This is a genomic window from Pandoraea sp. PE-S2T-3, from assembly GCF_002179965.1.
In the GTDB taxonomy this organism is placed as follows: Bacteria; Pseudomonadota; Gammaproteobacteria; order Burkholderiales; family Burkholderiaceae; genus Pandoraea.
Map to the genome: position 1 here is coordinate 57,118 of NZ_NGUQ01000007.1, position 56,735 is coordinate 113,852.

General features: G+C 63.8%; 52 protein-coding genes, 1 tRNA gene, 1 pseudogene and 1 riboswitch (1 of these 55 running past the window's edge). Of the genes and pseudogenes, 30 read left to right on the plus strand and 24 right to left on the minus strand.

All coding sequences use genetic code 11. The annotated features are described in order from the left end of the window. Positions 1-109 precede the first annotated feature (109 nt). Positions 110-829, plus strand: coding sequence for a pirin family protein (locus CDV46_RS02320; protein ID WP_087721690.1), 720 nt, complete (start codon positions 110-112; stop codon positions 827-829). A gap of 115 nt (positions 830-944) precedes the next feature. Here CDV46_RS02320 and CDV46_RS02325 read toward each other — a convergent pair whose 3' ends face one another. Both CDV46_RS02325 and CDV46_RS02330 read right to left on the minus strand, forming a co-directional pair. After that, on the minus strand, positions 945-1,418 hold the full coding sequence (locus CDV46_RS02325) for a 6-pyruvoyl trahydropterin synthase family protein (RefSeq protein WP_343039021.1): 474 nt from the start codon (positions 1,416-1,418) through the stop codon (positions 945-947). Continuing rightward, a complete protein-coding gene (locus tag CDV46_RS02330) occupies positions 1,415-2,683 on the minus strand; it encodes a GTP-binding protein (protein ID WP_087721691.1) in 1,269 nt (422 codons plus the stop codon). The genes CDV46_RS02325 and CDV46_RS02330 overlap by 4 nt, the downstream gene beginning before the upstream one ends. Positions 2,684-3,329: 646 nt before the next feature. Here CDV46_RS02330 and CDV46_RS02340 point away from each other — a divergent pair. The 5 genes from CDV46_RS02340 to alkB all read left to right on the plus strand — a co-directional run bounded on the left by CDV46_RS02340 (position 3,330) and on the right by alkB (position 7,526). After that, positions 3,330-3,761: a copper resistance CopC family protein gene (locus tag CDV46_RS02340; protein ID WP_087721692.1), complete on the plus strand. Its 432-nt coding sequence runs from the start codon at positions 3,330-3,332 to the stop codon at positions 3,759-3,761. Continuing rightward, on the plus strand, positions 3,761-4,750 hold the full coding sequence (locus CDV46_RS02345; RefSeq protein ID WP_087721693.1) for a copper resistance D family protein: 990 nt from the start codon (positions 3,761-3,763) through the stop codon (positions 4,748-4,750). The genes CDV46_RS02340 and CDV46_RS02345 overlap by 1 nt, the downstream gene beginning before the upstream one ends. 105 nt (positions 4,751-4,855) lie before the next feature. Next, complete coding sequence (gene ada, locus CDV46_RS02350; RefSeq protein WP_087721694.1) at positions 4,856-6,118, plus strand: bifunctional DNA-binding transcriptional regulator/O6-methylguanine-DNA methyltransferase Ada; 1,263 nt, start codon at positions 4,856-4,858, stop codon at positions 6,116-6,118. Continuing rightward, on the plus strand, positions 6,115-6,861 hold the full coding sequence (locus tag CDV46_RS02355) for a 2OG-Fe(II) oxygenase (protein WP_087721695.1): 747 nt from the start codon (positions 6,115-6,117) through the stop codon (positions 6,859-6,861). The genes ada and CDV46_RS02355 overlap by 4 nt, the downstream gene beginning before the upstream one ends. Next, a complete protein-coding gene (alkB, locus tag CDV46_RS02360; protein ID WP_087721696.1) occupies positions 6,858-7,526 on the plus strand; it encodes a DNA oxidative demethylase AlkB in 669 nt (222 codons plus the stop codon). The genes CDV46_RS02355 and alkB overlap by 4 nt, the downstream gene beginning before the upstream one ends. A 159-nt stretch (positions 7,527-7,685) precedes the next feature. On the opposite strand, the gene CDV46_RS02365 is transcribed toward alkB, so the two are convergent. Further along, complete coding sequence (locus CDV46_RS02365; protein WP_087690120.1) at positions 7,686-8,306, minus strand: NAD(P)-dependent oxidoreductase; 621 nt, start codon at positions 8,304-8,306, stop codon at positions 7,686-7,688. Positions 8,307-8,379: 73 nt separating this feature from the next. Next, positions 8,380-9,120: a DsbA family protein gene (locus tag CDV46_RS02370; RefSeq protein WP_087721697.1), complete on the minus strand. Its 741-nt coding sequence runs from the start codon at positions 9,118-9,120 to the stop codon at positions 8,380-8,382. Positions 9,121-9,276: 156 nt separating this feature from the next. Here CDV46_RS02370 and CDV46_RS02375 point away from each other — a divergent pair, with 156 nt between their 5' ends. Beyond that, the gene (locus CDV46_RS02375) at positions 9,277-10,209 is read left to right on the plus strand and encodes a LysR family transcriptional regulator (RefSeq protein WP_087690124.1); all 933 of its coding nucleotides are present in this window, start codon (positions 9,277-9,279) and stop codon (positions 10,207-10,209) included. A 1-nt stretch (position 10,210) separates the two neighbouring features. Here the strand turns inward: CDV46_RS02375 and CDV46_RS02380 are convergent, their stop codons facing one another. Beyond that, positions 10,211-11,539, minus strand: a complete 1,329-nt coding sequence (locus tag CDV46_RS02380; protein ID WP_087721996.1) for a Fic family protein — start codon at positions 11,537-11,539, stop codon at positions 10,211-10,213. A 464-nt stretch (positions 11,540-12,003) separates the two neighbouring features. On the opposite strand from CDV46_RS02380, the gene CDV46_RS02385 reads away from it, so the two are divergent. After that, on the plus strand, positions 12,004-13,710 hold the full coding sequence (locus CDV46_RS02385) for an acid phosphatase (protein ID WP_087690126.1): 1,707 nt from the start codon (positions 12,004-12,006) through the stop codon (positions 13,708-13,710). 181 nt (positions 13,711-13,891) lie between these two features. Here CDV46_RS02385 and CDV46_RS02390 read toward each other — a convergent pair whose 3' ends face one another. Further along, positions 13,892-14,347, minus strand: a complete 456-nt coding sequence (locus tag CDV46_RS02390; RefSeq protein WP_087690128.1) for a MarR family winged helix-turn-helix transcriptional regulator — start codon at positions 14,345-14,347, stop codon at positions 13,892-13,894. A gap of 194 nt (positions 14,348-14,541) precedes the next feature. On the opposite strand from CDV46_RS02390, the gene CDV46_RS02395 reads away from it, so the two are divergent. From CDV46_RS02395 to CDV46_RS02420, 6 genes are all read left to right on the plus strand, one after another. Next, positions 14,542-16,245 (plus strand): FAD-dependent monooxygenase, encoded by a 1,704-nt coding sequence (locus tag CDV46_RS02395; RefSeq protein WP_087721698.1) that lies wholly within the window; start codon positions 14,542-14,544, stop codon positions 16,243-16,245. A gap of 66 nt (positions 16,246-16,311) precedes the next feature. Further along, positions 16,312-16,497, plus strand: coding sequence for a DUF2783 domain-containing protein (locus CDV46_RS02400; RefSeq protein ID WP_087690131.1), 186 nt, complete (start codon positions 16,312-16,314; stop codon positions 16,495-16,497). Positions 16,498-16,593: 96 nt separating this feature from the next. Next, the gene (locus CDV46_RS02405) at positions 16,594-17,997 is read left to right on the plus strand and encodes an MFS transporter (protein ID WP_087721699.1); all 1,404 of its coding nucleotides are present in this window, start codon (positions 16,594-16,596) and stop codon (positions 17,995-17,997) included. A gap of 33 nt (positions 17,998-18,030) precedes the next feature. Continuing rightward, the gene (locus CDV46_RS02410; RefSeq protein ID WP_087721700.1) at positions 18,031-18,840 is read left to right on the plus strand and encodes an NYN domain-containing protein; all 810 of its coding nucleotides are present in this window, start codon (positions 18,031-18,033) and stop codon (positions 18,838-18,840) included. Positions 18,841-18,975: 135 nt separating this feature from the next. After that, a tRNA-Val gene (locus tag CDV46_RS02415) sits at positions 18,976-19,052 on the plus strand. 339 nt (positions 19,053-19,391) lie between these two features. Beyond that, positions 19,392-19,691, plus strand: coding sequence for a PXPV repeat protein (locus CDV46_RS02420; RefSeq protein ID WP_087690137.1), 300 nt, complete (start codon positions 19,392-19,394; stop codon positions 19,689-19,691). 251 nt (positions 19,692-19,942) lie between these two features. On the opposite strand, the gene CDV46_RS02425 is transcribed toward CDV46_RS02420, so the two are convergent. Continuing rightward, entirely contained in the window at positions 19,943-20,881 is a 939-nt protein-coding gene (locus CDV46_RS02425; RefSeq protein WP_087721701.1) for a LysR family transcriptional regulator, read from the minus strand. A gap of 166 nt (positions 20,882-21,047) precedes the next feature. Here CDV46_RS02425 and CDV46_RS02430 point away from each other — a divergent pair, with 166 nt between their 5' ends. The 8 genes from CDV46_RS02430 (at position 21,048) to CDV46_RS02465 (ending at position 29,468) form a co-directional block, all read left to right on the plus strand. Then, positions 21,048-21,722 carry a glutathione S-transferase family protein gene (locus CDV46_RS02430; protein WP_087690140.1) on the plus strand — a complete coding sequence of 225 codons (675 nt, stop codon included), beginning with the start codon at positions 21,048-21,050 and terminating at the stop codon, positions 21,720-21,722. Positions 21,723-21,872: 150 nt separating this feature from the next. Further along, on the plus strand, positions 21,873-22,757 hold the full coding sequence (locus CDV46_RS02435; protein ID WP_371328798.1) for a pyridoxamine 5'-phosphate oxidase family protein: 885 nt from the start codon (positions 21,873-21,875) through the stop codon (positions 22,755-22,757). Between the two features lie 74 nt (positions 22,758-22,831). Further along, entirely contained in the window at positions 22,832-23,047 is a 216-nt protein-coding gene (locus tag CDV46_RS02440; RefSeq protein ID WP_140413275.1) for a hypothetical protein, read from the plus strand. A gap of 191 nt (positions 23,048-23,238) precedes the next feature. Continuing rightward, complete coding sequence (locus CDV46_RS02445; protein ID WP_087721703.1) at positions 23,239-24,087, plus strand: DMT family transporter; 849 nt, start codon at positions 23,239-23,241, stop codon at positions 24,085-24,087. 176 nt (positions 24,088-24,263) lie between these two features. Further along, complete coding sequence (locus CDV46_RS02450) at positions 24,264-25,160, plus strand: LysR family transcriptional regulator (protein ID WP_087721704.1); 897 nt, start codon at positions 24,264-24,266, stop codon at positions 25,158-25,160. Between the two features lie 102 nt (positions 25,161-25,262). Further along, complete coding sequence (gene argG / locus CDV46_RS02455; protein ID WP_058376947.1) at positions 25,263-26,597, plus strand: argininosuccinate synthase; 1,335 nt, start codon at positions 25,263-25,265, stop codon at positions 26,595-26,597. 242 nt (positions 26,598-26,839) lie between these two features. Continuing rightward, positions 26,840-28,240 carry an HdeD family acid-resistance protein gene (locus tag CDV46_RS02460; RefSeq protein WP_087690150.1) on the plus strand — a complete coding sequence of 467 codons (1,401 nt, stop codon included), beginning with the start codon at positions 26,840-26,842 and terminating at the stop codon, positions 28,238-28,240. Between the two features lie 55 nt (positions 28,241-28,295). Then, positions 28,296-29,468 carry an alpha/beta fold hydrolase gene (locus tag CDV46_RS02465; protein ID WP_087721705.1) on the plus strand — a complete coding sequence of 391 codons (1,173 nt, stop codon included), beginning with the start codon at positions 28,296-28,298 and terminating at the stop codon, positions 29,466-29,468. Between the two features lie 289 nt (positions 29,469-29,757). Here CDV46_RS02465 and CDV46_RS27700 read toward each other — a convergent pair whose 3' ends face one another. The 5 genes from CDV46_RS27700 to CDV46_RS02490 form a co-directional block, all read right to left on the minus strand. Further along, positions 29,758-29,928, minus strand: a complete 171-nt coding sequence (locus CDV46_RS27700; protein ID WP_322788735.1) for a DUF6726 family protein — start codon at positions 29,926-29,928, stop codon at positions 29,758-29,760. 226 nt (positions 29,929-30,154) lie between these two features. Continuing rightward, positions 30,155-30,436, minus strand: a complete 282-nt coding sequence (locus CDV46_RS02475) for a DUF1653 domain-containing protein (RefSeq protein WP_087721707.1) — start codon at positions 30,434-30,436, stop codon at positions 30,155-30,157. Positions 30,437-30,468: 32 nt separating this feature from the next. Further along, a complete protein-coding gene (locus CDV46_RS02480; RefSeq protein WP_170936052.1) occupies positions 30,469-31,260 on the minus strand; it encodes a bestrophin-like domain in 792 nt (263 codons plus the stop codon). Between the two features lie 156 nt (positions 31,261-31,416). Continuing rightward, complete coding sequence (locus CDV46_RS02485; protein ID WP_087721708.1) at positions 31,417-31,893, minus strand: GNAT family N-acetyltransferase; 477 nt, start codon at positions 31,891-31,893, stop codon at positions 31,417-31,419. Then, complete coding sequence (locus CDV46_RS02490) at positions 31,880-34,000, minus strand: ATP-dependent helicase (protein WP_087721709.1); 2,121 nt, start codon at positions 33,998-34,000, stop codon at positions 31,880-31,882. Before CDV46_RS02490 ends, CDV46_RS02485 begins: the two co-directional genes overlap by 14 nt. Positions 34,001-34,123: 123 nt before the next feature. Between CDV46_RS02490 and CDV46_RS02495 the strand changes: the two genes are divergently transcribed. Beyond that, positions 34,124-35,131, plus strand: a complete 1,008-nt coding sequence (locus CDV46_RS02495) for a DUF72 domain-containing protein (protein ID WP_087721710.1) — start codon at positions 34,124-34,126, stop codon at positions 35,129-35,131. Here CDV46_RS02495 and CDV46_RS02500 read toward each other — a convergent pair. Next, on the minus strand, positions 35,117-36,454 hold the full coding sequence (locus tag CDV46_RS02500; protein WP_087721711.1) for a voltage-gated chloride channel family protein: 1,338 nt from the start codon (positions 36,452-36,454) through the stop codon (positions 35,117-35,119). The two genes, CDV46_RS02495 and CDV46_RS02500, sit on opposite strands and share 15 nt — an antisense overlap. Before the next feature lie 148 nt (positions 36,455-36,602). Next, a riboswitch (Fluoride riboswitch) is annotated at positions 36,603-36,681 on the minus strand. Positions 36,682-36,847: 166 nt separating this feature from the next. Here CDV46_RS02500 and CDV46_RS02505 point away from each other — a divergent pair. Beyond that, positions 36,848-37,405: a restriction endonuclease gene (locus CDV46_RS02505; RefSeq protein WP_087690168.1), complete on the plus strand. Its 558-nt coding sequence runs from the start codon at positions 36,848-36,850 to the stop codon at positions 37,403-37,405. Positions 37,406-37,419: 14 nt separating this feature from the next. Then, complete coding sequence (locus CDV46_RS02510; protein ID WP_087721712.1) at positions 37,420-37,968, plus strand: hypothetical protein; 549 nt, start codon at positions 37,420-37,422, stop codon at positions 37,966-37,968. 102 nt (positions 37,969-38,070) lie between these two features. Here the strand turns inward: CDV46_RS02510 and CDV46_RS02515 are convergent, their stop codons facing one another. Next, positions 38,071-39,540 carry a catalase gene (locus CDV46_RS02515; protein WP_087690172.1) on the minus strand — a complete coding sequence of 490 codons (1,470 nt, stop codon included), beginning with the start codon at positions 39,538-39,540 and terminating at the stop codon, positions 38,071-38,073. A gap of 186 nt (positions 39,541-39,726) precedes the next feature. Next, positions 39,727-40,503: an SDR family NAD(P)-dependent oxidoreductase gene (locus tag CDV46_RS02520; RefSeq protein ID WP_087721713.1), complete on the minus strand. Its 777-nt coding sequence runs from the start codon at positions 40,501-40,503 to the stop codon at positions 39,727-39,729. 172 nt (positions 40,504-40,675) lie between these two features. On the opposite strand from CDV46_RS02520, the gene gcvA reads away from it, so the two are divergent. Then, positions 40,676-41,590, plus strand: a complete 915-nt coding sequence (gene gcvA, locus CDV46_RS02525) for a transcriptional regulator GcvA (protein WP_087721714.1) — start codon at positions 40,676-40,678, stop codon at positions 41,588-41,590. Positions 41,591-41,682: 92 nt separating this feature from the next. On the opposite strand, the pseudogene CDV46_RS02530 reads toward gcvA, so the two are convergent. From CDV46_RS02530 to CDV46_RS02540, 3 genes and pseudogenes are all read right to left on the minus strand, one after another. Then, positions 41,683-42,840, minus strand: a pseudogene (locus tag CDV46_RS02530) (cysteine desulfurase family protein); the annotation flags it as partial. A gap of 130 nt (positions 42,841-42,970) precedes the next feature. Next, the gene (locus CDV46_RS02535) at positions 42,971-44,383 is read right to left on the minus strand and encodes a sensor histidine kinase (protein WP_087721716.1); all 1,413 of its coding nucleotides are present in this window, start codon (positions 44,381-44,383) and stop codon (positions 42,971-42,973) included. 38 nt (positions 44,384-44,421) lie between these two features. Further along, positions 44,422-45,129 carry a response regulator gene (locus CDV46_RS02540; protein ID WP_087721717.1) on the minus strand — a complete coding sequence of 236 codons (708 nt, stop codon included), beginning with the start codon at positions 45,127-45,129 and terminating at the stop codon, positions 44,422-44,424. 154 nt (positions 45,130-45,283) lie between these two features. Between CDV46_RS02540 and CDV46_RS02545 the strand changes: the two genes are divergently transcribed. The 4 genes from CDV46_RS02545 (at position 45,284) to CDV46_RS02560 (ending at position 50,557) form a co-directional block, all read left to right on the plus strand. Next, positions 45,284-46,387, plus strand: a complete 1,104-nt coding sequence (locus tag CDV46_RS02545) for an ABC transporter substrate-binding protein (RefSeq protein ID WP_087721718.1) — start codon at positions 45,284-45,286, stop codon at positions 46,385-46,387. Between the two features lie 160 nt (positions 46,388-46,547). Further along, entirely contained in the window at positions 46,548-48,311 is a 1,764-nt protein-coding gene (locus CDV46_RS02550) for an ABC transporter permease (protein ID WP_087721719.1), read from the plus strand. Further along, entirely contained in the window at positions 48,304-49,374 is a 1,071-nt protein-coding gene (locus CDV46_RS02555) for an ABC transporter ATP-binding protein (RefSeq protein WP_087690186.1), read from the plus strand. Before CDV46_RS02550 ends, CDV46_RS02555 begins: the two co-directional genes overlap by 8 nt. Positions 49,375-49,471: 97 nt before the next feature. Further along, positions 49,472-50,557, plus strand: coding sequence for a porin (locus CDV46_RS02560; RefSeq protein WP_058376929.1), 1,086 nt, complete (start codon positions 49,472-49,474; stop codon positions 50,555-50,557). Positions 50,558-50,703: 146 nt separating this feature from the next. On the opposite strand, the gene CDV46_RS02565 is transcribed toward CDV46_RS02560, so the two are convergent. From CDV46_RS02565 to CDV46_RS02590, 6 genes are all read right to left on the minus strand, one after another. Continuing rightward, positions 50,704-52,230: an ABC transporter substrate-binding protein gene (locus CDV46_RS02565; protein ID WP_058380027.1), complete on the minus strand. Its 1,527-nt coding sequence runs from the start codon at positions 52,228-52,230 to the stop codon at positions 50,704-50,706. 65 nt (positions 52,231-52,295) lie between these two features. Beyond that, a complete protein-coding gene (locus CDV46_RS02570) occupies positions 52,296-53,009 on the minus strand; it encodes a GntR family transcriptional regulator (RefSeq protein ID WP_087690189.1) in 714 nt (237 codons plus the stop codon). Then, positions 53,006-54,775, minus strand: coding sequence for an ABC transporter ATP-binding protein (locus CDV46_RS02575; protein ID WP_254915907.1), 1,770 nt, complete (start codon positions 54,773-54,775; stop codon positions 53,006-53,008). The genes CDV46_RS02570 and CDV46_RS02575 overlap by 4 nt, the downstream gene beginning before the upstream one ends. Next, positions 54,772-55,593 carry an ABC transporter permease gene (locus tag CDV46_RS02580; RefSeq protein ID WP_058376928.1) on the minus strand — a complete coding sequence of 274 codons (822 nt, stop codon included), beginning with the start codon at positions 55,591-55,593 and terminating at the stop codon, positions 54,772-54,774. Before CDV46_RS02580 ends, CDV46_RS02575 begins: the two co-directional genes overlap by 4 nt. Continuing rightward, positions 55,590-56,534 carry an ABC transporter permease gene (locus tag CDV46_RS02585; protein ID WP_087690191.1) on the minus strand — a complete coding sequence of 315 codons (945 nt, stop codon included), beginning with the start codon at positions 56,532-56,534 and terminating at the stop codon, positions 55,590-55,592. Before CDV46_RS02585 ends, CDV46_RS02580 begins: the two co-directional genes overlap by 4 nt. A gap of 120 nt (positions 56,535-56,654) precedes the next feature. Beyond that, a protein-coding gene (locus tag CDV46_RS02590) for a hydrolase (protein ID WP_087721721.1) crosses the window boundary here: on the minus strand, positions 56,655-56,735 show its 3' end. 789 nt of this gene lie beyond the right edge of the window; the window shows 81 of its 870 coding nt (coding positions 790-870); the start codon falls outside the window, past its right edge; its stop codon occupies positions 56,655-56,657.

Consider the following 56,735-nt stretch of genomic DNA (forward strand, 5'->3'; position numbering starts at 1 on the left):
ATTGTAGTTCTCGCCGGGGACCCTAAAATGTGAGTCATCGAGGCAAACAACACCGCATCACCGCCTCTCACTGATTCGAACCGAATCGACGAACACCAAGGAGCCCAACATGCTGGACATCAGACAAGCTGCCGACCGGGGCGTTGCCAATCACGGCTGGCTCAACTCGCATCACACGTTCTCGTTCGCCAACTATTACGATCCGAAGCAAGTCGGCTTCTCCGACCTGCTCGTGATCAACGACGACCGCGTGGCCCCGGCGCAAGGTTTCGGCAAGCACCCGCACCGCGACATGGAGATCTTTTCGTACGTGCTCGAAGGCGCGCTCGAACACAAGGACACCATGGGCACGGGTTCGGTGATCGAACCGGGTGACGTGCAGTTGATGAGTGCCGGACGCGGCGTAGCGCACAGCGAGTTCAACCACTCGCCGACGACGCCGGTGCACTTCCTGCAAATCTGGATCGTGCCGAACCAGAAGGGCATCACGCCGGAGTATCAGCAACAGCGTTTCTCGCCGGAAGAAAAGCGCGGCCGTCTGCGCCTGATCATGTCGCCGGACGGCGCCGACAACTCGCTGCACATCCATCAGGATGCGCGCGTGTACGCCGGACTGTTCGACGGTGACGAATCGGCCACGCTGGCGATTGCGCCCAACCGCTATGCCTATGTGCATGTCGCACGCGGCAGTGTGGAATTGAACGGCGTGGCGCTGGGTGAAGGCGACGGCGTGCGGGTGCGCGAAGAAACCGCGCTCACGCTCGCCAAGGGCAAGGACGCCGAAGTGCTGGTGTTCGATCTGCGCCCGTTGGAAACGCCTGACTTCTAAGGCGCAGAGGCATGACGTACGGCGATCACCCGCCGCGCGTCATGCGTCATGCAAAGCGGACGGTGCCTTAGGGACCGTCCGCTTTTTTCGTTCGCGTTGCTTGCCCTCATCTCGCTCACGCAGGGCCGATAACAAGCGAACACGCGTCGCCGCGCGCATCGCGGCTCACGGTTACGCGTGAGAGTCCGACAAGACGCGGTGCCAGCGTGCGCCAGATGAAACTGCACAGATTCTCGAGCGTGGCGGGTCCAAGCCCGGCGACATCGTCGAGCAGCCGGTGATCCAGACGCTCGCACACCTGCGCCAGCGCCGCGTCGAAGACGGCGAGGTCGAGCACCATGCCCGTCTCGCCCTGCGGCTTGCCCGTCACTTCCACCGTCGCACGGTAGCTGTGCCCATGAATGCGACGGCTCGCGTCGATGCTCGGCGGATCAATGTCGCGCCGCGCCAGCGTGTGCGCCGCCTCAAACACGAAGCTGCGCGAGAGCGTGAACTGCGCGCGGTCTGCGCTGCCGTTCATGTCGTTGCTGCCGCTCACACGACCCATCCCCATCCCTTTCAAGCCGCCAATCAAGCCCACACGACTCATGCAGTGCCGCCCGGCAAGTCGAGCGCCAGCGCATCTTGCGAGTCGCGCCATGCGGCGTCACCCTGCGCCAGTTCGACCACACCCAGACGGCACTCGGCGAACGCGAACTCGATGGCGGTGCGATCCATCTCGCGCCCGATGAAGACGACTTCGTTGATGCGGTCGCCCCACGGCGCTTCCCAATTGGCTTCGATCGCGTCGCGTTGCGGGTCGCCAAGCGCCGGCCAATGGTCGGGGTCGGCGGCGGCCCACCACTGGCCGACCGCCTCCAGCGTCGCCGTGTTGCCCGCGCGCGAGTAGGCGAGCGCCCACGCGGGCCGGTTCGCCACCCATACGTAGCCCTTCGCCCGCATCAGGCCCGGCAGCGGCATGCCCATGAACGCGGCAAAGCGTGCGGGATGCAATGGCTCGCGATGGCGCAAAACGAAGCTCGTCACGCCAAAGGTGTCGGCTTCCGACGCGTGATCGCCCACGAGTGCCTGCGCCCAGCCGGCCATCTGCTCCGCACGCTCCGGGTCAAAGCGCCCCGTGCCCAGCACTTCGGTCAGCGGCACCTGCCCGCGCTCGCCGAGCACGATGCGTGCCGACGGATTGAGGCCGGTGATCAGCGCCTTCACGGCGTCGAGCCGTGCCGCGTCGACGCAATCGACCTTGCTCACGACGACCACGTCGGCGAATTCGATTTGTTCGGTCAGCAGTTCTGCCAGACGGCGTTCATCCTCTTCCCCCGCCACTTCGCCACGCTGCGCGAGCGTGTCCAGACCGTGGAAGTCTTCGAGCACGTGCAGCGCGTCGACCACCGTCACCATAGTGTCGAGACGCGCGACGTCGGCGAGCGACTGTCCGGCTTCATCACGAAACTCGAAGGTCGCCGCCACCGGCATCGGTTCAGCGATACCCGTCGACTCGATCAGCAGATAGTCGAAGCGGCCGTCCTGTGCGAGCTCACGCACGGCGATCAACAGGTCTTCGCGCAACGTACAGCAGATGCAGCCGTTGCTCATTTCGACCAGCTTCTCTTCCGTACGCGACAGCGCCGCACCGGCGTTGGCGGCGCCACGTTCCACGAACGACGCGTCGATGTTGACTTCGCTCATGTCGTTGACGAGCACCGCGACGCGCAGGCCTTCGCGATTGCCCAGCACGTGATTGAGCAGCGTGGTTTTGCCGGCACCGAGGAAGCCGGAGAGGACGGTGACGGGCAGACGGCGGTCGGCACTGCCAGCGGCAGTGGCGGCGGCAGCGGCATTGAGAGGAGGTGTCATGGCGGATGGATCCTGTTTGCGTGGGGGGCGATCAATGGCTGGCAACGCCCGCTGCCGTTTGAACCTTTCACGGGTGGTGCCTGCCGCGCGTGAGCGCGACGCAGCCCCGTAGGGATGCGCGCCGACGACGCTCGCGAGGGGTGTCGCCATGCCGGAGCCTGGGAAAAGCCGGCAGGGCGTGGGCGTGACGCCGGTGGCGCGCGCCGTCGGGGGGACCGGTGCAGCGTCAAGCCAGATCGAACGCGTCGGCGCGCATACGGGCGCGGCGCCATCGCTTCGCAAGCTACGTGTGGCCGGCCGGACGAGCACCCCCGCTATCGGCGGTGCATCGTGTGACGGTGGTCATCGCGGGGCTGCGACGAACGGGCGCCGCAAAAATGCAATTGAGTTGCAATAAATCGCGATGATACGGAGAGATTTTTAATTTTGCAACTGAGTTGCAAATATAAGACAAGCACCGAACCGGGCATGCCCTGCCGCGGACTGCGCGACACCGCGTCGCACCGCCTGTCGCGGAACTGCCGGGTGGCTGCATCGGTCTGCAAGGTCTGCGATACTGCGCGAGCGGTGCAGGTCGCACATCGCGCGGCGCCCGATACGTCGCATTGACGCCCCCCAATCCTTTTTCGCCAAGCTCAATATGCGTATGTCCAAGACCCCCTACGCCCCCCGCACCGCCCAAACCACTCGCACCTCGGGCGCCCGCCTCAATCCGCTGCGCCGCGCTGCGCGAGGGCTCGCCCTCGTTGCCGCCATCGGTCTGACCGGGCTTTCGCAAGGCGCGTGGGCCCATGCGCATCCGGTATCGAGCGAGCCTGCCGCGCAGGCCACGGTGGACGCGCCCAAATCGGCACGCGTCACATTCGACTCCGCTCTCGAAGGTGCGCTCTCGAAGCTCACCGTCGTCGATGCGAAAGGCAAGCCGGTGACCGAGGCGAAGGCCGAACTCGACGCCGCCCGCAAGACGCTCACGCTGGCGTTGCCGACGCTCGCCGCCGGCGACTATCAGGCGAACTGGGTCGCCGTGGCCAACGACGGCCATCGCACGCAAGGCAGCTTCAAGTTCACCGTGAAGTGATGCCGTCCGATCTCGCAGCGGGCACCTGGCAGCCGGCAACCGCCGGTCTGCTCAACCTTGCGCTGGCGTTGGCGCTTGGCGTGTTGCTGCTGCGCAGCCCGCACGCGGTGCGACGCGGGCTGACCCTGCGCGTGCTGCCGGGGTTTGCTGCGGGACTCGCCGTCATTGCGTGGGTCGCCTATGTGCTGGCGAGTACGCAGGCGATGACGGGCGGCGATTGGGACAGCACGTCCGCCATGCTCGCCGACGTATGGCTGGTGCTCACGCAATCGCATTACGGGCGCATGCAGTGGGTTGCGGCGCTCGGCACCGCGCTGCTCTGCGCAGGCGCGTGGACGTGGTACGACGCACGACGTCGTTTGCGCGACGCGCCACCCGTCGCGGACGATCCCCGCGACCGCCATCATCGCCGCGAGCATCAACAGGAGCGTCACGCACGCACCATCTACGCGGCCGGTGCCGTCCTGCTGGCACTGGCCCGGGCAGGTACCGGGCATGCCGCCGACGCGTCCATGCCGTGGCTTGCCATCGGCATCCACACGCTGCACGTTGGGGCGGCCGCTACGTGGACCGGCGTGCTGCTGGTCGCGGGCTGTGTCATTCCGGGCTGGCGGCATTGGCCGGTCGGCGCGAGAGCCGCGTACGGCGAGCGTCTGTCATCGGTGGCTACGCTCGCCATGTTCGTCGCGCTTGTTACGGGAGCGTTCAACGCATGGCGCACGCTCGGCGAGACGCCCTCTATGTGGTTTGCAACGCAGAACGCGCCGTATCTCGCGTGGCTGATCACCAAGCTTGTGCTCGTTGCCTGCGCTGCCGTACTGGGTGCGTGGAACCGCTGGCACTTTCTGCCGCGTCTGGCGCTCGATACCGGCGAGACGCATCTGGACACCACGGCCTTCGCCCGTGTGATCGCCGTCGAAGCGCTCGTGCTGGTGATGGTCATGAGCTTCGCGGCCAAGCTTGGCACGACCATGCCACCGGGTGTCTGAGCCACGCCGGGACTGGGCTGAATTCAATAGCAAGAAGCGGAGCGCGGTATCGCGACCGGCTCCCTAAACTGAAGGCAAGTCATCAGTCATTGGGAGAACACTGCGATGTGTGCCAATCAAGTGAGTACCAAGCCTTCAGTCCGTCAGGCCAGCCCTGCGCGCGCCGGTCACGCAGCGAATCGTGCGGATAGCACGGATAACGCGAAGAACGCGGATAACGCGAATACTGCGCGCCAGTCCCCGGCACCGGCCGGTACGACGACACCTGCCGCGCGTTATGCGACCGACGCCGCCAAATGGTCGGCCGTCGCCGCCCGCGACAAAGAGGCCGACGGGGCATTCTTCTATTCCGTGCGCACCACCGGCGTATATTGCCGTCCGTCGTGCGGGGCACGTCTGGCGCTGCGCGAGAACGTGGCGTTTCACGCCGATATGGCCGAGGCCGAGCATGCGGGCTTTCGCCCGTGCAAGCGGTGCAAGCCGGATCAAGGCACGCTCGATGCACGTCACGCCGAACTGATCACCGCCGCGTGCCGCCGCATCGACACGGCCGAGGTTGCGCCGCGTCTGGAAGACCTCGCCGCCGAGGCCGGTCTCAGCCCGCATTACTTCCATCGCCTGTTTCGCGCCGTCACCGGTGTGACACCACGTGCTTATGCCAACGGACGCCGCGCCGAACGCGTGCGCGATGCGCTGCCCCCTGCGGGCAGCGTGACATCGGCGTTCTACGATGCAGGTTTCAATTCCAACGGCCGTTTCTATGAGAACGCCGGCGCGTTGCTCGGCATGAAACCGGCCGCCTTCCGTGCAGGTGGACAAGCGGAAACGATTCGCTTTGCCGTCGCGCAATGTTCCCTTGGCGCGTTGCTGGTCGCCGCCACGCCGCGTGGCTTGTGCGCGATCTCGCTGGGCGACGATCCGGAAACCCTTGTGCACGAATTGCAGGATCGTTTCCCGAAGGCAGAACTCACGGGCGCCGATGCCGAATTCGAGCGTTGGGTCGCCCAAGTGGTCGGGTTTGTCGAGTCGCCGCGTGTCGGGTTGTCGCTGCCGCTGGACGTGCGGGGCACCGCCTTCCAGCAGCGGGTCTGGCAGGCGTTGCGCGATGTGCCGGCAGGCAAGGTCGCGAGCTATTCCGAGATCGCCGAGCGGATCGGCGCGCCGCGAGCCGTGCGGGCGGTCGCACAGGCCTGCGCATCGAACACGCTGGCGGTGGCGATTCCGTGCCATCGGATCGTGCGTCATGACGGCGGGCTGTCGGGGTATCGCTGGGGGGTGGAGCGCAAGCGCGCGCTGCTCGCGCACGAACAGGCCGAAATGGTTGGCGCGGTTGGCGCGGTTGGCGCGTCCGCCAAGGGGAAGCAATGACCGCGCGCGAACCGGTGGGCAGGGTGCAGACGCTCGATTGGCAGGCGATCGAAGGCGAGCTCAACGGCTTCGGCGCGGCACGGGTGCCGAACCTGTTGAGCGCCGACGAATGCGCAGCGATCGCCGACCTGTATGGCGAGACCGACAGCCGCCCGAGCATTACGCCGACGTCATCGCGCTTCCGCAGCCGGGTGGTGATGGCGCGTCATGGTTTCGGGCTGGGGGAATATCAATACTTCGCGTATCCGCTGCCACCGCTTGTGGCGGAGTTGCGTGAGGGATTCTACGCACCGCTGCGCGAAATTGCCCATCGCTGGCACGCCGCACTTGGCATCGACGTCCGGTATCCGCCGACACACGCGGCGTTTCTCGAACAGTGCCACGCGGCGGGTCAGCGCCGCCCGACGCCACTCCTGCTGCGATATCGCACCGGCGACTACAATTGCCTGCATCAGGACCTCTATGGGGAACATGTGTTCCCGTTGCAGGTGGCCATTCTGCTTTCGCAACCGGGCGAGGACTTCACCGGCGGTGAGTTCGTGCTGACGGAGCAGCGTCCACGAATGCAATCGCGCGCCGAAGTGATGCCGTTGATGCGCGGCGATGCGGTGGTGTTCGCCGTGAACCATCGCCCGGTGAACGGCACACGCGGGGTGTATCGCGTGAATCTTCGCCATGGTGTGAGCCGCCTGCGCAGTGGCCACCGGCACACACTGGGCCTGATTCTGCACGACGCCACATGACACTCGATCTCTTCGCCGATGCCAACGATTCGCCGGATCCCCGCGCGAGGCAAAACGTGCAGGCCGATGAACTCGGCCCCGGCGCGTTCGTGCTGCGCGGCTATGCGGGGGCGAGCCTCGACGTGTTGCAAGGCGATATCGAAGGGGTGGTTTCACAGGCACTGTTACGCCACTGGCTCACGCCGGGTGGCAAACGCATGTCGGTCGCCATGACCAATTGCGGCGAAGTGGGCTGGATCAGTGACCGGATGGGCTACCGCTATGGCACCCGCGACCCGCTCTCGGGAAAGGCGTGGCCTGCCATGCCGGCGTCGTTCTTGAAACTTGCGCTGGAGGCGGCAAGCGCCGCCGGGTACGCGGGCTTCGCGCCTGACGCCTGCCTGATCAATCGCTACACGCTGGACGCACGTCTCACGCTGCATCAGGACAAGGACGAACGCGAGTTGGACGCACCGATCGTGTCGGTTTCGCTCGGCTTGCCAGCGGTCTTTCTATGGGGTGGATTGCAGCGGGGTGATCGCACGCGAAAGGTGCGGCTTGAACCGGGGGATGTCGTCGTGTGGGGCGGCCCGTCGCGGCTCGTCTATCACGGTATCGCCAGCGTGGAAGGCAGCTTCGACGCCGACGCGGTGCGTTTTAACCTGACGTTCCGAAAGGCACGCTGACGTCAGCGGTCAGCGGTCAGCGGTCAGCGGTCAGCGGTCAGCGGTCAGCGGTCAGCGGTCAGCGATGATTTTCGACCGCGCCAAAGACTTCGAGCGAGGACGTCACCGCCCTCGCCCGATATCCGATCCACGATAAATCCGTCGTGAATGCGTCGCGGATCAGTACCCGATGGTGAAACGTGCGCGCGGGTGCTGATTCTTTTCGAGTTCATCGACCAACGCGATGGCGTAGTCTTCCATCGAAATCCAGCTCTTGCCGTTGGCGTCGACCAGCAGGCCATCGCCCCCGAGACGGAACTTGCCCGTGCGCTCACCCGGCTCGAACAGGGCCGACGGCGACAGGAAGGTCCAGTTCAGCGACGCGTCTTTCGGCTCGGCGCGCAGCACGTTCAGGAAGTCGCGCCCCGCACTGGCTTCGGCCTTGTACGCCTCGGGGAATTCCGGCGTGTCGATCAGTGCCTTGCCCGGCGCAATTTCCAGACTTCCCGCGCCACCCACGACGAGCAGACGCGGCACGCCTGCGCGCTTCACGGCGTCGACCAGCTTCGCCGCATCCATCGATACGAAACGACCGGCACTGATGACGGCGTCGTTGCCGGCGAGCAGCGGTGCAAGCGATGCCGGATCGGCAGCGTCGCCCTTGACGACACGCAGGCCCGCCTCGGCTTCGACGCGCTCGGGGTTGCGGGCAATACCCGTGACTGTGTGACCACGTTGCAGCAACTCGGCAGCGACACGCGTACCCACGCGGCCGGTAATACCAATCAATGCGACTTTCATCGGGAGTCTCCTGAGAGTGAGGGGGGATTCGGCAGAGGTGACGTCATCGGCAGACATCACTTCCGCGGCAGATTCAGATCGCGCAGCCGTCAGGGCCGCATTGCGGAGGCGTTTCGGCAGCGTTGCTGGTGGCATTCACGCCACCCGGCGCGTGGGTCTGCACCGCTTGCGCCGCGAGCAGACGTTCACGCAATGCGTCGCGCCATGCGTCGGGCTTGCCGAGATAGCGCCCAGGTTCCAGCCGTTCAAGTTGGCCGTCGATTTCCAGTGCAAACGTCGGAAAGCCGCTGCCGCCGACGCGCGTCAGCCACGAACGGCTTTCGCGAAAGTGGCGCATGAGCGCGGCATCGTCCTGCGCATCGAAGGCGTCGGCAAAGGCCTCGCGATCGAGACCGAGTCTGGCAGCGATATCGATGAGCACGTCGCGATCGGCGATGCGCTTGCCGTCGACGTAATGCGCCCGTTGCAAGGCGGCAAACATGTCGAGACCGCGCCCGGCGAGCGTCTCGGCGGCCAGCACGGCAGCCGTCGGCGGTGCCGAGTCGAACACGGCGCTGTCGTCGCGCAGCAGGCCATCGAAATAGGCATCCCCGAACGGCTGCCCGGTAAGCGCGGCGATGCGATGGTCGTGCGGCATCACGTAGTTGCGCAATTGCGGCGTGACCGCCTGCGCATTGGGCCCGGCCATCATGCCGCCGCCGTGCAGGGCGATGTCGAGACCGGCGACGTCACGGGCAGCGCGTACGAGCGGTGCGGCGGCGTAGCACCAGCCGCACAGCGGATCGGCGATGTAATGCAAACGGGCTTGGGTCATGACGGGCTGTCCTTTTGAGCGGGGGAACGGTGGCATTGGCGTTCCGGCTTGCCTGCGTCGTCATTCGACGCGTTCCATGAGTGACATCGTAGACGCGCCAATCGCTCAGAAAAAGCCCATAATGACGATCACTTTGTTGCATCGATCGAGCAAATCATGGATCGGCTGACAGCCATGCGTGTCTTTACCGAAGTGGCCGAGCGCGGCTCGCTCACGGCGGCGTCGCAGCGGCTCGACATGTCGCGCGCGATGGTGTCGCGTTATCTGGCGGAACTAGAGGCGTGGCTCGGCACGCGGTTGTTGCATCGCACGACGCGGGCGGTAAGTCTCACCGAGGCGGGGCTCGACGCGCTGCCCCGGTGCCGCGAGATGCTCGGTATCGCCGACGATCTTGCCAGCGTGTCGCACGACGACACGACGCCGCGCGGCTTGTTGCGGGTGGCGTGCAGCACGTCGCTCGGGCAGGCGTTTCTGGCGGCGGCGGTCACGCGTTTCATTGCGCGGCATCCGGGTGTGGCCATCGACCTTGTGGTGGCCGACCGCACCGTCGATCTGGTCGACGAGCGCATCGATCTGGCGATTCGTGTGACGTCAGAGCCGGCGCCGGGATTAATTGTGCGACGCCTCGCGACCTGCCATTCCGTGGTGTGCGCGGCACCGGCGTATCTGCAACGGGCTGGCACGCCCTCGCGCGCCGAAGATCTCGCGTTGCATAACTGTCTGACGTACACGTATTTCGGCAAGAGTCTGTGGCAGTTCACGCATGACGGCACACCGCTGGGGGTACCCGTCGGCGGCAATCTGTCGGCCAACGAGGCAAACGTACTGCTCTCGGCGACGCTCGCCGGTGCCGGCATCGGCATGCAACCGGTCTATGCGGCGTTGCCGTATCTGCGCGACGGCACGTTGCAAGCGCTGCTGCCCGATTACGTGCCGCGAGAAATGACCGTGTACGGCGTCTATACCTCACGCAAGCAGATGCCGAGCGCTCTGCGTGCCCTGCTCGACGATCTGGTTGAGCAATTCCGGACCGGGTTGTTTGAGGATAGTGGGTACCTTGCGCCTCGGCCGGCGACGCGCAGCCTCTGAATCAACTCGGACGCCCCGCATCAATCCATGTTTGCGTCATATGCGGTGTCAGGTAATAGCGTGCGCAGTTGAAAGGCCCGAGCTCCGACAACTCCTCCTCCAGAATCGGCACAAAGGTTTGACAGGCGCCCGTCGTGAGACTGAGTGCCGATACCGCATCCGACACCGTGGCGCCGGCCCGGACGATGCGATCGATCGCGACCGTCAATTGCGCGCGAAAATTCACACGCTCCAAATCCGGTGAATCATCCGAGAGCGCGGCAGTTGCGTACTTCGTCAACGATCTGCGGTAAGTTCGTTCGAACAGCCGCACGGCTAGCGATGTGTCGCGAAACTCGTACACGCCAATCATGGCTTGCGCGTATTCCATCGGATCAACATCGAGAAATGACAGTGGCGCGCAGTTCTTGAGCATCAACGGCACATTGGCCGCGAGGCGGCTCGTTCGCTTGTTTCCGTCTTCGAACGGTTGCAGATACGGCAACTGCACCCAGAGGAAGAATGCCGCCTCGATAGGATTTCGGATTTCTGCCGCCTTCGTCACGATCTGCGTGAACATCTCGTCGAGCACGCAAGGTGTCTGCTCCGGCTGAAAGCGCGTATCCGTAATACCAACGGGCCGGCACCGGATCGTGCCGAGGGCGTTTCGGTTTGAGAGCAGGTCCTGCATGAGCAACGCGTGCAGGTTGCGCAGCAAGCTCGTGGTTAGCCCCTCATGCGGCACCGCATCCACCAGAAACTCAATCGCGCGCTTGTGATTGAGCAACATCACCGCATCGCGATCCCCATCGATGGTCTTTTCGCGAAACAGCGCTTCGGTTTCCAGCAGGCTATAGCGGTTACCTTCCAGTCGCGACGACGACCACGACAGATCGATCAGCAATTCCTCCAGCACACGCCGTGCAAATGTCCCCGCCGGCTGACGGCCAGGAAGCCGCCCTGCCCCAAACAATCCGCGCGCCAACTCCGCGGGCAACAGTGATGTTTGATTGGGGACGTAGCTGTCGACGAAATTCCGAAGGTAGCCCACCGCAGTGCGCGTCGAGAGCGGTGCCTCGAGTCGACGACGCAGCACCGCCTCCCGTGACGTGTCGGCCCACACTGCCTCGGTGTCGGTTGCAGGGGACGTATCAAGCGGCGGACTGACGTCGTGCGTCAAATGCGGTTCGCAAACAACGCTGCCTGCCGCCTCGCTCACGACGACATATCGCGGAGCCTCGCCGCCGCCAAGCCGAACCACATCGCCCCCCGCCCACAAACGGCCGAGTGCGTCGCGTACGGTTTCAAGGCCGACTGTTGTCGCGTCGGCAAGTTGTTCGGAGGTCGACATCTCGTGGCCTTCCATCGACCGCTCTCGCATGACGCGAAGCAAACGAACATCGAACGGCAGGTCGGACCGCAGGCGGGTACTCAATAGGGAAGTCATTGGCGGGATGGGCAACTGCCCCGAACATGCGTCCGGGGATTTGGGGAAACCAAGATACGGAGAATCGGGACACTTTCGAAGTGCAACGGCTCATTGTAGAAACCGCAAAGCCCGCGTGGCACATCGCCCCAAGACATTCGGAATTTCCCCGCCGCACCCCGCCGCACCTGGCCCGCCCCCGCCACTTCCGCCCCCTCGCCGGGAAGTGCCTTTGTTTCGTCACTGAATTGTCACAATCGACGCGTAAAAACGTCGTCTGCCTCGCCCGCCTGGGCAGGGTGACGACCTGACTCGTACGTCGTACCCTTGCCGACCGTCTGCGGGCGCCAACGCGCGCACCCAAGCCCGACACGTCAAACAAGGACATCATGACGCACGACGCCACGCCCCAGCCGCACGATCCCGCCCTCGACAGCCAGGACGACAATCCGTCTGACCCGTCGCGTCGCCGCATTCTGCAAGGTCTGGCCGCCATCAGCGCCGCCGGTGCCGCAGGCGCCACCACCGCCCTCACGGGCTGCGCCGCCGAAGGCGGTGCCGGTGCCACGACCGTAGTCGCCGCCGGCGGCACGTTCGATGCCCAGCTCAAGGCCAGCATCAAGACCGTGGTCGTGATCTACCTCGAGAACCGCAGCTTCAACAACCTGTTCGCCGATTTCCCCGGCATCGAGAAGCCGCTCTCGAAGGTGCCCGCCTCCGCCTACACGCAGCTCGAGCGCGACGGCAAAACGCCGATGCCGATGCTCCCGCCGTTCTTCGACGGCCTCGTGCCCAAGGCCCAAACCATCGGCGGCAAGAAGTACCACATCACCGAAAAAGACATCCCGCGCCAGCCCAACGCGCCGTTCATGCTCAAGGACGCCGAGGGCAAGCTGCTGCCGGAATCGGTCATTACGCGCGACCTGTGGCACCTGTTCTGGCAGAACCAGATGCAGATCGCCGACGGCACGAACAACCAGTTCGCCGCCTGGGCCGACTCCGGTGGTCTCGTCATGGGCTACTACGGCGAGACCGCCAAGACGCTCAACATGTACAAGATCGCGCAGCAATACACGATGTGCGACAACTTCTTCATGGCGGCCTTCGGCGGTTCGTTCCTGAATCACCAATTCCTGATCACCGGCCGCCCGCCGGTGTACCCGAACGCCGCGCAAAGCCCGGCCAAGGACAAGATCGCCGTACTCGCCGACGGCCCGCAAGGCGTGCGTCTGGCCGTGCATGCAGAATCGCCGGCCGCCGCTGACGGCAAGCCGAAGTTTGTGCGCGACGGTGCCATCACGCCCGACAACTTCGCCGTGAACACGATGATGCCGCCGTATCAGCCGTCACCGGTGAAGCCGTCGGCCAGTGGCGACAAGCACCTCGCCGATCCGTCGAACCCGAGCACGCTGCCGCCGCAAAACTTCGCGACCATCGGCGACCTGCTCTCGTCGAAGGGTGTCTCGTGGGCCTGGTACGCGGGTGCATGGCAGGCCGCACTCGATCACAAGGGCGGCCCGGATACGCCGAACTTCCAGTACCACCACCAGCCGTTCAACTACTTCGCTCAGTTCGCACCCGGCACCGCCGCGCGTGAAGAACACTTGCGCGACGGCGGCCTCGGCGACGGCCCGATCTCGAACAAGTTCATCGCCGACGCCATCGCAGGCAAGCTGCCCGCCGTGACGTTCTACAAGCCGCAAGGCAACTTGAACCAGCACGCCGGTTATTCGGACGTGGAGTCGGGCGACCAACACGTGGCGAACATCCTCGCCCACCTGATGAAGTCGCCGCAGTGGCAGAACATGATGGTCGTGATCACGTACGACGAAAACGGCGGCTGGTGGGATCACGTCGCCCCGCCCAAGGGCGACCGCTGGGGCCCGGGCTCGCGCATTCCGGCACTCGTCGTGTCGCCGTTCGCCAAGCGCGGCAACGTCGATCACACGTTCTACGACACCACCTCGGTGCTGCGCTTCATCACGCGTCTGTATGACCTGCCCACGCTCGAAGGCATCGCCTATCGCAATGCCGCCTTCGCCGCACGCGGCGCCATGCCGCCGGGCGACCTGACGAAGACGCTCTCGTTCGCGTAATCGCAGCGGGGCGACGGCGCTGCCGGCAGCCTCGTTGCTGAACCGCCGGACGTCGTCGCAATGCAAGAGGGGCACCGACTCGCGTGGGTGCCCCTCTTCTTTTGTCATCTCAATGGTGCCGGATCGCGCGCAACCGAATCCGGTGAGGCGCCATACGTCTGCACCCGTCGACACCGCAGCGTCAGTCGGTTCCATCCAGCTCATCCGAGCGCAACAGCAACTTGTCGAGCAACCGCTCGTACACACGCATTTCTTCGTCCGTCAGCGCTTCGAACAAGTGTTCATAGTGCTCGCGCGCCGCGCCGATCACCACGCGCCACATCGCCTCGCCTTCCGGCGTCAGCGTGACCTTCACCGCCCGGCCATCGAACTCGTCCGGCGCGCGCCTCACCAGCCCGCGCGACACCAGTCCGTCGGCACCACGGCTCGCCTGACTCTTGTCCAGATTCGCACGCCGCGCCAGCTCGGAGTTCGACAGCGCCCCCGCCGAACCTACCGCCGCCAACACGCGCGATTCGGCCAGACTCAACTGCGCCGCATCCGCGTACGACTGCGCAATGCGCTTGTCGTGCTGCTTCATCAGGCGGTGCATCTTGTACGTCAGGAACTGATCGAGGGTCTTGTGAGCAGGCCGCATTTCAGTGTTTTCCCCTAGTCGAAATGAGACGATATTTGGTTGCGGGCGCAACCTTAGCACACTAGAATGGTTGCGTTAGCAACTAAATACGCAAAGGCCAGATTGGCCTTTCCTGCGCGCTTTTGCTGGCCGCCTCTGCGCTGACACGAGACGGACAATGGCGAGCGCGCCGAGCCGTTTTCGGGTGTCGCATCATGCATCGACCAGAGACCTCCCCGCGCGCGTCGCTTTATCACGCGTACCGCGTCCATCCGCACTTTTTCCCGCAAGGTGAGCCGCCCGAAGTGCCTGTTGTCATCGTCGGCGGCGGCCCGATCGGCATGGTCTCGGCGCTGGCGCTCGCGCGTCACGGCGTGCGCTGCGTGGTGCTGCAAGCCGAACAACAAGTCTCCGAAGGCAGCCGCGCGATCGTCTTCACGCGCCGCTCGCAGGAGATTCTGCAAGCGGTCGGCGTGGCCGATGCCGTGGTCGCCAAGGGCCTGCCGTGGACGAGTGGCAATTCGTTCTATCGCGGCCAGCGCGTGTTCCGCATGGAATCGCCCGTCAGCGAGGATGATCGATTCGCCCCGCTCATCAACCTGCAACAGAACGTGCTCGAAAGCTATCTCGTGGACGCCATCGAGCGCGAGCCGCTCGTCGAGATTCGTTGGGGGAACAAGCTGGTCGGCGTGACACAGAGCGAGCAGAACGCGCAGGAAAGCGGCCACGTCACGTTGCAAATCGACACGCCCGACGGCGAATACACGCAACACGCGCAGTGGCTCGTAGCAGCGGACGGCGCGCGCTCGACGGTGCGCACCGCCATGGGGCTGCGCTTCGAGGGGGCGAGCTACGAAGGGCGTTTCGTGATCGCCGACATCCGTATCGATCTCGATCTGCCGACCGAACGCCTCGCTTATTTCGCGCCGGACTGGAACCCGGGCAACACGGTGCTGATGCATCGCGAGCCCGACGGCATCTGGCGGGTGGACTATCAGTTGCCCGCCTCGGAAACCTCGGAACACGCGCTGCAACCGGAGACGATCCGCGAGCGCATCAACGCGCAGCTCGACATGATGGGACTCGGCGGCAAGCCGTGGGAACTCGACTGGTGTTCGGTGTATTCGGCGCGCGCACTCACGCTGCCCGATTACGTGCACGGACGCATTCTGTTCGCGGGCGATGCCGCTCACCTGCTGCCGATCTTCGGTGTGCGCGGCGCGAACACCGGCTTTCAGGACGCCATCGATCTGGCATGGAAACTGGCTGCGGTGGCCAAAGGCGTCGCGCCGTCGGCATTGCTCACGTCGTACACGCACGACCGCGTGGGTGCCGCACGCGAGATCATCGCCGAAGCGGGCAAGAGCACGCGCTTCATGACACCGCCCTCGCATGGCTTCCGCCTGCTGCGCGATGCCGTTCTCGACCTGTCGCTCGACCATGCATTCGTGCGGCCGCTGTTCCACTGGCGCACGTCGCGTGCACACGACTATCGCGACTCACCGTTGAACAGTCCAAACGATGACAACGCTTGCATGAGCGCCGGCCCGACCGTCGGCGCGCCCGCACCGAACGTGAAGCTCGGTGCAAACGACTATCTCTACGATCATTTCGGCGCCGCCTTCCACCTCGTGATCTTTGGCGACGCGCCGCTCTCCGACGCCCTGTGCGACACCCTCGCAACGTGGCGCGAGCGCAGTGTGCCGGTGACGGTGATCGCGTTCGCCGACAAGCAAACCACGGTGGCCGGTGCCGACATCACGTTGCCCGATCCGACCGGCCATGCGTTCGAAAGGTACGGTGCAGAGCACGGCACGGCCTATCTCGTGAGGCCCGATCACCACATCTGCGCACGCTGGCAGACGCTCGACGCCGCGCGTCTTACCGATGCGCTCGCGCACGCGACGGCCCGCGTCTGAACCGAGTGAAGCGCGGCACGCACTGCTGCATTTCACTCACCACGTAATTTTGGGGAAGCCCCTGTCATGACCGCACAACCCACCACCATCGCCGGGCTTGAGGAAATTTACGACACCCTCGCTCTGGCCATCGATGCCGTCCCCGAAGACCGGCGCGAACTGCTGCTCGCCAAACTCGCCCTGTTGCTGGCCAACGAAGTCGGCAACCCGCAACGCGTGATCGAACTCATCGGCGAAGCCGCACGCACCTGATCGATTCTTTCGGCGCCTGCCCTCGACGGCAGGCCCGCTTTCCTTACACCGCCACACGACAAGTCAAGGCGGGGCGCGTTGGAGAAGACACTTATCATGAGCCGCACGACCCCTGCCGCCAGCCTCGCCGGCGGCATTGCTACACCTGTACCCATTGCACCGCACGCCGACGCGCCCAGCGCCGCCATGGAGCAAGCTGTCGTACGAAAAGTCTCGCGACGTCTGCTCGGCTTTCTGTTTGTGCTGTTCCTGTTCTCGTTTCTCGATCGCATCAACGTCGGCTTTGCCGCGCTCACGATGAGTCAGGACCTCGGGCTTACGAGCACCATGTTCGGCATGGCGTCGACGGTCTTCTATCTGACCTATGTGCTGTGCGGCGTGCCGAGCAACCTGATGCTCGTGAAGTTCGGCGCACGGCGCTGGATCGGCGCCATCCTGATCGCGTGGGGACTCGCCTCAAGCGCCACGATGTTCGCGCACGATGCCACCAGCCTCTACCTGATTCGCGCCATCGTCGGCATTACCGAAGCGGGCTTTCTGCCGGGCATGCTCCTGTACATGGGCGACTGGTTTCCCTCGGCGGCACGGGCACGCGCAAACGCGTGGTTCATGATTGCGATGCCGGTCACATCGGCGCTCGGTGCGGCGGCATCCGGCTATTTGTTGCGACTCGACGGTGTGGCAGGCCTCGCCGGCTGGCAATGGCTCTTCGTGCTCGAAGGGTTGCCGACGGTGTTGCTGGGCTTCGCCACGTGGTGGTATCTCGACGACAAACCGGCGGATGCGCGCTGGCTCTCCTCTGCCGAAAAGCGCACGCTCGACGGCATGATTGCGCGCGATCGTGAAGCGGCGATTGCCGTCGCACAGCAGGCTGGCAATCGCCACGCCGCGACGCAGACGGGCAGTGTCTGGCGCGCCATCCTGACGCCCACGGTGGCGAAGTTCGCACTCGGCTACTTCTGTCTGGTCAACACGCTCTCGCTCGCGTCGCTGTGGATTCCACAGATCGTGAAGAGCTTCGGCACGACGAGCAGCAACGTCACCATCGGCCTGCTCGCCGCCATTCCCTCGCTTTGCACCATCGCCGGCATGATCTGGTGGGGACGCCGCTCCGATCGCCTGCAAGAGCGCCGCTGGCATCTCGTGCTGCCGATGCTGTTCTCGGCGGCGGGCTGGGTCGTCACGTGCTTCGCACCCGAGGCGTCGATGCGTCTCGCCGGGGTCGCCATGGCATCGACCGGGGCGTACACCGCGATGGCGATCTTCTGGACCGTGCCCGATCGCAGCCTCACGCCGCAAACGCGTGCGCTCGGGCTCGCCGTCATCAACGCCGTGGGGAATCTGGGTTCGGCACTGAGCCCGATCGTTGTGGGCGTGCTCAAGGACTGGACGCACTCGTTCACATCGGGGCTGTTGTTTGCCGCCGCGAGCCTGCTGGTGGGGATTGCCGTGTTGTGGTTTGCACCGCTGGGACAGCCCCGGCGGCAAACCGCGCCATAATGCGTTACCTCTTCGCCCACAGGGAACCCATTCATGTCACCGACTTCCGCAGTGGCCGTTCAAGGATCGACCCTCGTCGTTCTCATCGACGCCGATAACGCCGCGCCCGCCATCGTCGAAGGTCTGCTCACTGAAGTGGCCAAGTACGGCGTGGCGAGTGTGAAGCGCATCTATGGCGACTGGACCAAACCGAATCTCGACGGCTGGAAGAAGTGCCTGCTCGAATATTCGATTCAGCCGATCCAGCAGTTCCGCTATACGGTCGGCAAGAACGCGACCGACAGCGCGATGATCATCGACGCGATGGACCTGCTCTACACCGGGCGCTTCGACGGCTTTTGCCTCGTGTCGAGCGACAGCGACTTCACACGGCTGGCCTCGCGCATTCGCGAACAAGGGCTGATCGTGTACGGCTTTGGCGAGCGCAAGACGCCGCAGCCGTTCGTCACCGCCTGCGACAAGTTCATCTACACCGAACTGCTGCGGCAAGATCACGAGCGTGATGACGACGACGAGGAAGCGCCCACGCGGCGTAATAAGCGTCGCAGCGCCGCCGAACTCAAGCGCGATGCGCGTCTCGTACGACTACTGCGCAACGCCGTGACGGATGTCTCGGATGAGGACGGCTGGGCAAGTCTCGGCTCCATCGGCAGCCACGTCGCCAAGCAGGCACCGGACTTCGATTCGCGCAATTACGGGTTCGGCAAGCTCAGCGATCTCGTCTCGACCATCGGCTTGTTCGATGTGGAGCAGCGCGCAGGCACGGGCGGCAAGCAAGGCATCTGGGTGCGGCTCAAGCCAATCAAGCCACGCCGTGGCACGGCAAAACGCGGCGAGGCGTGACCCATCGATGGCGAGTCAGTGGCACGAAACGACACGCGGCAGGCTCGCCACGAAAGCGCTTCATAAATATTTTTCAGAAATTTTCGCCAAAGACTTGCCACCTTCAGAAATTGACCCTATACTCGCGGTCTTTCTAGGCTCGTAGCTCAGCTGGTTAGAGCACCACCTTGACATGGTGGGGGTCGTTGGTTCGAGTCCAATCGAGCCTACCAACGAACAAAAGCACAAGGCGTCCCGCGTTTTTCGCGTGACGCCTTTTGTTTTTTCCGCTGTGCCTTTTCACTTTGTCGCCGTCCCCGATGTCCCACCGCTTCGCTGTCCTCTGCGCGTGACGTGACAAGGAAAGAGCGCGTCCACTCGCGTTACAAAACGACACATCCCCGACAGACTCGTTGCACCTGCCGCGCCACACGCTCGCTACACTGGCCTCAACGATTCGACGACAGGCAACACAGCGCTTCGTGCGAATCGATCCGACTCACCCCGCAAGCGCTCGCCTCATCTCGCAACGACACACCGTCACCGATTCGCGAGCGCCACTGGAGGACACCATGAAACGCTTTCTCATCATCGCTGCCCTTGGCGTAGCCGCCGCTGCCGCATCAGGTGCCGCATCGGCTCACGTGGACGTCGGCGTGTATCTGGGCGTGCCGGCACCGGTCTATGCAGCGCCGCAGCCGGTCTACGTGGCACCGCAACCGGTGTACGTGCAGCCGCGCCCTGTGTATGTCGAACCGCGCCCGGTCGTCTACTACGGCCGCGATCGCTGGGACGACTGGCGCGAACGCCGCTGGGACGATCGCCATGACCGCCACGACCGCGGCTGGCATCGCGGCTGGCGCCGTGACTGATCGCGCAGTTCGCGATTAGCCCCTTCAACGCGATGAGCGCGACAAGCACCTGACGCATAGCGCAAAACGCATAACGCCCAAGCATCTGGTACCGCGATCGAATCGTACGATTCACACGATTCGGCCGACATGAACGAAGCGGCCCGCCGGTTGGCGTCGGCGGGCTTTTTAGCGGAAAGCGGCACTGTCGCTTTCCGCCTTCTTTTGTCTGCCGTCCGAGTTTTGTTTCGCTGCCCGGCTTTGCGACGACCTCACACCATCGGCACGTCGCGCAATTCCTTCTTCATCCATTCGACGAATGCGCGCGTGCGTGACGGCAGCAACCGTGCATGCGGATAGACGATGCTGACCGGACGTGCCGGTCCTTCGTAGTCCGTGAGTACGCGCTTGAGGCGGCCATCGGCCAGTGGCCCGACAACCTGATAGGACAAGAAGCTGCCGTAGCCGAGTCCACCGATGCACGCCTCGATCGCCGCCAGTCCGTGATTGACCTCCAGATTGCCGTCGACCGGCACCGCAAACTCGCGGCCACCTTCGCCCCTCTCGCCCCTCTCGCCCTTCTCCCCCTTCTCCCCCTTCTCCCAGAATCGCCACTGCGCGTAACCGACACCGTAGGCACGGATGCAGTTCTTGCCGATCAGGTCGCGCGGATGCGTCACCTCGCCTTGCTCGGCCAGACACGCGGGGCTGGCGACCACGACACGCCGGATGGCACCGATGTTTTGTGCGATCAGTGTGGAGTCGTCGAGCGGTGAGATGCGAATGCCCACGTCGATCCCCTCTTCCCACAAATTCACCACGCGGTCGTTGAGCAACAACCGGCATTTGATAGCGGGATACGCCCGCAGGAAGCGATGCAAGGCGGGCGCGACATGCAACTGACCGAAGAGCACCGGTGCGGTGACCACGAGCGTGCCGGTCGGTGCCTCGTGACGCTCAGTCAGACGTGCCTCGGCGTCGTGCAACTCACCGAGGATCCGACGGCAGGTGTCCAGATAGGCGTGGCCTTCTTCGGTCAGCGCCTGACGCCGTGTGGTGCGATTGAGCAATCGCACGTCGAGCGACGTTTCGAGCGCCGCCAGCGTGCGCACCACTGCGGGTAACGAGGCATCGAGCGCGCGCGCCGCCGCGCTCAGGCTGCCCTGATCCACGATGGCGACGAAGGTCTGCATGGCACGAAGTTTATCCATGGGAAGCCACATTACTCCACTTATTGGAGTAGTCAAATCAGTTCTTCACCATTTATCCGGAATTCAATAGGAATAACAATGCAGACGTGGAATGCGTGAATGGCGCTCGGTAGCAAAAGCGCGACGCCAGCACCACCAGGACCCGCGACTTCACCGGAGCTTTCTCATGACTGCGTCAACCCCATCGACCCGCCCTGCCCCTAGCCGCCCGATCCGGCTGTATCGCTTTGCCCTCTCGGGGCACTGTCACCGCGTCGAGCTGATGCTGCACCTGCTGAACCTGCCGTTCGAGGCGGTGGATGTGGACCTCCCCGCCAAAGAACATTTGCAACCGCCGTTTCTCGCCATCAATCCGTTCGGCCAAGTGCCGGCGATCGACGACAACGGCGTGATTCTCAGCGATTCGAACGCCATTCTTGTGTATCTCGCGTCGCGTTATGACCCGGCCGGCACATGGCTGCCGCGCGACCCGGCGGCGGCCGCCAACGTACAGCGCTGGCTGTCGGTTGCCGCCGGCGATCTGGCCTTCGGTGCGGCTGCCGCCCGAATTGTGGTGGCGTTCAAGCGTCCGGGCGACACCGTGGACATGATCCAGCGCGCCAACCAGTTGCTCACGCGTATGGAATCGCATCTGACGGCACCGGGCGCGAGCGCATTCCTCACCAGCGCCACGCCCACGATTGCCGATCTGGCCTGCTACGCGTATCTGGCGCACGCCCCGGAAGGAAACGTGACGCTCGAACCCTATCCGGCCGTACGCGCATGGCTTGCCCGCATCGCCGCATTGCCGGGCTTCGTCCCGATGGCATCGCTGCCGTGCGGCCTGAACGCGGCCGCGTGAGCCGAGTGTGAGGCGATCATGAACGACATCCGCCATCCCCCCGTCGATTGGGAAAATCTGCTGCCGGCGCCGCTGCCGATACTGGGCCCGGACTCGCCGTTCCATGCAGGCGAAGCGGTCGTGCAGACGCTTGCAGGCTCGCGTGAGGCGATGGCGGAAGTCGGTCCCAAAGTGATCCGCACGGCGATGCCCGAGCAGCATCGACAGTTCTTTCCGCAATTGCCGTTTTTGGCGGTCGGCGGGCTGGATCACGCCGGGCAACCGTGGGCCACGCTGCTCAGCGGTACGCCGGGGTTCGTCCACTCGCCGGACCCGACGGTGCTGCGCGTGGATACGCTGCCACCGCCGACCGATCCGCTCTACGGCACGATGACGCTCGGCGCCCCCGTGGGGGTGCTCGGAATCGAGCCGTCGACGCGGCGTCGCAATCGCATCAATGGGCCAGTCATCGAGAGTGATGCACAGGGCTTCGCCGTGCGTGTGGCGCAAAGCTTCGGCAATTGTCCGCAATACATCCGCAAGCGCGAGATCACGCCGGATGCGCATGTTGCGCCACCCGAAGCCGAGGCGCCACAGACCGAGCTCGACGACGACGCGCAGTGGCAAATCGCCAGCGCAGAAACCTTCTTCGTTGCGTCGTACTACGCCGGTGAAAGCGCAACCTCTCGCAGCGCGGGCGCCGACGTATCACATCGCGGCGGCAAGCCGGGGTTTGTGCGCGTCGACGATGCGCAGACGCTGACGTGGCCCGATTTCCGTGGCAACGCTTTTTTCAACACGCTGGGCAACTTGCTCGTGAACCCGCGCGTCGGCCTGCTCTTCGTCGACTTCGCCACGGGCGATTTTCTGCACGTGGCTGGCGATGCCGAAATTCTTTGGCATGACGAAACACAGAGCGGATTTGTCGGCGCCTTGCGACTGGTGCGCGTGCATGTGCGCGAGGTGCGTCGCGTGCGCGGCGCGCTACCCGTGGCATGGCGCGATGGCGAGACCTCGCCGAGTGTCGAACGCACGGGTGATTGGCAAACGGCATGAGTGCAGGCCGCACGCCGACCGGCTTGCCGCCAGCGAACGTGCCGTGTAAAGTACGTGAACGCCCGTCGAGTGACGTGCCAATTTTTCATCACCTTATTTTCTCCATGACGGGTCACGCGTCCATCCGCCTTGCCGTATCGCCGCCGTTGCGCGGTGCCGGCTCGCGCCTGCGAGGACGCTTTGCAGCAGTCGCCCCTCCCCCGCCTGCCGGCGTGGCACCGCCCGACGCTGTCGTCGTCGCGGCTGTCGCCAGTGTCATGGCCGTGGTGACCGACGTCACCGTGGTCTGACGCCACCGGACGTCGCTCGGATGTTTGACATCCGCAGCGCTACGTCCTGATTCGATTCCGAATTCTGTTCCGCCTGTTGCGTCGTCTCGCCATGACGACAGCGTTGCCTCGTGCGCACTTCAACGTGCGCCTCGGCACGCATGTCATGGCCATACGCCACAGGCCGGACTACCTGCGCAGGGGAAAGCACAATGCAAGTCGATGGTCTCTGGTTGCGCCGGCATGGCACAACGATGTTGTTCGTCCTGTTGTGGAGCGGCGGCGCACTTGCTGCCAAATGGGGGCTGACGCACGCGTCGGCATTCGCGTTTCTGGTGATACGTCTCGGCGTGGCGCTGGCAGCGCTCACGTTGCTCGCGATCACACGGCGCCGGTGGTGGCCGGCACGCGGCACGCGCTGGCGTGTTGCAGGTACCGGGGTGCTGCTCATCGGCGGCTATCAGGCGGCGTATCTGCTGGCCCTCGCGAACGGCATCACGCCCGGCGCGCTCGCCACGGTTCTCGGCGTGCAGCCGATTCTCACGCTCGTGGCGCTGGAGCGATCGCACAGCGCCCAACGCCTCGTGGGGCTGGCGTTGGCGCTAGGCGGTCTGGCGCTCGTCGTCGCGCAGAGTCTGATGTCGGCGCGCCTGTCCGCTGCCGGGTCGATATGGGCGCTCACCGCACTCGCCTGTATGACGCTCGGCACGATTGCGCAGAAAGGCTCCCGGCAGACGCCACTCGACGTGCTGCCGCTTCAGTACGCCGTCGGGTTGGCACTCGCCGTACTGGTCGCGCCGACACAGCCGTGGCACGTCGATAACTCGGCCGGCTTCTGGTTGCCGCTGCTTTATATGAGCGTGGTGATCTCGGTCGGCGCGACGTTGTTGCTCTACCGGATGATCGCGGCAGGCAACCTCGTCACCGTGACCAGCCTGTTCTATCTCGTCCCCGTGGTCACCGCGCTTCTCGACTGGGGCATCTTCGGGCATCAACCGACCCTGCTCGCCGTCGGCGGCACCGCAGCGATTCTGCTCGGGCTGCGGCTGGCGCTGCGGTAGCGGCTTTGGCCCGGGTTGCGGTGGCGCTGTCGCCAGTGGCCGAACCGAAACGGGTGGCCAACGCCAGTCAAAGGACGGGCCATACGACTCGGTTAAGATTGTCGGCTCCAAGGTGACAATGACTCAGCTTCGCTGGGCGTTGTCACCTAACCCTTCTTAAGACTGGAATTTGACGGATGGATCTGCTCGACGACATGCGCATCTTCGTGAGCGCGGTGGAAGCGATGAGCTTTACCGGGGCGGCAGCCAGACTCGGACTGTCGAAGCAGTTCGTAAGCCGGCGCATCTCGGCACTGGAACAGAGCCTCGGCGTCCGGTTGCTGCTGCGCACGACGCGGCGGCTGGCCGTGACCGACCTCGGCCAGATCTATTACGCCCGGGCGCGGCGGATTCTCGACGATGTGGAAGCCGCCAATCTTGCCGTCAGCAGTCAGGGGGAGCGCCCGCGCGGCAATTTGCGCGTCTCGGCACCGATGTCGTTCGGCACGATGTTTCTCGGCTCGGTCATCCCGTCGTTTCTGGCGACCTACCCCGACGTCACCATCGAGTTGGAGTTGAACGACCGCACGGTCGATATCATCGGCGAAGGCTACGACGTGGCGGTGCGCATCGGCGCACTGGCCGATTCGTCGCTGATTGCGCGCGCGGTGGCGCCAATGCGCATGGTCACGTGCGCCAGCCCCCGCTATCTGGCCACCCACGGCACGCCGCTCACCCCCGAAGACTTGCGCGAGCATGCCCTGCTGCCCTATGGCCATAGCCAGCGCGTGAGCTGGACGTATGCCCGCGACGGGAGTCCGGTAGAGATTTCCGTGTCAGGCCGACTGCGGGTCAATAACGGCGAATTGGCGCGCGATGCCGCCGTGGCGGACCTCGGTCTGACGTGGCTGCCGGTGTTCATCGTCGCGCCGGCCTTGCTGGGCGGGCGTCTGGTCACCGTGCTCGATGACTTCGCCCCGCCGCCGACCGCCATTCACGTCGTCTACCCGCAGCATCGTCAGGCATCGCTCGTGATTCGCGCGTTTTCCGAGTTTTTGGCCTCGGCATGCAGCGTGGCGGGGGTGCAGTGGTAACGCGAAGCGCGTCCCGATGCATGGGAATCGGCCATCAGACTTGACCATCCATAGCCCTGACAGGGATACTTGACAGGTTAAAAACCCAGCTTTTCCACGCCGATGACCACGATTCTGCAACACATTCCCACGGGACAATCGGTCGGCATCGCCTTCTCGGGCGGTCTCGACACCAGCGCAGCGCTGCTTTGGATGCGCAAGAAAGGCGCGATTCCCTACGCTTACACGGCCAATCTCGGTCAGCCGGACGAACCCGATTACGACGAAATCCCGCGCCGCGCGATGGCTTACGGTGCCGAACAGGCCCGTCTGGTCGACTGCCGCGCCCAACTCGTGTCCGAAGGTATCGCCGCCCTGCAATCGGGCGCGTTCCATATCTCGACGGCCGGCGTGACGTACTTCAACACCACGCCGATCGGCCGCGCCGTCACGGGCACGATGCTCGTGGCCGCCATGAAGGAAGATGGCGTCAATATCTGGGGTGATGGCAGCACGTTCAAGGGCAATGACATCGAGCGCTTCTATCGCTACGGTCTCTTGACCAACCCGGGCCTGCAAATCTACAAGCCGTGGCTCGATCAGCAGTTCATCGACGAACTCGGCGGCCGCAAGGAAATGTCGGAGTTCCTGATCGCCAACGGCTTCGACTACAAGATGTCGGTCGAGAAGGCATATTCGACCGACTCGAACATGCTCGGCGCCACGCACGAAGCCAAGGATCTGGAACACCTGAATTCGGGCATCAAGATCGTGCAGCCGATCATGGGCGTGCCGTTCTGGCGCGATGACTGCGCGATCAAGGCAGAAGAAGTCACCGTGCGCTTCGAAGAAGGCCAGCCGGTGGCCCTGAACGGCAAGACGTTTGCCAACGCCGTCGAACTGTTCGAAGAAGCCAACCGCATCGGCGGCCGTCACGGTCTGGGCATGAGCGATCAGATCGAGAACCGCATCATCGAAGCGAAGAGCCGTGGCATCTACGAAGCCCCGGGCCTCGCGCTGCTGTTCATCGCTTACGAGCGTCTGGTGACCGGCATCCACAACGAAGACACCATCGAGCAGTACCGCGAAAACGGCCGCCGTCTGGGCCGTCTGCTGTACCAGGGCCGTTGGTTCGATCCGCAGGCCATCATGCTGCGCGAATCGGCACAACGCTGGGTGGCGCGCGCCGTGACCGGCGAAGTGACCATCGAGCTGCGTCGCGGCAACGATTACTCGCTGCTCAACACCGTGTCGTCGAACCTGACGTACAAGCCGGAGCGCCTGACGATGGAAAAGGGCGAGTCGAGCTTCACGCCGCTCGACCGTATCGGCCAGCTGACCATGCGCACGCTCGACATCGTCGACACGCGCGAGAAGCTGATGACGTACGCCAAGGCCGGTCTGCTCACCTCGACGAGCGAAGACGCCCTGCCGCAACTCGAAGGCAAAAAGGACTAAGACGGGCCGTCCGGCAGCCCTGCCCCTCAAAGTTGTAAGGGGCGCTCAGGGTGCCGGCGCTGTCTTGCTGCAACAAAGGCGGCGCGTTCCTCACGGAGCGCGCCGCCTTTGTTTTTGGCCTGTCACGGTACACGCGCTAACATAGCACCACAAAACAAGCTTTTTCCCACATCCCCCGTGAACGGGATGCCCGTGACGCCCGGCACCGATGGCGTTGCGACGCATGCGATGGAGACCCTGCGTTGGTACGTCTGATCCTGTTGTTGCTCGGCGTCGATTATTTGCGCCGGCGAGCCCGTGCGCTGATCTGGATCGGCGCACTGTTCTTTGCCTTCGGGCTCGCACTCATCGTCGATGCGCTCGACGGCGTGGTGCATTTCCCGATCAAGGTGTTTGCCTGGCTGCTGCTTGCCGAAGGGCTGGCGACGCTGGCCATCGTCGGGATCGGCGTCGGCGGACAGCGCATCGTGCGCAGCCTGAAGGGCGGCACCTTTACGCTCACGGCGCTGCTGGTGCTCTTCTTCCATCAGCAGCACGGCAACTTCTGGTTGTCGATGCTGTTCGGTACGCTGTTCCTCGCGGACGGCCTGCTCCAGTGCGTTGCCGCCTACGTCGTTCGTTACCCGCGATGGGCATGGGCAATGGCCGGCGGCATTTTCGAAATTGCCGTCGCAGTGTTTTTCTATCAGCCGTACCCCACGCACTACAAGGGCACGCTGCCATATGCCATCGGCCTGGGTCTCGTGTTCACCGGCTGGAACGTGCTGGTGCTGGCGATGCGCGCACGCCGCATGCGCAGCAGCTTCCGCGTCGAGCAGATTCTCGGCAGCCCCGAAGACAAGCGCAAGTTGTGGCGCGACCGGCCGCGCGCGCCGCGTTGGGAAGGTCCGCCCTCCGAAGGCGAGCCGGCACTGACGGTGCACGTCTGGACGCCTTCCGGGTCATCCAAGGCTCCTGCACGGCGACAACCGCTGATCGATCGCTATATCGCCGCTGTCGACAAGAACGGTGTGATTTCGACCGGTCATGCCGCGCTCGAAAGCCACGAGGGCGTGTATCTGAGCCTGTATCCCGCACAGGAAATCGACCGTTCGCCGGATCAATTCGGCCAGTTGTTGCGCGCGACTCGGGAGAACGACGTACCCGGCGTGTTCCAGCCCGATTACGTGACCGAGTCGAAAGCGTGGTGTGCGTCGACGGTCAAGGTGCGTATCCGGAACTACAGCCCCCAGCAGTTGAGCGCCTTCTGGGAGATGTACCGGCAGAACCCCACGTACAACCTCACCCATCGCAACTGTTCGAGCAGCGTGGCAAAGGCCCTCGAAGCCGCCATCGAAGGTCGCGTCGGACGACTGACCAACGGTGACGATGCGGGTTGGTGGACGTTCGTTCGTCTGTGGCTGACGCCCGAATTGTGGGTCGCCGCACAATTGCGCAAGCGTGCCAAGACGATGGCATGGACGCCGGGGCTCGTACTCGATTACGCGCGTGCGGTGAGCATGCTGGTTGATCCGCGTCCGTTCGGCTGGATTACGATGTCATCGCTCGCCTTACGCCGCATGCGCCGGTCGCGTCGCGCATGGCGTGAAGCCGCCGAGCAGGCCGCAGCACAAACCCAGAGCAATCAGGCCTCGCACGGCTGACGTCGCCGTGCGGGGGTTGCCATTCGCAGCAGTCAACTCACGAGGACAGCTCAACATGTTCAACCGCCTGTGGCGTTACGCGAGCGCCGCCCTGTTCGCCAGCCTGGTCATCGGACGTGCCGCGCATGCGGTCACGCCCGAGGCCGCCCCCACCGTCATCCCGCACGGCGCCATCGTCGAGCGATTACCGCTCGAAGCCGACCACGGACTGCCCGAAGCGGGGGAACAGTTCCGCATTCGCTATAGCTCCATCGACGGGGTCGGCGGCATCGAAGCCCGCGAGGACACCGGTGCCGTGTTTCTGCCGAAGGGCCCGACGCCTGCCGGCGGCTGGCCCGTCGTCCTCTGGGCACACGGCACGGTCGGCGTGGCGAGTCCCTGTGCGCCGTCGCTCAACGTGCGCACGCAGCGCGACACCCAGTATCTCGGCACGTGGCTGTCGCTCGGCTTTGCGGTGGTGGCGCCCGATTACGCCGGTCTCGGCTCGCAAGGGTTGCATCACTATCTGAATGCGCGCGCCGAAGCGTACAGCGTGCTCGACAGCCTGCTGGCCGCGCGCAGCGTGTTCCCGTTGCAGAACCGGGTGGTGATCGTCGGACAGTCGCAAGGGGCTCATGCCGCGTTTGCCGCCGCCGGGTATCAGCCGCTGTACGCGCCCGACGTGAAAGTGGTCGCCACTGTGCTGACCGGCACGCCCTACTTCAACGCACAAACCTCGGCGGCCGCCATCTTCGCCGGCCAGCCGGACCCCGGGGCACCCGACCCGAAGATTCCCTACGCGATGTATATCTTCCTCTCGGCTGCCGATCGAGACCCGTCGCTGCAAGCCTCGCGCTACTTCTCGCCGCAGGCGCTACCGGTGCTGGATATGGCGCGCTCGCTGTGCATCGGTGAATTGACCGACCGCTCCACGGCCGCCGGGCTGAACGGGGGCAACAGCATGCAACCGGCGATTCAGAAGCTCATGCACAACCAGACGCCTTCATTGCGTTACCCGACGCTGCGTATCAAGCATCCGGTGTTCATCGGCATGGGTTCGGACGACATCGACGTGCCGGTCATGATGCAGCAGGCTTTCGCTCGCGACGTCGCAGCGGCCGGCACGACCACAGTGGTGCGTGTCTACGAAGGGCTCGATCACGACGCGGCAGTCAATCCGTCGCTGAGAGACTCGGTGCCGTTCATCCTCAAGCAGATGGCCCCTGAGAAGCGTGCACGCGCACAATAAATAGAGGGGAGATTCGGAATTTCGGAAAGACAGGAACGGGGCGAGTTGGCAACAAGAGAAATAAGTATTTGATTTATTTGAAATTATTTCTCGTTGCACGGACGCAACATGCGGACACTTACGCAAAACTACATATGGTGCGTCGCAACACGTTGTCCTATACTGAACTCGTCTCCTCCATGTCTCCTCCTGATATGGATTAAGCCCGCCACTCGCGGGCTTTCTTTTTTTCTGCGCCCGAAACCGCGCAAGTATCAGGCCTCAACCGTCCAGTCACCGGACGGTGCGCTTAGTCGATGACTGCGGCACACGCATCGGTCGGCGCCGCCAGCACGCCCCCAACGCCCGGTACGATCTTCAGGCCCGCCGAGGCCACACGGCACGGGGCGGCCACGAGCCCGCATCCCGCCACCGACGTCACAAACGGCAGTACAGCGAACAAGGCCCACCAGCGACGCAGATTGCGCGGTGCGGGGGTCGACTTCGCACGGGCGTCGTCCGCAGACGGAACTGCGCAAGGCAGGGACGGATTCAGCGAATTGCGCGGATGATTAGGCACTGACTGACCCGTTTGGGCAGGCGAGCGGTACATCGAAGCTACGGTATTCATGGGCGTGAAGCATCCAGAAAAATGGCTCGGGGGGCCGGATAGCGCGAAGAAGCGTAGAGCGCGTGAGAATCGCCGGTTACCCGGCAGGCGACGTGTGTCCGACATACGTGAAGCGTGCTACCGGAGCGTCATCGATCGTCACCGGCTCGTTCCAGATGCGCAACAAGCGAGTGCTCATCGGCAGGCCTTCGCGCGGATAAAGACGGGTGTAGACCACCACCGGCTCATCGGTCTCGTCTGCGCGGGCAATACCGAGCGCGAGATAGTAGTTGCCTTTGTAGTGGCGGTAGACGCCCGGGCGGAATGCCTCGATCTCAGGCGTGGATTCGGCGGAAGGTGCCGGTGAAGTGGGAAACATCGTGTTCAACTCCTGCAAACTACAAACGGCTATCACTTGGGAATAACGATGCCGACCGATTTCGCCAGCGGTGCCGGCGAGATCCCGGACACGCCCCGAAACGGCTCGTCCAGATTGATGATCAGTGCGACCACCATTCCGATCGCGCCCATGTGCAACGCAATGATGAAATTGCTCTTCCACGAGCCCGGATAGCGGCCGTTCATGGCCATGGCCGCGACCAGAAACAACGTAATCACCCACCAGAACACCGAGGGCACCGTCTTCGTGGCGTTCTCGAAGCGGCCCTGCCGCGCTTCTTCCAGACGGTCGAGCAGAATGCGGATCGAACTGGCGCTCTCGTCGTGCTCCTTCAGCACCCGGCGAGTCGCGCCGACGAACGCGCTCAACGCGTCTTCCGTACGTGGCGAAAGATCCGGGTCGGCAGTACTCAACGTCTTCCACTCGTCGTTGACGGCGGACGTCACATAGTTGCGCAGCAACACCCGCGCAGCTTGCGCATCGGTGTCGCCAACGGCCTTCAATTCGCGGTCCAGACGGCGCACCACCGACGCTTCGTGCAGCGCCTGATCGTCGGCATGGCCGAGATTGGCGCGCACGTCGGTCAGCACATGTGCCAGCACAAATACGATGAAGGCGAGCAGGCTGCCGTGCACCACATCGGCCACGGTGCCACGCACTTCGGAAGGGTCGGCCAACCGGTCGAACAACCAGACGCGCGCAAGCCACGCCACGGCGACTGCCGTGAGGGCTGTCACGATCGCCAACGACACGAGCAGCAAGCCCGTCGGCATCAGCGTCATTTGGTCAACCAACCATTGCATCCGTCCCTCTCCCCTGACCACGTTATTGGGGCGAACAGGCATCCCGCATCAGGGTACCCGCCGCCGATGCGGCGACTATACCTGATGCGCGAAGGACGGCAACCTTGCGAAAATTTCCGCGCATGTCGGCGGAAAGGAAAAAGAAGGTGGCAGCGCTCAGAGCGCTTTCGTCAGCAGCACCGTGGTGAATCCGCTATCCCATTCCTCGTCGGGATATGTCGCGACCTCGGCATAACCGTGCTTGCCGTAAAACGCGCGGCTCTGTGTGTTGAACGTATCGGTTTCCAGCCGCGCCAGTGTCTGCCCGTTCGCGCGCATCTGCGCTTCGGCATGGGAGAGCAGCGTTGCCCCGAGACCCGATCGTTGCCGCGCCGGCGAGACGTGCAAGGCGTCGATGAAATCGCCTGCCACGTGCACCATCCCGGCCACCGCCCCGTCAACGGTAGCGACCGTGAATTCCGGCCAATGTGCCTCGACATAAGCGCGAGTGCGTTCGCCAGAACCATGCGCCGCAGCGGCTTCCGGGCGCAGTTCTGGCGCCCAAGTGGCGAGATAGGTTTGCATCAGCAGCGCGGTCACCGCATCGATATCCGCCGCACTCGCAGTACGCAGCGTCACTTCAGGACCAGGCATTGCGAAGCCTCCGTGCTACGTCGATATGCACCGTCACATCGCCCACCGGACCGGCAGGCCCCTCACCTTCTCGCGGCTTGGGCAGCATCTCGAACAGCGGCAGCATCTTGTCCGATACGAAGCGGCTACGCGTGCCGTACACGTGACGGTCGCCCAGACCGGTTTGTTGATGCACGTAGAACCGTTGCGGCACAACCAGTTGCAGCGACGCCTTCGCGCGCGTCATGGCCACGTACAGCAATCGGCGTTCTTCCTCGATGTCCTCGTCGTCACCAGTACTCATGTCGGACGGGATACAACCGTCGACCACGTTAAGCACGTAGACCGAGTTCCACTCCTGCCCCTTTGCGCTGTGAATCGTCGAGAGAATCAGATAGTCCTCATCGAGCAGCGGCGGGCCGGATTGGGCGCTCGTGGCATCGGGCGGATCGAGCGTCAGTTCGGTCAAAAACTGTTCGCGCGAGCCGTAGGTCCCGGCAATGCGGGCGAGCTGCTCGAGATCGGCCTGACGCACGGCCGCATCATCGAACCGCTGGGTGAGCAGCGGCGCGTACCAGCGCAAGGCGAGATCGACATCGGCGGGCCACGCAAGGCGCGTGTCATTCAACGTTCTGAACACTTCTGCAAAGCCGCGCCAATCATGCACAGCCGCCGATGGCGGTTTGAAATCGGCAAGCACCTGCGCGGGGGTCGCGGACTGTGCCATCGCATCGAGCAGGCGCGTGGCGCTCACGGGCCCGATACCGGGGATGAGCTGCGCCACGCGAAAGCCCGACAGACGGCTCGCGGGGTTATGCGCCCAACGCAAAATCGAGAGCATGTCCTTGACGTGGGCCGCTTCGAGAAACTTCAAGCCACCGAACTTCACGAACGGAATGTTGCGCCGCGTGAGTTCGAGTTCGAGCGCGGCACTGTGACTGCCCGTGCGAAAAAGCACGGCCTGTTGCTTCAGCTTCGTGCCGGTCTCGCGCTGTTCCAGCACCTGATCGGCAACCCAGCGCGCCTGACCGGATTCATCGCTCACGTTCACCAACTGTGGCAACTGCGTTGACTGACGATCGGTCCAGAGCGCTTTGGCGTAGCGCTCGGTCGATTCGGCAATCACGGCATTCGAGGCATCGAGAATGGGCTGAGTCGAACGGTAGTTGCGCTCCAGCGTAATCACATGCGCTGGCTCGGCAAACTGGCCCGGGAAGTCGAGGATGTTGCGAATGGTGGCGGCACGAAACGCATAGATCGACTGGGCATCGTCACCGACGACCGTCAGGCCCCGTCCGTCCGGCTTCATCGCGAGCAGAATCTGCGCCTGAAGACGGTTAGTGTCCTGATACTCGTCGACCAGCACATGATCGAAGCGCGCCCCAAGCTCGCGCGCCAGTTCAGGCGCGGTCATCATCTCGGCCCAGTACAGCAGCAGGTCGTCGTAGTCGAGCACGTGCTGCGACTGCTTGGCATCGACGTAAGCGCCGAACAACGTCTTCAACTGCGCTTCCCACTGCGCGCACCACGGGAAGTGTTTCGCCAGCACCTCGGCGAGCGGCGCCTGACTATTCACCGCCCGCGAGTAAATCGACAGGCAGGTGCCCTTCAGCGGAAAGCGGGACTGCGTGGCCGAGAAGCCCAGTTCGTGCCGCGACAGGCCGAGCAGGTCCTCAGCGTCGCTGCGGTCATGAATAGTGAACGCTTCCGAAAGCCCGATGCGCGTCGCGAAGTCGCGCAACAACCGTGCGCCGACGGCGTGGAACGTGCCGGCCCATGGCAGCGACGGCGGTTGCGACGAGGCCAGCCCGAGCACCTTTTGCAGCACGGCACCGGCGCGGCGCTCCATCTCTCCCGCAGCGCGCCGGGAGAACGTCAGCAACAGGAGGCGATTAGGGTCGGCACCCCGCGCGATCAGGTTGGCCACGCGATGGGCGAGCGTGCTGGTCTTGCCGGAGCCTGCCCCTGCGATGACCAGGAGCGGCCCGCCGGGCGTGCCGTCGTCGCCCACGCCGTAGTCGACGGCTTCGCGCTGGCGGTCGTTGAGTTCGGCCCACGGGTCGCGGGCGGCGGGCGTCGGCGCTGGAGTCGGTGCAGGATTCGGCGCTGGAATCGGCTTATCTGACATGCAAGACAAGGGAGGCTGGAGGATCGGCGAGTCGGTGAGCCGGGCAGCGAGCGCACCGACTACTGTATATTTATACATTATAACGATCGCATCGACGCTCATCGAGTCACAGGGTTTCGAGTCATGACATTGCGTGTCGGCACATCGTCCTGGACCGACCGGACACTCATTGCCTGCGGGCGCTTTTACCCGCCGGGCGTCAACACGCCCGAAGCGCGGCTGCGCCACTACGCGTCGCGTTTCGATCTGGTGGAAGTCGACAGCAGCTACTACCACCTGCCTGACGCGGGCATGGCGTGGCGCTGGACGCAGCGCACGCCGCCATCGTTTCGCTTTCACATCAAGGCCTTCCGCGCGTTCACCGGACACACGACGCCCGTCAGTGCCCTGCCTGCGGATATTGCGGCTGCGCTGGGTTCTTCTCACGACCGGGCGTTGGGTTCCGCCGATGCCGCTATCGACGCCTCAGCCAATCTCCCGGCCGAGCTACGTGACGAGCTTTGGCGACGGTATCTGGAAGCCATCGAGCCGCTGCGCCAGAGCGGGCAACTGACGGCGATCCATTTCCAGTTCTCGCCGCGCGTGAAGAACGACCGCGCCGGGCGCGCGCTCGTGTTCGACACCGCCAGACGGCTCGATGGCGAGCGCCACGCGATCGAGTTTCGGCATCGCAGCTGGTTCGACACGCCCTCCCGCGAAGCCGCCACGCTGGCGATGCTGCGTGAGACGGGCGCCGCACACACCATCGTCGACAGCCCCACCGAATTCGAAAACACCGTGCCCGCCGTCTGGGCGACCACACGCGACGACCTTTGTGTCGTGCGTCTGCATGGCCGCAATGCGGCGGCGTGGAACCGGCGCGGCATCACCGCGTCATCGGGCCGATTCGTCCATGAATACAGCGCGAGCGAATTGATCGACATTTCGGCACGCGTGGCGCGTATTGCCGCGAAGGCCGACGACACCCACGTGCTCTTCAACACCAATCACGAAGATCAGGGCATGCGCAATGCCGCGGCATTCCAACGCACGATTGCGGGGCTGGCACGAGGCGATATCACGCTGGGCACTACCGATGCCGAGGACGAATGGGATGCTCTCGATCCGGACGACGTGTCACCTTGGCGATGAATCGTCGTTGATCTGCGAGCGCGAGCGCTGCGCCTCACGCCATGCGGGCAGATCGGCCAGACGCGCCCCTTCGGGCACGACTCCATGCTTGCCGTGTCCGAGACGCTGCGATTTGTAGATGCCGGTATGTCCCGAGCAGAGATACGCCAGCACGCAGGCGATGGCGGCATACCCGCCGATTTGCGGGCCGAAGATCTCGATGGCCATCAGCGTCGACGCGATCGGCGTATTCGCCGCCCCGGCAAACACGGCCACGAAACCGACGCCCGCGAGCACGGCAGCGGGCAGCGTGAGCACGTGAGACAGCGCATTGCCCAGCGTCGCACCGATGTAGAACAGCGGCGTGACTTCCCCACCTTTGAAGCCCGAGCCCAGCGTCACCACGGTAAATAGCGATTTGCCGAGAAAGTCGTACCACGGCAGCGTCGTATGGAAGGCGTCGACGATGGTCGGAATGCCGAGGCCGAGATACTGCGGCGTGCCGAGTGCCGTCGCCGCGACGGCGACCAACACCCCACCCACGACCGGACGCAGCGGTGCGTAGGCGATACGGCGCTTCATGAACGCCGACATGGCGTGCGTCGCCTGCGCGAAGCCCATCCCGACGAGACCACAGGCCACGCCCGCGACGGCCGCACTCATGGCCCCCGCCACCGACATCGACGCCCCGAACAGTTGCGGCGCGATCGCATATGCCGTGTGATGCACGCCCCACGCGCGCGTCACTGCGTCACCGACGAGCGCGGCGACGAGGCTCGGCAGCAAGGCGTCGTAGCGCAAGCGGCCAATCGCGAGCACTTCCAGCCCGAATACGGCTCCGGCAAGCGGCGTGCCGAACACGGAAGCAAAGCCCGCCGCGATCCCCGACATCAACAACACGCGACGTTGTTCCCCGGAGAGCCGGAAGACGTGCGTGAGTTGATCGGCCAACGCACCGCCCATCTGCACGGCAGTGCCTTCACGGCCCGCCGAGCCGCCGAACAGATGAGTGATGACGGTACCGGCCAGCACCAGCGGCGCCATACGCAAGGGTACGACACGGCGAGGGTCGTGAATCTCGTCGATCAGCAGGTTATTACCAGCCTCTACGCTTGCGCCGAGCCGCAGGTACAGCCAGCCCACGGCAAAGCCCGCGACGGGCAGCAGCCAGAGCAGCCACGGATGCAGGAGTCGTGTGTCGGTAACGAACTCGAGTGCGACGAGCAGCAGCGCGCTGGCGCTACCGGCCATCACGCCGACGAGCGCAGCCAACGCACTCGCACGTGCGGCACGCGGCAGCACATCGGCCAGCTCGCGCAAAGGGGAATGGTCAAACATCTTCATGGTGTGCGCACACAGGGCAACGCATCGGACGGGCCGATGCCATCGACGAATCGCCTGAACATTACCGGGGGGAAGCTGGGAAGAAACACGGAGGAATGAGACGCGAAGAACGTCCGCACGCATAGCCCGCAACCTCCCGGCACGCCAGGATCTTGCAGGCATCATCAGCCCCGTGGCGGGGCGGTTTGCGAAACGAACGCCGGAGGTATGCCATCTCCGTTGAAGCTGTCGCCATGCTATCAGGAAGCGAGGGCACTCACAATGCGTGACACTTTTGCCCCGTTTCGTGGGCCGGAATGCCATAGCCCATCAGGACTTTCCGATATATCGCCCCATTGCCGTTTTGCCTGCACAACCGCCTCTAGAATCGGCAACGGATCGACGGAGGCTGCCATGACCACAGACACGCAATACACCGATCGGGTGAGCCGCTACGACTGGACCGACATCACGCAGCTATGGCATTGCGTGATGACGTGCACCACCCCGGGCTGGGACCCGGGCAAGGCGCTGGAATATTTGGTGCTCAAAGGCTTCGAGTTGAGCGGCGCGGAGGTTCGGTGGCCGTATCGGGTGACCGTGCTAGGTGCAAAAAACGCGGAACAGATCGATGGACTGGTTTACGTGTCCGGCATCAACGCAATGATCGAATGCAAGGATCTTTCGGATATCAGGACGCGCAGAAAGCAGCGGATAGATTTCACGCCGATTGCGAAACTACGCAGTCAATTGGCACGGCGACCGTCCGATTTGATCGGCTGCATCTTCACGAGTGGCGACTACACGGATGCGGCGGTCACGATGGTCAATTTCACCAAACCGCAGACCATCCTGTGCTGGACAGGACAGGAAATCGAGGCATGCATTCAGCGACAGGATTTCGCGCGCCTGATGCGCACGAAATATGAGGAATGTCTCGAATACGGCAAGCACTACGATCAACCCAAGTAAAGAACGGATCTCACATGAAACGCTGTATCGTCTGTCCATCGGAGAGCGGCTTCAAACTGCTGAAGGCGTGGCTCCCAAACGAAATCACGGATTCCTCGCGATTCTTCGTCAGCACAGGTGTGTGGCGAACAGTACCGATCGCACAAGGGGCCGTATTCCACGAGAAAGCACCCACGCTACTGATACAGAACGCCTACACCGTGGATGACACGTGGGTCCTGGATCAACAGGGAAGCGCCGAATCCATGCTGTCTTTGGCGGGATCGCCAAGTCGTTATGAAGTCCGTATGGCAGCGCCAACGCTTGAAGTGATGCTCTTCGAGACGGCGGAAATGATGGATGCCGTCTTTGGCGAGAAAGTGACCGACGTACTGCGCTTGTTGGGCTATTACGACCCCCAACGGGCGATTCGTGAGGCTGGCACGACGGTGGACGAAATCATCGAGCGCATGAGTCCATCCACCATTGATTTGCTCCGCACCACACCTACGGCGCAGGACATTCTTGATGGCATCACCACGCTCGATGCCAAATACGCTGCCTGGGAGTATGCGGAACTATAACGGCGGGGACGATGCCAAGCATCGCCACCCGCCGCATTCACGCCGCACTCCGCTATCGCCCCAGAGTCGCCGGGGCGATTACCTTCGCGCTTAATACGTCAATTACTTCTTCGCGCTCTTCACCGCTTTCTCGATACGCGCACCCACGTCGGCGTCGATCTGCTTCCAGTAGTCGAACGCACGCTCCAGCACCGGGCTTCGCACGCCTGCGAGCAACGCGCCCGACACCGTCTCGACGAGACGTGCCCGTGCGGCGTCGTCAAACACGTTGCGCACCAGATTTCCCGGCTGCGAGAAATCGTCGTCTTCCTTGTGCAGCGTGTACGCGTTACGCACCATGTCGCCGTCCGACTCCCAGCCGTCTTCCGCAGCGCCGGTCTGATCGGCGTACGGACGTCCACCGCTGTTCGGCACGTACGTCGGCGCATTGCCGCTATGTTCGAACGCCATATGCCCGTCGAACATGTACGACTGCACGGGCACCTTCGGGCGGTTGACCGGCAGTTGGTGGAAGTTCGTACCGATGCGATTGCGCTGCGCATCGTTGTAAGCGAACGCACGGCCCAGCAGCATCTTGTCCGGCGACAAGCCGATGCCCGGCACCGTATTTCCTGGCGAGAAGGCCGCTTGTTCGATCTGCGCGAAGAAATTCTCCGGATTGCGGTTGAGCGTCATCTTGCCCACCTTGATCAGCGGATAGTCCTTGTGCGACCACGTCTTCGTGAGATCGAACGGGTTGAAGCGGTACTGCTTGGCGTCGGCATACGGCATGACCTGCACCGACATGATCCAGCTCGGGTTTTCACCGCGGGCAATCGCGTCGAACAGATCGCGGCGGTGGAAATCGGCGTCCTGACCGGACATCGTCGCCGCTTCGGCGTTGCTGAAGAATTCCATACCTTGTTCCGTATGGAAGTGATACTTCACCCAGAATTTCTCGCCGCTGGCGTTGACCCACATGTAGGTATGCGAACCATAACCGTTCATGTGTCGCCACGTACGCGGCAGGCCACGATCGCCCATCAGATAGGTGACCTGATGCGCCGACTCCGGATTGTTGGTCCAGAAGTCCCATTGCATGTGGTTATCGCGCAGCCCCGAATCGGGCAAACGCTTCTGGCTCCGGATGAAGTGCGGAAACTTCATCGGATCGCGGACAAAGAAGATCGGGGTGTTGTTACCGACGAGATCGTAGTTGCCTTCGTCGGTATAGAACTTGAGGGAGAATCCGCGCACGTCGCGCCACGTATCGGGGCTGCCGGATTCGCCCGCGACGGTGGAAAAGCGCGCGAGCATCTCGGTTTTCGCGCCTTTCTTGAACAACGACGCCTTCGTGTAGCGACTCACATCCTCAGAGGTTTCGAAGACACCGAAGGCACCGGCACCTTTGGCGTGAGGCTGGCGCTCAGGCACCTTCTCACGGTTGAAATGCGCCATCTGTTCGATGAAGTGAACGTCATGGAGCAACAGCGGACCGTCCGGCCCGACCGACAGCGTATTGCGATCGCTCGCCGCCGGGGCGCCCGCACCGGTCGTGGATCCGGTGTCGTGACGTTCTTTCTCTTTGCTCATACATACCTCCAGACATCAAGGTGGGTGGGGAGAGGGAGAGAATAGATTTGCAAGTGGTTCAAAGCATAATACAGGACGGTGACTTTGACCCATCAAGGCGTCGCGCGTTGAATATTCGTCAACTTGCGACAGATCAATTCGCCAACGCTCCCCTCTCACCGCCGCTTGAAAATCGCGAGTGCGATATCAAGCCTGACGCCCGGCCATCACCCCGCCGTCGACCGGCAGCACCGTGCCGGTGATCCACGATGCGGCGTCCGATGCGAGAAACAGAATCGCCTCGGCCACATCACGCGGCTGACCGTTGCGGCCAAGCGGGTGGAACGCGTTGAACGCGGGCAGTGTGGCTTTGACTTCGTCGTCGCTCATGAACGTGTTGTAGACCGGCGTCTCGACCACGGCCGGGGCCACCGTATTGATGCGAATGTTGAGCGGCGCGAGTTCGATGGCGAGATTGCGCGTGAGAGCATGCACGCCGGCGTTCGCGGCCGAGTACGCCGATGAGGGCGTGGCCCCGATGGCCTGCAACGCCCACAGCGAGCCGGTCTGCACAATGGCACCGCCGCCGCGTTGCATCATTGCCTTGGCAGCCGCCTGCGCCATGAAAAACTTGCCCTTGAGGATGATGTCGACAAAGCCGTCGTACTCCGCCTCGTCCAGTTCCAAAAACGCCTTGGGACGGAACACGCCCGCGTTGTTCACCAGAATGTCGACACCCCCGAAGGCCGACGTCGCCAGCTCGACCAGCGCCGACGCCGTCGCCGGTTGAGCGATGTCGCCCGCCAGATAACGCACATTGACGCCCGTCGGGTCGATTTGTGCGGCCGCCGCCGCGAGCTTGGCCGCGTCACGGCCACCGATCACCACGCGGGCGCCCTCAGCGACCAGACGCGTCGCCACTTCCTTGCCGATGCCGGATCCGCCACCCGTGATGATGGCAACCTTGGAAGAAAAACTTTTCATTTTGCTGACTCCTGAAGACTTGTCTATGACTCGATAGATAACGCCGGACGTCGCTATGGCATGCACCGTTACCGCACACCACCGTCGTCGTTCGATATCCACATTGTTGGCGTCGGACGGGGTCTTCACAAATCAGTTATTCTGCGTCGCATTGAAAGAAAATCTTTCCACCATGAAAGCACCGGTGTTCCTCAATGCGCTACGGGCGTTCGAAGCCAGCGCGCGGCATCAGAGCTTCTCTGCCGCCGCTGCCGAGTTGAACGTGACACCCGCAGCCGTCGGCCAGATGGTGCGCAGTCTCGAAGCGTGGCTGGGCGTACCGCTCTTCGAGCGCAGCAGCACCGGGCGGGCGCGTCTCGTGCCGACGCAGGCCGCGCAGCGGGCACTGCCCGACATTCGCGACGGTTTCGATCGTCTCAACTTGGGGTTTGCCAAACTACGAGAAGGGTCTGCCGTCGGCGTGTTGACGGTGACGGTCAGTCCCGCGTTCGCCGCGAAATGGCTGCTGCCGCGCATCGACGACTTCCAGAGCGCATGGCCGGACACCGACGTGCGGCTCGACACCAGCCTCAAACTGGCGGACTTCGTCGCACAAGGCATCGATATCGGCGTGCGTTACGGTCAGGGGCACTGGCCGGGGCTGAAGGCCGAGAAATTGATGGATGAACAGGTCTTTCCTGTCTGCGCCCCCTCACTGCTGCGCGAGCATCCGTCATTGCAGCATCCGGAAGATCTGCGGGGCATGACGCTGATTCACGACTTGTCGGTGGACACTGCGGCGGGCTTCGTCACATGGCCGTCTTGGCTGGCACACGCTGGCGTATCCGATGTCACTACACGCGCTGGCCTGAAGGTCAACAACTCGGCGGCCGTGTTGCAGGCGGCCATCGATGGCCACGGCATCGCCCTTGCCCGCAGCGTGCTCGTGCGTGACGATCTCGCCGCGCAGCGACTCGTGCGGCTCTTCCCCGAGGTGGATTGCGCGTCGACGCTCGCGTACTACATCGTCTATCGCGCCGAGTGTGCGACGCTGCCACGGCTGGCAGCGTTTCGCGACTGGTTGAAGCAAGCCGCCAGCGATCAATGACGCGCCCCCAATAAAAAAGCGCCGTTCCTTCGAACGGCGCCCTCTTTTGTTCACGCTTCGCAGCAGCGCTGCGATTCACCTCATCCGCATCACGCGGCCAGCGCGCGGCACTGACAAAGCGCACGCTCGAAACAGGCGATCGCAAAGTCGACCGAGGCTTCGTCGGTGAAGCGCCCAAGGCTCACGCGCACCGTGCGGCCTGCGGCCTCGCTGTCCACACCAATGGCGCTCAACACGTGAGACGGTTGGCCCGAGGCCGAATTGCAGGCCGACGTCGACGAGATCGCCAGATTGGTGTTCAGCATAAAAGTGAAGAACCCCGGATGATTCACCGTCAGGCTCAACGTATGCGCAATCCGACGCGCACTCGCAGCGTTATGCGTCACGTTGCCCAGCGCGAGAACCCCATCGAGCAAGCGGCGGCTGAGCTTGCCGATGCGCTCGTTATCCACCGTCATGCCGCGCATGGCCAACTCGCACGCCGTGCCCATGCCGACGATCTGATGCGTCGCCAGTGTGCCCGAGCGCAAGCCGCGTTCATGACCGCCGCCATGCATCTGCGGCGCGATACGCGCCATCACGTCCTTGTTGACGTACAGCGCACCGATTCCCTTCGGCCCATACACCTTGTGCGCCGACATCGACAGCATGTCGATGCCCATGGCCTTCACGTCGATCGGCGTCTTGCCCAGCGCTTGCGCCGCATCGACATGCAGCAGCGCGCCGGCGTCGTGCACCACCTTCGAGATGGCAGCCACATCGGTCAGCGTACCGAGTTCGTTATTGACGAGCATGAGCGACACCAGCCCGGTGTCCGGCCGCAACGCGGCAGCCACCGCCTCCGCCGTAATTTCACCAGTGGCCGAGGGCGTCACGTAGGTCACAGGGGAACCGCGCTTTTCCAGATAGGCCATCGTGTCGAGAATGGCCTTGTGTTCCATCACGCTCGTGATCAGATGTGGGCGCGCCTGCGCGAGTTCGGCATAGCCCTTGAGCGCCAGATTGTTCGATTCGGTCGCGCCCGACGTCCAGACGATCTCGGCCGTGTCGGCACCGATGAGCGCCGCCACCTGCGCGCGCGAGCGCTCCACGAGTCGGCGGGCGGTCGTGCCCGCAGCATGCGAGCTCGACGCCGGATTGCCGAACACACCGTCGACGCCAAGGCAATCGGCCATCGCCGCAATCACGGCGGCATCAGCGGGGGTGGTGGCAGCGTAGTCGAAGTAGTGAAGTTGTTCTTTTTCGCGCATGATCGGGCTCCTGCAAAAATGTGCATCGATCGTACGCGTCGAAAACGAGAAAAGGCTTGCAAAATCACTCGTCGATTTCGACGATTGAGCCAATTTGTTCCCCAAAATACATAAATTCAGGAAATTATTACTACACCACCCCAGATGGCGCTTCCGATCCCGAAAATCGCACGGTGACGGCCAGTCCCCCGCCCGGGGCATCGGCCAGCGTGACTTCGGCGCGATGCATACGGGCAATCTCCCTCACGATGGCCAGTCCGAGCCCGGAGCCGTCCACGGCCTGTCCGGTGGTTTCGCTGCGATAGAACCGCTGAAACACGGCGTCGTGCTCGTGCGCAGGAATCCCCGGTCCGTTATCGACCACTTGCAACACCGGCGCCCCGTGCTCGACACCGACGCGCACGGTAATGACCGCGCCATCGCCTGCGTAACGAATCGCGTTGTCGATCAGGTTGCCGCACATCTCGGCGAGCAATTCGCGTTGCCCCAGCAGGTCGACCGCGCCGTCGTGCTCGAACCCGAGATCGATGCCGCGCGCGCGTGCCACCGGCGACCAGTCCAGCGTCGTGCTGCGCGCCACCTCATCGAGGCGAAGCGGCACCTTCGCGGCCGGGGTACCGACGTCGGCCTCCAACCGCGACAGCGACAGCAACTGCCGGACACTCTTCGCCGCCTGCTTCACCGCCAGATTGAGCCGTTCGACGCGCTCCCGTGCGCTCGCACTCAACGTCTCGCGCAACGTCAGTTCCGACTCGGCCTGAATGATCGCCAGCGGTGTCTTCAACTGGTGCGCCGCGTCGGCAAAGAAGCGTTGCCGCGACGCCTGCATGCGCCCGACGCGCCCCACATACTGATTGATCGACTCGACCAGCGGCTCGACCTCGGTCGGCAAATCCACGTTATCGAGTGGCGTCGTGTCGTCTTCGCTGCGCGCGGCCACCTTCGCAGACAGCCGATTGAGCGGACGCAAACCGCGCGTCACCCCAAGCCACACGATGGCGAGCGCCAGCACCACCAGCAGCACTTCCTGCTGCAACGCCCCCGTCAGAATCTGGCGAGCGAGTTCGTGACGCGACTCGGTGGTCTCGCCCACCACGATCCAGACGACGCGCGTCTTGGCATTCGGCACATCGTGCACGGGCAGACGCAATGCCCCCATGCGCAACGCCTCGCCGCGATAGGTCGCGTCGTAAAACACCGAGTGATAGGGCTCCGGCGTGACCACCGAGGGCGGCAACGGCAGATCGTGATACCCGGTCACCGCCCGCTCGCCGTCCTCGCGAATCACGTAATAGATCTTGCCGCCCCGATCCGACTCGAACATCTCCAGCGCGAGGTACGGCAAGTTGACCTGCACCTCGCCGTCGATCAACTGCGTGCCCTCGCGAATCGACTTGATCGAGAATTCGAGCGACCGGTCGAACGCGGAATTGGCAGCACTCATCGCGCGCTGATACGTGAGCCAAGTATCCAGCGCGAGCAGTCCAAGCAGCGGGAACAGCAGCCAGAGCGCCAGTTGGCGGCGAAGATTCGGTTGCGGCATCAGGCAGAGGGACTCAAGGGGCGCGAGGGGACGTGCGATTACGACGCCGTAGGTGTCGTCGAGACGGCAGATGCAGCGCCGGGTTTGGCTTCCAGCAGATAACCGAGTCCGCGCAGCGTGACGATGGCGACACCGCTGCCTTCGAGCTTCTTGCGCAGCCGGTAGACGTAGATTTCGATGGCGTCCGGATTCACCGACTCGTCGATCCCGAAAAGCTTCTCCGACAGCGCTTCTTTATTGATTGCCCGGCCACCACGCAGAATCAGCACTTCGAGCACAGCGCGCTCGCGCTTGGTCAGCGCCAGCAACTCGCCGTCGAGACGAAAACTGCGCTCCACCCCATCGAATACGAGCGGCCCACAGGTCACGTCGGCACTCTCATGGCGCTGCGACCGGCGAATCAATGCGCGCGCACGGGCCTCCAGTTCATCGAGTTCGAACGGCTTCGACAGATAATCGTCGGCCCCGAGATTGAGCCCCTTCACGCGGTCTTCGAGCGAGCCGTGGGCGGTGAGAATCAGCACCGGCACCATGTTGCGCCGCTGACGCAGCCGGCGCAGCAGCTCAAGGCCGTCGAGGCGCGGCAGCCCCAGATCGAGAATGACGAGCGAATACTCCTGCGTGCGCAGCACGTGATCGGCAGCTTCGCCGTCGTGCATGCAATCGACGGCGAAATGCGCCTGCGTGAGGGCTTCGGCAAGGGATTTGGCCAGACTCGGATTGTCTTCGACAAGCAGGATGCGCATGAAAAGGGACCAGACCCTAGGGAAATCCATGACCCGAAAAACCGCTCATGGGCCGGATTCGACACGAAATCGAAAGCGAATTGAAAGTTCCGGCAAATTACCATGCGCCACGAGAAAACGACAAACCCCGTTCAAGGGGGCTCTGGAGGAAGACATGAAGCAAACGCAACTGCTTGGGCGCTGCGTGGCCGCCGCCGCACTGTTCGCGACCGGCCTGTCCGCCGCTCACGCGCAGGTGCCCGCCGGGTACCCGGCGAACTATCAGGCCACCATCGACGGGGCCAAGAAAGAAGGCAAGCTGATCGTGTACTCGGTGACCGACACCGCCCTCGTGCGTCCGCTCATCAAGGACTTCGAGGCACTCTACGGTGTGAAGGTCGAGTACAACGATATGAACAGCACCGAGCTGTACAACCGCTACATCAGCGAGTACGCCGCCAACAGCACCAGCGCCGACGTGCTCTGGAGCTCGGCCATGGACCTCCAGGTCAAGCTCGTGAACGACGGCACGATGGCGAGCTACGAATCGCCCGAGTCGTCACACATCCCCCAATGGGCGCAGTACCAGAAGCAGGCTTACGGCACGACCTACGAGCCGCTCGCCATTGTCTACAACAAGCGTCTGCTGCCGGCCGACCAAGTGCCGCAAACGCGTGTCGAACTCATCAAGCTGTTGCAGTCGGACCCGGCCAAGTTCAAGGGCAAGGTCACGACCTACGACATCGAGAAATCCGGTGTGGGCTTCAACTACCTCACGCAAGACGCGCGCGTGAACCCGGAAGTCACGTGGGAACTCGTGGGCGCGATGGGTGCCCTCAACCCAAAGCTGCAATCGAGCACGGGCGCGATGATGGAGCGCATTTCGTCGGGCGAGAACCTGATCGGCTACAACATTCTCGGCTCGTACGCGTTTGCCAAGGCGAAGAAGGACCCGTCGATCGGCTACGTCTACCCGCGCGATTACACGCAGGTGGTGAGCCGTCTGGTCACCATCTCGAAGAAGGCCAAGAACGTCAACGCCGCCAAGCTCTGGGTCGACTACCTGCTCTCGAAGCGCGGCCAGACGCTGCTCGCGAATCAAGCCAACCTGTTCTCGATCCGCGCCGACGTGGAAGGCGAGACCTCGATGGCCAACCTCACGCAGCAACTGGGCGCCGCGCTCAAGCCGATTCCGATCGGTGCGGGCCTGCTCGTCTACCTCGACCAATCCAAGCGCCTCGAATTCCTGAAGCGCTGGCAACAGTCCATCAAGCGCTGACCGGTCTGACGCAGCCAGTCCCGCTGCGCCGCCGGTTCACCTGATGCACGCGATTCACCCGATTCACCCGATTCACCTGTAATTCTGGCGGCCGCGCACGCGGCCCGCCTCTCCCCAAGCCATTCTCGATATGCGCCCTGCGTGGCGCAGGGAGACCTTCATGCTGTCGTCTACTACCGACACCCGCTCTGCGGCGCCGTCCGCACGCTCGCGCGCTGGCGTGCCTCATCTTGTTGCGTCGCCATGGCGTGCGCTCGCGGCGACCTCACGCTGGATGGTCATCGCCGTGCTCACGATTGCCGTGCTGCTGCCGCTGTCGTTCATCGTCGTGCAGAGCCTGCTGTCGGCGCCGTTCTTCGATGCGAACCGCACGTTCGGCATCGACGGTTACCGCTTCATCTTCACCGACCCCGATTTCTGGTCGGCGGTAAAGAACTCTTTCATCATCGCGTTCGGGATGCTGTTCATCTCGATCCCGCTCGGCGGCATTCTCGCGTTCCTGATGGTGCGTACCGATCTGCCGGGCCGCCGCTGGCTCGAACCGCTGCTGCTCACGCCCGTCTTCGTCTCGCCGATGGTGCTCGCGTTCGGCTACGTGGTCGCCGCCGGCCCCGTCGGTTTCTACTCGGTGTGGTTCCGCGAACTCACGGGCATGGATGCGCCGTGGTCGGTCTACTCGATCTTCGCGATCACCGTGATCGTGGGCTTCACGCACGTGCCGCACGTCTACCTCTACTCGTCGGCTGCGCTGCGCAACCTCGGCTCCGACGTGGAAGAAGCCGCCCGCGTCGCCGGTGCGCGCCCGTTCCGCGTTGCACTCGACGTCAGCCTGCCGATGACCATGCCTGCGCTGTTGTTCGCGGGCGTGCTGGTGTTCTTCCTCGGCTTCGAAGTCTTCGGTCTGCCGCTCGTGCTGGGCGATCCTGAAGGTCACTTGGTGCTGGCGACCTACCTGTACAAGCTGACCAACAAGCTCGGTGTGCCGTCGTATCACCTGATGGCGGCCGTGGCGATGTGCATCGTGGCGATCACCTTCCCGCTCGTGCTGTTGCAGCGTCACTTGCTCAAGCGCGCCAACAAGTACGTGACGGTCAAGGGCAAGGCTGGCCGGCAAACCGTGCTGCCGCTGGGCGTGTGGCGCTGGATTGCGCTGGGCATCGTTGTGACGTGGCTGCTGGTGACGGTGATCGTGCCGATCTCGGGCATCGTGCTGCGCTCGTTCGTCACGCACTGGGGCGAAGGCGTCGCGATCGCCGAAGTGCTCACGCTCTCGAATTTCGAAGAGCTGTTCGAGCAAGACAACCTCGTGCGCGCCATTCTCAATACGCTCGGCATCGGTGTGATCGGTGGCGCGATGGCCGTGGGCTTCTACTCGCTCGTCGCCTTTGCCGGGCACCGTCGCGACGACTGGGCCGCCAAGCTGCTCGACTACATCGTGCTGCTGCCGCGCGCCGTGCCGGGCTTGCTCGCGGGTCTGGCGTTCCTGTGGATCTTCCTCTTCGTGCCGGGCTTGAAGGAACTCAAGAACTCGATGTGGAGCATCTGGGTGGCCTACACGGTGGTGTGGCTCGCCTACGGCATGCGACTCATCCAGAGCGCCCTGCTGCAAGTCGGCCCCGAGCTGGAAGAAGCGGGCCGCAGCGTGGGCGGCACGCGCAGCCGCGTGAGTCTCGACGTCACGCTGCCGCTGGTGCGTTTCGGCCTGCTTGCCGCGTGGCTGCTCATTTTCATGATTTTCGAGCGCGAATACTCCACCGCCGTCTATCTGCTCTCGCCGGGCACGGAAGTGATCGGCTCGCTGCTCGTGTCGCTGTGGGCGACCGGCGCAGTCGATCAGGTGGCCGCGCTCTCTGTCATCAACATCGCGATGGTCGGCGCCGGTCTGGGCGTGGCGTTGCGCTTCGGAGTCAAATTGCATGGATAAGCTCGTCGTCGACAACCTCTTTCTGAGCTATGGCACCAACCCGATCCTCAAGGGTGTGTCGTTCGAACTCAAAGCTGGTGAAGTCGTGTGCCTGCTCGGCGCATCGGGCAGTGGCAAGACCACGCTCCTGCGTGCCGTGGCCGGTCTCGAACAACCGTCGGAAGGCCGCATCGCGCTGGACGATCAGGTCTTCTTCGACGGCGCGAAAAGCATCGATTGCCCCGTCGAACAGCGCTCGCTCGGGCTGGTGTTTCAGTCGTATGCGCTGTGGCCGCATCGCACGGTGGCCGATAACGTCGGCTACGGCCTGAAGCTGCGCAAGGTCGGTGCGACTGAGCGCCGCGAACGCGTACAAAGCGCCCTCGATCAACTGGGCTTGGGCCATCTGGCCGAGCGCTTTCCGTTCCAGTTGTCCGGCGGTCAACAACAACGTGTGGCCATCGCCCGCGCCCTCGTCTACAACCCGCCCGTCATTCTGCTCGACGAGCCGCTCTCGAACCTCGACGCCAAGTTGCGCGAAGAAGCACGGGCGTGGCTGCGCGAGTTGATCGTCTCGCTGGGGCTGTCGGCCTTGTGCGTGACGCACGATCAGACCGAAGCCATGGCGATGTCGGATCGCATTCTGCTGCTGCGCAACGGCCGTATCGAGCAGGAAGGCACCCCGGCAGAGCTGTACGGCTCGCCGCGCTCGCTCTACACGGCGGAGTTCATGGGCAGCAACAACCGCATCGACGCGACCGTGAGCGCGGTCGATGGCGAATTCGTCACGCTGGCAGGCGACGGCTTCGCCTTGCAGGCCCGCGCCCGCGACACGCTCGCACCGGGTCAGGACGCACAAGCCGTGATTCGCCTTGAGCGCGTGCAGGTCGCCGACGGCCCGGGCCACAACCGCGTGGGCGCACAACTCGTCACGTCGATGTATCTGGGCGACCGCTGGGAATACCTGTTCCATTGCGGCGCGCTGCGCTTCCGTGCATTCGGTCACGTGCCGCGCGACCCGGGCCATCACTGGATCGAATTCCCGGCCAACGACTGCTGGGCGTTTGCACAATCCAACGCCTAAGCCCGCCGTACGAGACCGGAGACAGACGCCATCCCAAGCGACGCGCGGGCGCTCTCCCGCGCAATACCAAGAGAAACAGAAGAAAGAGGAGACAACAATGAAACGAAGCAGTATCGGTCTGGCCGCAACGACGGCACTGGGCGTGCTGGGCGCCGCGCTGGCCAGTCAGGCTCACGCACAGTCGAACGTGACGATTTACGGGATCGTCGACGCCGGCGTGGAGTATGTGAACCATGCGAGCGACAACGGCGGAGCAGCACGCGCCGTGTCGGGCGGCAAGAACACGTCGCGCTTCGGCTTCAAGGGCTCCGAAGATCTGGGCAACGACCTCAAGGCCGTGTTCCAGTTGGAAAGCGGTATCAATCTGGTCAACGGCCAGTTCGATGACGGCCCCGGCGCGATCTTCGATCGCCGCGCCACGGTCGGTCTGTCGCAGAAGAAGTGGGGGCAAGTGACCATCGGCCGTACGTTCACGACAACGTACGACTACATGCTCCAGTTCGACCCGATGGGTTATGCGCCGAACTACTCGTGGGCCACCAGCTCGACCGCCACGGGCGCCCGCAAGGACGGCCTGTTCTCGCGCTCGGCCAACGCCGTGCGCTACGACGGTGAGTTCAACGGTCTGAAACTCGGGGCGATGTATGGCTTCGGCAACGTGCCGGGCAGCATGAAGACGAGCTCGAAGTATGACTTCGCCGTCGGCTACGAAAACGGTCCGTTCGCCGTGGTGGCGACGTACGACCGCCAGAACGGCGCCGGTACGAGCACGAGCCCTGCCGACACGACGGATTACATTCAGGGGATTCACGCGGGCGCGAGCTACAGCTTTGGCCCCGCGAAGGTAATGGCCGGGTATCGCAACTACAAGAAGACGTTCATCACGGCAGGCACGGCATCGCTGCGCAGCGATATGTACTGGCTGGGCGGCTCGTACGACTTCACGCCGGCCTTCACGCTGTATGGCGCGATCTACCATCAGGACATCAAGGATGCGGGCGATGCCGACCCGACGCTGATCTCGCTGCGCGCGCAATACGCGATGTCCAAGCGTACGTCGCTGTACCTGTCGGGTGGCTACGCATTTGCGAAGCACGGCCAGAAGGTCAGCCTGTCGCGTGACCTCGTCGGTGCCGCCGACACGCAGGTCGGTGTGACCGCCGGCATCCAGCACCGCTTCTGATCAAGCGTCTAATCCCGCGGCTGAACTCGCGTCCGATCGGGTGGTTGATCGGGTCGCGGTTCAATCGCTGACGTTTTTCCTCAGGTGACGGCCTGACCATAGCGGGGGGTACCGCTAAACGCGCAAGTCAGGCCGTTACCGTTTTTTTATTTCGCGAGTCGCGTCTGCCAGAGGCGCGGCTTGCCCTCCCAAGCGGCAAAGCCTTCCACGCGGCGGCCTACAGCCCACGGTTCAACACCGTTGCTCAGCAAGATGAGCGGCACCTGATCGAGCATCATCGTGTGGAGTTGGTCGAACATGGCCTGCCGCTTGACCGGGTCAGGTTCCTCGCGGCTTTGATCGATCAGTGCCAGCGCACGCGGGTCTTCCCAGACCTTCTGCGGCTGCTTCGTCTTGTCGCCCGAGAACTGTTCATAGCTCAGTGCCGGGTCGATGCGCGACGAATACGAGAACGAGCTGATCTGATACGCACCGCTGTAGTAACGATCCAGCTGCGTCGTCCACTCCAGCACCTCGATCACGGCATTGATCCCCACGGCCTGCATCATGGCCTGCGCGATGACGGCGATGGTGTAGCTCGGCACATTCACGCGCTTGTTGGCGAAGATCACGATCTTCTGGCCCTTGTAGCCTGCCTCTTTCAGCAGACGTTTGGCCAGTGCCGGATCGTAGGTGTAGCTCTTCTTCTGCGTCGCGTCGTAGTACGACGACGTCGTCGGCACCGCCGATGAATTGGGGCCGCCGTGACCTTCCGAAATGGCCTCGGCGATCTGCGGGATATCGAGCGACGCGGCAATCGCCTGCCGCAGCTTCTGATTGCCGACCACCGGATCGCGTGTCTGGATCAGCAGCGCGTTCTTCGACGCCAACTGGCCGACGATGATCTTGAGCCGCTTGTCGGCCTGAAGCTCCACCACGTCCGACGGTGCCACGCGTGCGACGGACAACGCGCCCGATTGCAGCCCGGCCTTGGCACTCGCCGTGTCCGGCACGATGGCGAACTTCACCGCGTCGACCAGCGGGGCTTTCGCACCCACGTAGCCGTCGGGACGCGTGCCCGGTGGCGACTTGTATCCGGCATACGCGTTCATCATCACGTACTCGCCGCGCTTCCACTCCGTCAGCTTGAACGGCCCCGTGCCGATGGGCTTGTCCCACGTGCCGTCGGGCTTCAGCGAAGCCTTGTTGATCACCGCCGTCATGCCGCAGTACGTGCGCGCCAGCGTATCGAGGAACAGGCTTGCCGGGCGGTTGAGTTGCATCACCACGGTGTACGGATCGGGTGCGCTGACCTTCGTCACCTTCAAGCCCTTGCGGCCATCGAACTCGTCCAGACAGGCCCAGCCGGTCTTGGGGTTCGTGTAGCGCTGCCAGCTCCAGAGCACATCGGCCGACGTGAGTGCCGCACCGTTATGGAAATGCACGTCGCGGCGCAGCTTGAACGTGTAAGTCATGCCGTCTTTCGAGACGTCCACCGATTCGGCCAGCAACGGGGCAACGGTGCCGTTCTCGCGATAACCGACCAGCCCTTCGACCACATGCAACACGACAGCATCGGTCATGTCGTCGCGGTTCACGCCGGGGTCCGTCGAGCGGATGTCGGCGGCAAGCGCCACGTTGAGCGTCTGCGCGAACGCCGCGCCCGGCAGGCACAGCGCACCGGCCAGTGCCATCGCACCCACGGCGCGCGCCCCCGGAAGATTGCGAACGACCTGCCAACCAGCCAACGAACGATCTCTCATTTCTTCTCCACGGACGACTTGGTTTTGACGGTGCCACGCGACGGACTTGCGTCGCCGGACTTGGCGGGCTTGGCCGACTTTGCGGGTTTGGCGGGCGTAGCCGGTTGTCGCACGTGCGCCGCGATGACGCGTTGCAGCGCCTTGAGATCGCGGGCTTCAACGGCGTCGACGATGGCAAAGTGCTCAAGCGACGACGCTTCGATACGCGCGCGCGTGCGGTTCTGCGTCGCCATGCCTGACGGCATGCGGGTGCGCAGCTCCAGAATCAGTTTCGGCAGTTCTTTGTTCTGGCAGGCGGAGTACAGCAGACCGTGAAACTCCGCGTTGACGGGGTGCATGTCGAGCACCGTGCCGTCGAAGGTCAGCGCATGAAACTGCTCGGCAAGCTCGCGCAACCGGACAATCTGTGCCGGGGTCACGTGATCGATCAGATCGGCGGCGGCCCCGAGTTCCACGATGACGCGCATCTCGCGAATGTCATGCAGACGGTCGGTGTCGATCGACTCGATGTGATAACCGCAGTTGGGCACGTGCGCCGTCACGCGCATGACCGTCAACTGGTCGAGTGCGCGACGCACTTCCAGACGCGTCACGTCGTAGCGGGTCTGCAAATCAATCTGCTTGAGCCAGCTGCCGGGCGTGAGCACGCCCGCTTGAATGTCTTGGACGATGCGGTCCACCAGGTTTTGCGCGCTTTTTTCGGTACTCATATTGCCGATGTCTCCGGTCCACACGAACGCTGACGCAAGGCGACACCGCCACCGGACGTGGGGGTGAGCATCGGTATCGCGCGCAGCAATTCGCGAGTGTATTCGTGTCGCGGCGTGTCGAACACTTCGTCGCGTGTTCCTTGTTCGACAATGGCGCCGTCGCGCATCACGATAACCCGGTCGGCCAACTGTTCCACCACGCCCAGATCGTGGCTGATGAACAGGCACGAGAAGCCATGGCTGCGCTGAAGTTTGGCGAACACTTCGAGCACTTGTGCGCGCACCGTGACGTCCAGCGCGGAGACGGGCTCGTCAGCAATCACGAACGACGGCCGCCGCACGATGGCACGGGCAATCGCCACGCGTTGGCGCTGTCCACCGGAGAGTTCATGCGGCAGACGTGCCCCGTGAGCCGTTTCAAGCCCGACTTCGGTGAGCACTTCATCGACACGGTTCTGCACATCGGCGCGCGACAGCCCCGATACGTGACGCAGTCCCTCGCCGACCAACTGGCGCACCGTCATTCTTGGATTGAGCGACGCGCTCGGGTCCTGAAACACCATCTGGCAATTCAGGCGGTATTCACGCCATGCGGCGTCGGAGCGATGGATCGCGCGGCCATCGAACAGAATCTCGCCGCCCGACGGTTGAATCAGCCCGGCAATGGTGCGGCCCAGCGTCGTCTTGCCCGACCCCGATGCCCCCACCACCGCGACCACTTCCCCCGGGCGCACATGGACGCTCACGTCCTTCAGCGCCTGCTTGCGTTCGGTCTTGGAGAACAACCGCTGACGCCCCGCGTATTCGACCGACAACCCCTTCACGTCGACCACCGGTGCGCGCGTAATGGGCTCGCGTGCGGGCAGCCGATGCGGCATCGCCATCAACAGCTTGCGGGTGTACGGCTCGCGCGGCGCGGCGAGCACATCCGCCGTCGTGCCGCGCTCCACCACCTTGCCGCGCTCCATCACGACCATGCGCTCGGTGTAACGCGCCACCATCGGCAGATCGTGACTGATCATCAACACGGCGGTGTCGTGCTCACGGGTGAGCGACACCAACAACTCCAACACGTCGCGCTGCACGAGTGCGTCAAGCGCGGTGGTCGGCTCGTCGGCAATCAGCAGCGCGGGTGCCAGCAACATCACCGACGCGAGCATGATGCGCTGGCGCATACCGCCCGAGAACTCATGCGGCCACGCCGTGAGTGCCCCTTTGGGGTCGCGCATGCCGATACGGTTGAGCATGTCGAGAATGCGCTCGTTGCGCTCGGCCGCCGACATCTTCGGGCGATGCAGACGCAGCGCCTCACCCAACTGCCGCCCGATGGTCATCGACGGATTGAGCGACGTCATCGGCTCCTGAAACACCATGCCGATGCTGCCGCCGCGCAACTCGCGCAGCCGCTTCACGCTGGCCTGCGCCATATCTTCACCGGCAAACACGATGCGTCCGCCTGCCCGCACCACCGGCTCGGGATTCAGACGCAACACGGCGCGTGCCGCCTGTGTTTTGCCGCTGCCCGACTCGCCTACGATGCCGACGATCTCGCCGGGAGCGATGTCGAACGACACGTTGGAGACGATCTCGCGGCCACCCTGACCGATCGTCAGCGTGAGGTTTTCCACCGAAAGCACCGACTTCGCGGGGATAGCGCGGGCATCGGGGGCGGCAGACACGTTCAGAGAAGACGACGAATGCGGCATCGCAGAGGGCCCGGACGAAAGATCGATGTGCTCGGAGAGCTCGGAACGCGCAAGGCTCATTTCATCCCCCGCATGCGTGGGTCGAGGCGATCTCGCACGGCATCGCCGGCGAGGTTGATGGCCAGCAGCGTGAGCGCGATGCACAGGCCCGGGAAGATCGACAGATAGCTTGCCTGCGAAATAAACGGACGGGCCGACGCGAGCATGTTGCCCCACGTGGGCGCGGGCGGCGGCACGCCGAGACCGAGGAACGACAGCGCGCTCTCGGCCAGAATCACCCAGCCGAACATCGACGTCGCCAGCACCGAGATCGGCGCAATACAGTTCGGCAACACGTGACGGAACATCGTGTACAGGTCGGAATTGCCGAGCACGCGTGATGACTCCACGAACTCACGTTCGCGCAACGACATCACAGCTCCGCGCACCACGCGCACCACCGACGGCGTGTACGCCAGACACAGCGCAAGCACGATGCCGTACTGGTTCGGACCGACGATGGTGAGCAGGCCGAGCGCCAGCAGCAGCCCCGGAAACGCCAGCATCGCGTTGTTGAACGTCATGATGATGCGGTCGGTCCAGCCTCGGGCGAAGCCCGCCAGCAGGCCGATCGTGCAGCCAAGCACGATGGCGAAGAACACCGTCAGCGAGGCGATCAGAAAGCTCGTCGCCGCGCCACTGAGCAGTCGTGACAACTCGTCGCGGCCGAACTCGTCGGTGCCCAGCAGGTGCACACCGCCCGGCGGATGCAGCCGCGTCGGGAAATGAATGCGCAGCGGATCGAACGGCGTCCATACCGCGCCGAGAATGGCGCAGATGACCAGAAACGCGAGCAGCAGGCCACCAATCGTGGCGTTGGAGAAGAGGCGTTTTCTCATTGCACCGTCACCCGGGGATCAAAGAGGGGATAGCAAAGATCGATCACGAGGTTCACCACGACGTACACCGTCGCCACGCACAGCAGACACCCCTGAATGACCGGATAGTCGCGGGCGAAGATCGAGTCGACGAGCAAACGGCCAAGCCCCGGGATAGTGAACACCGTCTCCACCACGGCAATGCCGCCGAGCAGGTTGCCGAGCACCAGCCCGATCAGTGTCCACGTCGGGCCGAACGAATTACGGAACACGTGATTCATCAGCACCGCACGCTCCGACAGCCCCTTGGCGCGGGCATGGGTCACGTAGTCCAGACGCAACACGTCGAGCGTGCTGGCGCGGGCCATGCGAATCAGCACGCCGATTTCATGCAGGAACAGCGTAAGAATCGGCATGACGAGATACAGCAACCCGGCGCGCCAGTCGTCGGCAATCGACACGTAGCCCACCACCGGCAGCCATTGCAGCTTCAGCCCGAAGAACAACAGGATCAACAGACCGAGCCAGAACGCGGGCATCGACACCAGCAGTGTGGCACCGCCCACGAGCAACAGATCGGGCAGCTTGTTCTGCTTCCACGCGGCGATCATGCCGGCGGGCACCGAGACGAGGGCCGCGAACAACACGGCACACAACACGACCTGCGCGCTGGTGATGAAGCGCGCCCAGACCAGCGAGCGCACCGGCTCACCGGTAGTGATCGACGTCCCCAGATCGCCGTGCAGCGCGCCGGAGAACCAGATCCAGAACTGGGTGGTCCACGGCTGATCGAGCCCCATCTTGACGCGCATGGCGGCGAGCGAGACCGGATCGGCCAAATCGCCAAGCAGCAACTGCGCAGGGTCGCCCGGCACCAGCCGGATCATCACGAACACCGACACCGTCACGATCAACAGCGTGGGTGTCGCGGCGAGAATCCGGGACAACAGAAAACGAAGCATGTTCGCGCTCCCTAGTTAGGACGACCGCATGGAACAACTGCGGGGGCTGCAATGGCGCTCGTGGCGCTCGCGGCGCACATCGGTGGCATCGGCGGAATCCGTCAGTGACCGGCCAACGGCTCAGGCTTCCCTGCGCTTCTTGCGAAGCACATCGGCCAGGAAGTCCTGCACGGCGGGCACGGCCAGCATGCCGTTGTGCGG

What these genes read in the sequence shown, in the direction of transcription:
- CDV46_RS02320 (WP_087721690.1), top strand. Translation starts at nt 110, where the DNA reads ATGCTGGACATCAGACAAGCTGCCGACCGGGGCGTTGCCAATCACGGC.
- CDV46_RS02325 (WP_343039021.1), bottom strand. Translation starts at nt 1,418, where the DNA reads ATGAGTCGTGTGGGCTTGATTGGCGGCTTGAAAGGGATGGGGATGGGT.
- CDV46_RS02330 (WP_087721691.1), bottom strand. Translation starts at nt 2,683, where the DNA reads ATGACACCTCCTCTCAATGCCGCTGCCGCCGCCACTGCCGCTGGCAGT.
- CDV46_RS02340 (WP_087721692.1), top strand. Translation starts at nt 3,330, where the DNA reads ATGTCCAAGACCCCCTACGCCCCCCGCACCGCCCAAACCACTCGCACC.
- CDV46_RS02345 (WP_087721693.1), top strand. Translation starts at nt 3,761, where the DNA reads ATGCCGTCCGATCTCGCAGCGGGCACCTGGCAGCCGGCAACCGCCGGT.
- ada (WP_087721694.1), top strand. Translation starts at nt 4,856, where the DNA reads ATGTGTGCCAATCAAGTGAGTACCAAGCCTTCAGTCCGTCAGGCCAGC.
- CDV46_RS02355 (WP_087721695.1), top strand. Translation starts at nt 6,115, where the DNA reads ATGACCGCGCGCGAACCGGTGGGCAGGGTGCAGACGCTCGATTGGCAG.
- alkB (WP_087721696.1), top strand. Translation starts at nt 6,858, where the DNA reads ATGACACTCGATCTCTTCGCCGATGCCAACGATTCGCCGGATCCCCGC.
- CDV46_RS02365 (WP_087690120.1), bottom strand. Translation starts at nt 8,306, where the DNA reads ATGAAAGTCGCATTGATTGGTATTACCGGCCGCGTGGGTACGCGTGTC.
- CDV46_RS02370 (WP_087721697.1), bottom strand. Translation starts at nt 9,120, where the DNA reads ATGACCCAAGCCCGTTTGCATTACATCGCCGATCCGCTGTGCGGCTGG.
- CDV46_RS02375 (WP_087690124.1), top strand. Translation starts at nt 9,277, where the DNA reads ATGGATCGGCTGACAGCCATGCGTGTCTTTACCGAAGTGGCCGAGCGC.
- CDV46_RS02380 (WP_087721996.1), bottom strand. Translation starts at nt 11,539, where the DNA reads ATGTCGACCTCCGAACAACTTGCCGACGCGACAACAGTCGGCCTTGAA.
- CDV46_RS02385 (WP_087690126.1), top strand. Translation starts at nt 12,004, where the DNA reads ATGACGCACGACGCCACGCCCCAGCCGCACGATCCCGCCCTCGACAGC.
- CDV46_RS02390 (WP_087690128.1), bottom strand. Translation starts at nt 14,347, where the DNA reads ATGCGGCCTGCTCACAAGACCCTCGATCAGTTCCTGACGTACAAGATG.
- CDV46_RS02395 (WP_087721698.1), top strand. Translation starts at nt 14,542, where the DNA reads ATGCATCGACCAGAGACCTCCCCGCGCGCGTCGCTTTATCACGCGTAC.
- CDV46_RS02400 (WP_087690131.1), top strand. Translation starts at nt 16,312, where the DNA reads ATGACCGCACAACCCACCACCATCGCCGGGCTTGAGGAAATTTACGAC.
- CDV46_RS02405 (WP_087721699.1), top strand. Translation starts at nt 16,594, where the DNA reads ATGAGCCGCACGACCCCTGCCGCCAGCCTCGCCGGCGGCATTGCTACA.
- CDV46_RS02410 (WP_087721700.1), top strand. Translation starts at nt 18,031, where the DNA reads ATGTCACCGACTTCCGCAGTGGCCGTTCAAGGATCGACCCTCGTCGTT.
- CDV46_RS02420 (WP_087690137.1), top strand. Translation starts at nt 19,392, where the DNA reads ATGAAACGCTTTCTCATCATCGCTGCCCTTGGCGTAGCCGCCGCTGCC.
- CDV46_RS02425 (WP_087721701.1), bottom strand. Translation starts at nt 20,881, where the DNA reads ATGGATAAACTTCGTGCCATGCAGACCTTCGTCGCCATCGTGGATCAG.
- CDV46_RS02430 (WP_087690140.1), top strand. Translation starts at nt 21,048, where the DNA reads ATGACTGCGTCAACCCCATCGACCCGCCCTGCCCCTAGCCGCCCGATC.
- CDV46_RS02435 (WP_371328798.1), top strand. Translation starts at nt 21,873, where the DNA reads ATGGCGGAAGTCGGTCCCAAAGTGATCCGCACGGCGATGCCCGAGCAG.
- CDV46_RS02445 (WP_087721703.1), top strand. Translation starts at nt 23,239, where the DNA reads ATGCAAGTCGATGGTCTCTGGTTGCGCCGGCATGGCACAACGATGTTG.
- CDV46_RS02450 (WP_087721704.1), top strand. Translation starts at nt 24,264, where the DNA reads ATGGATCTGCTCGACGACATGCGCATCTTCGTGAGCGCGGTGGAAGCG.
- argG (WP_058376947.1), top strand. Translation starts at nt 25,263, where the DNA reads ATGACCACGATTCTGCAACACATTCCCACGGGACAATCGGTCGGCATC.
- CDV46_RS02465 (WP_087721705.1), top strand. Translation starts at nt 28,296, where the DNA reads ATGTTCAACCGCCTGTGGCGTTACGCGAGCGCCGCCCTGTTCGCCAGC.
- CDV46_RS02475 (WP_087721707.1), bottom strand. Translation starts at nt 30,436, where the DNA reads ATGTTTCCCACTTCACCGGCACCTTCCGCCGAATCCACGCCTGAGATC.
- CDV46_RS02480 (WP_170936052.1), bottom strand. Translation starts at nt 31,260, where the DNA reads ATGCAATGGTTGGTTGACCAAATGACGCTGATGCCGACGGGCTTGCTG.
- CDV46_RS02485 (WP_087721708.1), bottom strand. Translation starts at nt 31,893, where the DNA reads ATGCCTGGTCCTGAAGTGACGCTGCGTACTGCGAGTGCGGCGGATATC.
- CDV46_RS02490 (WP_087721709.1), bottom strand. Translation starts at nt 34,000, where the DNA reads ATGTCAGATAAGCCGATTCCAGCGCCGAATCCTGCACCGACTCCAGCG.
- CDV46_RS02495 (WP_087721710.1), top strand. Translation starts at nt 34,124, where the DNA reads ATGACATTGCGTGTCGGCACATCGTCCTGGACCGACCGGACACTCATT.
- CDV46_RS02500 (WP_087721711.1), bottom strand. Translation starts at nt 36,454, where the DNA reads ATGAAGATGTTTGACCATTCCCCTTTGCGCGAGCTGGCCGATGTGCTG.
- CDV46_RS02505 (WP_087690168.1), top strand. Translation starts at nt 36,848, where the DNA reads ATGACCACAGACACGCAATACACCGATCGGGTGAGCCGCTACGACTGG.
- CDV46_RS02510 (WP_087721712.1), top strand. Translation starts at nt 37,420, where the DNA reads ATGAAACGCTGTATCGTCTGTCCATCGGAGAGCGGCTTCAAACTGCTG.
- CDV46_RS02515 (WP_087690172.1), bottom strand. Translation starts at nt 39,540, where the DNA reads ATGAGCAAAGAGAAAGAACGTCACGACACCGGATCCACGACCGGTGCG.
- CDV46_RS02520 (WP_087721713.1), bottom strand. Translation starts at nt 40,503, where the DNA reads ATGAAAAGTTTTTCTTCCAAGGTTGCCATCATCACGGGTGGCGGATCC.
- gcvA (WP_087721714.1), top strand. Translation starts at nt 40,676, where the DNA reads ATGAAAGCACCGGTGTTCCTCAATGCGCTACGGGCGTTCGAAGCCAGC.
- CDV46_RS02535 (WP_087721716.1), bottom strand. Translation starts at nt 44,383, where the DNA reads ATGCCGCAACCGAATCTTCGCCGCCAACTGGCGCTCTGGCTGCTGTTC.
- CDV46_RS02540 (WP_087721717.1), bottom strand. Translation starts at nt 45,129, where the DNA reads ATGCGCATCCTGCTTGTCGAAGACAATCCGAGTCTGGCCAAATCCCTT.
- CDV46_RS02545 (WP_087721718.1), top strand. Translation starts at nt 45,284, where the DNA reads ATGAAGCAAACGCAACTGCTTGGGCGCTGCGTGGCCGCCGCCGCACTG.
- CDV46_RS02550 (WP_087721719.1), top strand. Translation starts at nt 46,548, where the DNA reads ATGCTGTCGTCTACTACCGACACCCGCTCTGCGGCGCCGTCCGCACGC.
- CDV46_RS02555 (WP_087690186.1), top strand. Translation starts at nt 48,304, where the DNA reads ATGGATAAGCTCGTCGTCGACAACCTCTTTCTGAGCTATGGCACCAAC.
- CDV46_RS02560 (WP_058376929.1), top strand. Translation starts at nt 49,472, where the DNA reads ATGAAACGAAGCAGTATCGGTCTGGCCGCAACGACGGCACTGGGCGTG.
- CDV46_RS02565 (WP_058380027.1), bottom strand. Translation starts at nt 52,230, where the DNA reads ATGGCACTGGCCGGTGCGCTGTGCCTGCCGGGCGCGGCGTTCGCGCAG.
- CDV46_RS02570 (WP_087690189.1), bottom strand. Translation starts at nt 53,009, where the DNA reads ATGAGTACCGAAAAAAGCGCGCAAAACCTGGTGGACCGCATCGTCCAA.
- CDV46_RS02575 (WP_254915907.1), bottom strand. Translation starts at nt 54,775, where the DNA reads ATGAGCCTTGCGCGTTCCGAGCTCTCCGAGCACATCGATCTTTCGTCC.
- CDV46_RS02580 (WP_058376928.1), bottom strand. Translation starts at nt 55,593, where the DNA reads ATGAGAAAACGCCTCTTCTCCAACGCCACGATTGGTGGCCTGCTGCTC.
- CDV46_RS02585 (WP_087690191.1), bottom strand. Translation starts at nt 56,534, where the DNA reads ATGCTTCGTTTTCTGTTGTCCCGGATTCTCGCCGCGACACCCACGCTG.